A 57,671-nucleotide genomic window follows, 5' to 3' on the forward strand; every position below is an offset into this window, starting at 1 on the left:
ATGGTGCTTCGTCTCGGAATTGAACCAAGGACACGAGGATTTTCAATCCTCTGCTCTACCGACTGAGCTAACGAAGCATACTGTTCCTTTTGCTTTTTAACTCTGTCTAAATCTAATCAACTGAGCTAACTAAGCAGGAACGAGGCGTATTAAATAGACTTTAGTGTGTATCGTCAACCTATTTTTACAGTTTTATTAACATTTTAGTGTGTTTGCTCGTGCTTTGAACGTTAAGTGCTCTAATTGTGAACACTCAACCTTGTTGGATTAATCTTTAGGTGTAAAGCCTTCGATCTCCACATCTTTTTCTTCAAACAAAAATCCTAGCATTGCTTCTTGGATCAGAGCACGATCTTCCGCTTGCATTAGATTTAATTTTTTCTCATTAATTAGCATAGTTTGCTTATGTTGCCATATAGCCCATGCCTCTTGACTGATATTGTCGTAAATACGTTTGCCAACTTCACCTGGAATTAATTGATACGCTAAACCAGGCGCTTCTTTTTTCAAATAGGTACAGAATACAGTACGAGACATCATTTATTCCTTGTGCGTTATTTTATTAACGGTATTTAATATTTTTTTAGTTGCTGCCGCTAATCCCACTTTTTGTGGATGTTGTAAGTTATACCAAAGTTGGCCAGTTTGTTCCATGACTTGCTGACTTTCTTGCTTACCAAACTCCACTAGTATTGGCGAAATATCAAAGTGATAATGACTAAATGTATGACGGAAAGTCGGTAACTCAGTGGCATTGTATTCGGTAATACCGATATCAGATAAACTGGCTAATGCCGACTCATTATCGGTGAATTCAGGGAAACACCATAATCCACCCCAAATGCCGGTTGGTGGACGTTGTATTAATTGAATACCTTGTTGCTTGTGTTTTAACACCAACATCACAGCCGTTCTTACTGGAATCTTCTTTTTGGCTTTTGGTGTTGGGTAATCAGTCATGCAATTATCTGCTAACGCTAAACAATCGTCAGATACAGGACACTCTTCACATTTAGGTTTGCTGCGTGTGCAAATCATTGCCCCCATATCCATCATGGCTTGGTTGAAAATGTTAGTGTTTTTCTTGGGAGTCACTTTATCTGCTAATGCCCAAAGTTGATTTTCAACTTTCTTTTCACCAGTCCAACCTTCAATTTTTTGATGGCGCGTTAAGACACGCTTTACGTTACCATCAAGAATAGGGAAGTGTTTATTCAAGGTGAGTGATAACACCGCACCTGCAGTCGAACGGCCAATGCCCGGTAGCGCTAATACATCATCAAACTGTTCAGGGAATTCACCATTGAACTGATCTCTGACGATTTGTGCTGCCTTATGTAAGTTACGAGCACGGGCGTAATAACCTAATCCTGTCCAGTGATGTAATACTTCATCAATAGGTGCATTCGCCAAATAGGAAATAGAAGGAAATGAGCGCATAAATTTAGTAAAATAGGGGATTACAGTCGCTACTTGCGTCTGTTGTAACATAACTTCACTGACCCAAGTCTTATATAAACTCTTATCTATTTGCCAAGGTAAGGTTTTACGGCCATGTTGTTGGTGCCAATCATTGATTCTTTGGCTAAAATGCAACTCACTCACTAGAAACTCTTCAATAATAAAAAAGAGCGCTAGTCTAGCAGAGTTGCACAATTAATATAACATTGCATAATGCACGGCTAATTAGACCAAGACCAAAAACTGAAAGGTAAGAAAATGACAGAGCATGACCAGTCTGCGACAGATAATGGAACAGAAGAAAACAACATTGAAAACACGAAAGAAAAGTATATTCGTAAAATTCGTTCTTTTGTTAAACGTGAAGGGCGCATGACTAAACGTCAACAAACTGCTATTGATGATTTATGGCCAACTATGGGTGTAGATTACCAAGAAAAACAGATCGACTTTACAGCGCTATTTGGTAATGCCAACCCTGTTGTTTTAGAAATCGGTTTTGGTATGGGTAAGTCATTGATTGAAATGGCTAAAAATGCACCAGAGAAAAACTTTTTAGGTATTGAAGTGCATGGTCCTGGTGTTGGTGCATGTTTAGCTGATGCCGGTGAAGCAGGCGTGACTAATTTACGCGTAATGAACCATGATGCCGTTGAAGTATTAGAGTTTATGATCCCTGATCAAAGCTTATCTACTTTCCAATTATACTTCCCAGATCCTTGGCATAAAGCGCGTCATCATAAACGTCGTATCGTGCAACCTGCCTTCATTGAAAACATGCGTCCTAAATTAGCGATTGGTGGTGTTATCCACATGGCGACAGATTGGGAAAACTACGCAGAGCACATGTTAGAAGTTTTACAAGCTGCGACAGATTTTAAAAATATCAGTACTGAAGGTGATTATGCTCCACGTCCAGATTGGCGTCCACTGACTAAATTTGAATCTCGTGGTCATCGTTTAGGCCATGGGGTATGGGATTTATTGTTTGAGCGTATTAGCTAAATAACATCTTAGAGTGATTTAAAGCTTAGCGATTAAGTTGACAAAGAAAGCGAGTATTGTTCATTATCAATACTCGCTTTTTTTATTGATATTTTTAGGTGGTTAGACTGTTCATGAATAACAATATTGAAAACCCGTTAATTTGGCCGTTGTTAACCTTAATTGAAGCCGCTGAAGAAAACTGTCAGATTCACCACCTAGCCACAGAGCTGCAAAAAAATGGATTACTGGAAGAACTAGATAAGGACCCCAATAAAGACTTATTTAAAAGAAACTTCTTGTTGATGAATGCCTTATATCAACTACAAACAATGCTATTGCCTTTACAATGGCTACAAGTTGAAGCGATGAACATTCAACTATTTGAGCATCCACCTACGAACATTGAGGTGGCTCTTGAACAGACATCTGCATTACGCAGTTACTATTTAGATTGGCAGTATTTTGAAACAGACTCAGATGAAATAGAAGTGATGCTGACAGGCTTTTGGGATCGTTATCATCAGACCATTAGCCCTGCGATAAATACGATTGATAAAGCGAATGCGTTACATGTCTTCGAGTTAGATACACAAGCCTCACCACAACAGATACGCCAACAATGGCGACGACTAGCACTGAAACTGCACCCAGATAGACCAACAGGGGATAAAGATAAATTCCTGAAAGCTTGCGAAGCGTGGCAAGTGTTAAAAGCATAGCCGACCAGTAATTATTTTATCTTTTGGGAACACATTATAGAGCTGGACATTATAGTTTGAAGGTAATGACTTCATCATTCATTTCAATTTACATATTTTTATAGAAAAATGTATATCCCTTTTTAACTAAAAACTATTCGTAAAATTTTTCTAAATTAAGTTTTTTCAACTGATTGATTTTTATGTGTTATTGCTTATTTGTAATGCATTGTAATGGTTATTTAACGGTTTTTTCTTAAAGGATAAGTGGGTAATTACCAATATATAGCTATAATTAGGTATTTACAGTTTAATAAGTGAGCTTGTTAAACTGTTTTTAGAACCGTAAATGCTTGTTCTTATTAGCAATGCTATTTTGTAAATACAAAGTAAGTTGTGAAATTAATAAATTAACGAGATAACCTGCATTTTACAGGCTAATATTGCCTTTAAACATTACATGGACAGAGCGAACACAACTATGACGTTAACCACTAAAATTTCAGCATTTGTAATGAGTATCACCAGCTTAACCCTAGGCTTATCAACACCATCATTTGCCGCTGATGAATATGAGAGTTATTCATTACGATTTTCCACAGAAGTAGAGGGCACGGTCGATAGTGATACTCTTTCATTAACACCAACCACTTATATTGTTGGTGGCGATGATGCGCAACGAGAGTACCCTTGGATGGTGGCTTTATATAGTTCAGGTAACTTTATTTGTGGCGGCGTACTAATTAGTTCTAATTGGGTTGCAACAGCTGCGCATTGTGTTTACGACACTGATGATAGTGATGGCAATGCCACTGCTTTAGATGCTGCGGATTTTAGCGCAATCATCGGCGGCACAACACATTACTCAACAACCAATGCAGCAGAGGGAAGTGGTGTCTCTGCTTATGAATTTAGTGATGTAATAATTCAACCTAACTACGATGATGATAGTATTGATTATGATATTGCATTATTAAAACTAGACTCTGCTTATTATCAACCTGGTCCGGCATTACCGTTAGCGAGTCAATTTAGTGCTATAGAAGAAGGCGATATATTGACCGTAATAGGTTACGGAAAAATGTCAGGGGATGAGGATGCTACTCCAGAAGAATTTATCCCAACAACACTTCAAGAAGCAGAATTACCGTTTATCCCTACTAATCAATGTCAGTGGGCAAGTTCAATGACTGATAATATGTTTTGTGCAGGTTATACAGCTGATGACGATATAGATATTGATAGCTGCTCTGGAGATAGTGGTGGTCCTGTATTTGCTGACCTTGATGGGCAGTTAACTTTAGTCGGATTAGTTAGTTGGGGAGCTACGTCTTGTTCTGACTCTCCCGCTGTTTACACTAACGTGAGTAATTTACGAACTTGGATTCTAGAGAATATTGACGGTATACAGGTAGTCGAAGAGGGAGTAGCAATCTACGATGCTGATAGTGAGACCTATGCTTCAGGTTTATTGAGTGTTTATCAATATGGTGACGATTTAGAAACTTACTCGGATATTGGTGAATTAACTTTCGATGACGATAGCTACAGCGATACCATTACTCTTAGCGATGCCTGCAGTGATACCTTCTTATATTCTACTGAAGAGTATATTTCAAGTTGTGAAATCGAGTTCGATTTGAATGATGCTATCACTACCGATAGTGTATTTACCGGAGAATTATTAGTTAATGATGATAGTGACGCGGATGTAGCTGATACTGTGGATGAAGTAGCAGATGATTCATCGGACACCACTGAAGATGAAACAGAGACTTCTGATGAGGTGATCGTTACTTCATCGGATACAACAGAAACGACAACAAGTTCAAGCAGCTCTAGTGGTGGTAGCCTTGGTTTTATCGCACTGTCTGTACTTACTTTAATCGCTATTAGACGTCGATATACTGCCTCTTTAGTTAATTAGTTTTAGACTTAGCTAAGAAGCTAATAAAAAAAGCCATCACCTTGTTGATGGCTTTTTTGTCTCAAATTTATCTGTTATTTACTTAACTTTATTTATTGTGAGTTAGTGAATACTTGTAAAAGTGGCAATCAAAACGTCACTTTTTAGTAATCTATTTGTAATACATTATTTATAGCATCCCTGTTATCAATTATGACACAGGGAAAGTTTTACTATGGAAAATGTACAAGCAGTGCTGCCTAACAGAGGCGAATCAGAAAACTCTAATAATTATGTGCAATGGATAACCGTTGCATTTTTAGTCTATTTACTTATTTGTGCCGTTGGCATCATTGGCAGTGGGTTTAAAATGTCAGTGGGTGCCCATGCAAAGGAATTATTTGCTTTTGCGAGTAACCCTTTTGCTGGCTTAGTGGTTGGTATTGTTGCGACCGCTTTAATTCAATCTTCTTCAACGGTGACTTCTATTATAGTGGGCTTAGTAGCAGGTGGTTTACCTGTTGAACTTGCTGTGCCTATGGTGATGGGAGCAAACGTTGGAACCTCTATTACTAATACGATTGTTTCACTTGGTCATGTTCGTGCGAAAGAAGAGTTTAAGCGTGCATTTTCTGCTGCAACAGTTCATGACTTCTTTAATTTATTATCAGTGGTTATTTTCTTGCCACTAGAGATCGCTTTTGGCTTTTTAGAGCAAATGGGCGGCTGGTTAGCAAGCTTGTTTTATGGTGCAGGTGATACCTCAATTAAAGGCTTTAACTTTGTAAAAGCAGCCACTGCTCCAGTTGTTGATTCATTTAAAAGTGTAGGTAGTTCATTAGGTGATCAAGTTGGTGGTGTGTCGTTAATTATTGTCGGAATTTTATTAATTTTTGTGGCAATTACTTTAGTTGGTAAGTTACTTAAAAAGCTAATGGTAGGTAAAGCAAAGGGCATTATGCATACCGCTATTGGACGTGGTCCGATTTCAGGTATTACGTCTGGCACATTGGTTACTATTTTAGTGCAGTCGTCTTCGACAACTACCTCATTAATGATTCCTCTCGCTGGTTCAGGTGCCTTTAAATTAAAAGATATTTATCCATTCACTCTGGGTGCGAACATTGGTACCTGTGTTACCGCGGTATTAGCTGCTACTGCCGTTACTGGTAATGCTCAAGCGGCTTTGCAAATTGCCTTTATTCATTTGGTATATAACATTTTAGGGGTGTTGGTCATTTACGGTATTCCAGCACTACGTAATTTACCAGTTAAAGCCGCTGAAGCATTAGGTCAAACAGCAGCAGAAAACAAGTTTGCAGCTTTGGGTTATATCCTAGGCGTGTTCTTTGTTGTCCCTGCGGTGTGTTTAACAGTGACGAGTATTGTTTAATCTATTTTAGTTATTGGCGATTAAGAAAAAGTATTATTGAGGAAAGTCAGATGAGTAATTTACAAGTGTTAACCACTGAAAGATTAAATAAATTGATTAATGAAACACAAGCAACATTAATTGAATTAAAAGCGGAAGTGGAACGTCGTGAGCTTTTAAAGCAAGAACATGAAATTAATGATTTAGACCATCATATGATGAGTGCAGAATTAAATCTGGCGGGCATTAAAAATTTCATCAGTTATTTATTAGAGCAGTCTAAAAAGAAACCTTAATAGCAATGAGTTGTGTATATTAAAAAGCGAACCATTTGGTTCGCTTTTTACGTTTATTAACCTTTAGTTTATTGTGCTTTTAAATCGATGTTATAAACGGCAAATCCTAAGCTATCTGGTTCACTTCGTTTGGTTAATGTACGCAGTGCATTGTCAGCGATGAAGCGATCCGCTAGCGCACTGTCTTGTGTTTCAAAGCGAATATCTAAGGTTGTATTCGTTTTAATATCAAGAAAGTCCCAGTTATTATCTGCAGATGGATCAACTGCGCCATTGTTGTTGGTTTCTGCGCTAATGTAAGCAGATAGTACATCACGATTAGTATCAGGTTGTTCCATGACGACATACTCAGCACCTGTACCTGCAAATTTACCACCGAATGCTCGGTAGTTATTGGTAGCAATAATAAAGTCTTGTTTCATTAATGCATTGCCCGTTAACGTTTTACCTTGGTCATCTGTATAGGCTAGATCAACGATACGTTGAGCATCAGGGTTAATGACAGAACAATCACCATTAAATTTACTTGGTTGGGTTACATCGACTTTATAGTTGACGCCATCAATCACATCAAAGTTATAAGTACGGTGATCCTGCCAATTAATCAGATATTGTGGCTCAGTTGAAGTGCTATCAATTTGATTAAACTGATTCATACTGCATTCCAACCAATCTTTTAATTGTTCACCTGTTATTTTTAATGCAACTACCGTATTTGGGTAAAGATATAAATCCGCCGCATTTTTGTAGGTCAAATTACCCTTAGGCACTTCCACGAATGCATCAACATCTGATGCCGTGCTATGGCGTCCACCGGCTTTAAAGGGAGCCGCTGCGGACAAAATAGGTAGCCCCTTTAAGGCACTATTATCTGAAGCTGCTACCTGATCTTTCATGTAGCGCAATTGTGCATCAGAGACTATTTGCACTGTTGGGTCATCTTGCACTAAGGTCAAAAAGCTATACATATTACTGTTCGCTTTACCGATAGGTGCATTTACGAAGTCTAAAGTGCCTTTATGGTCTTCAGCAACGGCATCATAAATTCTTTTATCTGCTTCTACTAACGCAACTTTACTACCTTGTTTGTTACGTTTAAATATTTGGCGAGATTCAGATTTAGCATCATTAATAATCCAATGATTATCATGGTAGGTTAAGTCAAAGTCTATTACGCCTAAGTTATCGCCCCATCGGCCTGGCATCACCGCAGGAATACCGTTAATTAAGCCTTTTTCAATATTAACATTAGGGATCTCTGCAAACTGTTGGCTAGGAAAAACTGAATGACTATGACCAAACATAATCGCATCAATTCCTGCGACTGTGGTCAGTGCATAGGTTGCGTTTTCTGCATGAACATCATTTGGGTTTTCACTGGATCCTATGCCTGAGTGGGGTATCGCAATAATAATATCAGCACCTGCTGCTTTCATTTCAGGAATAAATTTTTGTGCTGTTTCTACAATGCCTTTTACTGTGACTTTGCCGTTTAGATTTTGTTTGTCCCATTGCAGAATTTGTGGAGGTACAAAGCCGATATAACCAATATTAATAGTGCGTTTTACACCTTCATTATCAATGATATCGGTTGTTTTAATTAGGTAAGGTGTAAATAGGTTATCGCCTTCTTTTTTATCTTCCCAACAGTCTGACTGGCAATATACATTGGCATTAATGTAAGGGAAGTTCGCACCGTTTATCGCTTTTTCAAGGAAGCGTAAACCATAATTAAATTCATGATTACCTATATTACCGACTTCATAATCTAATAGGTTCATTGCTTTATAGCTAGGGTGGAGAGTGAACTCGCGTCCTTGTTTAAATTCGCTAGCAATATAATCACCCATTGGGCTACCTTGTAGTAAATCACCATTATCGACTAATAAAGTATTCTCAACTTCGTTTCGTGCCATATTAATCAAGCTAGCCGTTCTAGCTAGACCAATGGTGATATCTTGTTTACTTTTATAGTAATCATAATCCATCACATTGGCATGAATGTCTGAGGTTTCAAGAACACGTAATGTTGCTGAATAACTGTCATTGTTGTCATTACAGCCTGTGATAATCAAAGTTGATGAGATAAGCGTTGCGAGGAGCGTTTTTTTCACAGAATATTCCTTTTCAATTTAATGCAGGGGTAAGAAAGCATAAAGTAAATTATTTATCTTACTGTGCTATTAAATGCCCATCAATCTGAAATTGAAAGACATTTTTTCTAGAGGTTAATAAGCAACACACATTGGAGTATTAGCAATCGGGTCGGGAACCACTTTAGCGGCGAGGGAGAAGACATCCTGTAATAATTGCTCTGTAAATACGACTTCTGGTTCGCCTTCCACAACGACTTCGCCTTGCTTCATGACTACTAAGTGATCGCAGTAACGACAGGCTTGGTTAAGGTCGTGTAGTACGACAATCACGGTTTTCCCCTTGGCTTTCATCGCTTGCATTAATTTCATCAACTCAATTTGATGTGATAAATCTAAATAAGTAGTGGGCTCATCTAACATGACCACTTCGGTATCTTGTGCGAGCACCATGGCAATCCAAGCTCGTTGTCTCTGACCGCCTGAAAGTGAGCTAGCTGTCTGCGTTGCAAACTCACTGACTTGGGTTTCGAACATCGCTTGCGCTACGATTTGTTTATCTAGGCTACTTAACTTTCCCCAGTGAGAAATATAAGGAGAGCGGCCATATTCCACTAAGCGCTGTACAGTGAGACCTTCTGGCGTGGTCAGTATTTGTGGTAATAATGACAGTTGTTGTGCTAATTGTTTGTCAGCAAACGTTTGTAAAGGTTGGTTGTTGAGTAACACTTGTCCTGCATTGGCTTTATTAATACGCGCTAATGCTTTTAAAAGCGTAGATTTCCCACAGCCATTGGGACCGATTAAGGCGGTAATTTTTCCCTTGGGCAAGGTTAAATTAAGATCTTTGATAATAGTATTGTCACCATAGGATACTGTGAGATTTTCCGTTGATATCATTACCAAGCCTTATAACGTTGTAATAAAAAAATGAAATAGGGAGCGCCAATTAATGATGTTAATACACCAGCAGGTAGTTCCAATGGTGGCTGTAAACCTCTTGCTAATGTATCTGCAATAATTAACATCAAAGCACCTAATAAAGCAGAGGCAGGGATCAGGTATTTATGATCATGCCCAAACAACATACGCGCAAGATGGGGAGCCAATAATCCAATAAAAGCAATCGTTCCTGCTACTGCAACACTAATGCTGGCTAAGATCACTGCCGTTAATAATGCAATTAATTGTAACCTAGATGGACGAATACCTAAGGACGTTGCACAGTCTTCACCGAGTCCCATTACATCTAATCGCCATGCTAACCAGAAGGCAAAAGGCAGAACAATGGCAAGTGTCGCCCAAATAATAGGTACTTGCGTCCAGTTTCTTCCCCATAAACTACCCGTTAACCAGACCATCGCAGTATTCATCTCAACAGGGTTAACGATAATTAAAAAATCGATGCCACTGGATAAGAAAGTACTAATGGCAATACCGATTAACGCTAGTCTGATCGGTGTTGGCTTAGTTTTATAGGCGATCAATAAAATAATTGCTGCGGCGATTAAGCCACCTGATAAAGCGGTTAATAATAATAGATAAACCGGTGCCGCAGCATAAAAGACCAATAAGGCGGTAGCGGCTAATCCTGCACCTGCACTAATTCCCATTAAATCAGGGGAAGCTAAAGGGTTACGAATAACACCTTGAATCAGAGAACCAGATAAACCTAACCCTGCACCAACACCAATTGCCAATAATAGTCGAGGTAAACGGTATTGATTAACAATGAAATCATATTCGCCACTATGCAGTAGAGTGTCTATGATTTGTTGTCCAGAAAGTGTTGAAGCACCAATAAACAAACTGCCAACACTAATCAGTAATAAAATAAGCAACAGTGAAGTGAGCGTTAAACGACTCATAGGGCTTTATTCCTAATACTGAGAAATACGAAGAAAGGCGCACCAATTAATGCCGTGATCACACCAACTGGTGTTTCAGCGGGAAAGGCAATGCCACGTGATAAAGCATCAGCCCAAACTATTAAACAACTGCCTAATAATGCACTAACAGGTAACAATAAAAGATAGTTATTACACACTAATCGTCTTGCAATATGCGGCACGATTAACCCCACAAAACCAATTGGTCCAACGACAGAAACGCTGGAAGCGGTTAACAAAATAATTGCGATACAAGATAAAAAGCGAGTGAAGGCGATATTAATGCCCAAACTCGTCGCTACCTCATTACCTAGTGCAAGTAGGTTAAGATTTTTAGCGACATAAATAGCAATGGCTAAACCAACTAGACTGCTTGGCCATAACAACTGCCATTGTTGCCAATCCATACTTGCTAAAGAACCGGATAACCAGGTGATCACGCTATACGCTCTATCATCGGCTAAGATGATTGCTGCGCGAGTGATCCCAATTAATAAAGCATTAATCGCGATCCCGGCCAAAATTAATTTTAATGGGTTACTACGAGCAGAGAAAAAACCGCCTAGAAAAATCACTAACGCACCGCTGATCAAACCGCCAACTGATGCTGATACTAAACTCGATACCTCTCCTAAAACATTAATACCAATACTGGCTAGTGCCATAAAGCAAGCTGCGCCAGAGTTAATGCCTAATATAGAGGGAGAAGCAAGAGGGTTGCGTGTTAAGCCCTGCATCAGCACTCCGGCTACCGCTAAATTGCTACCAATTAATATCGCAACTAATAATCTTGGGATACGCGTGGTTGCTAATATTTGCTGCTCAATACTCTGACTATCGAAATTAAATAAATAAGCTGAGATATGTGACAGGTCAAGCGGGAAGCTAGACCAAGCAATAAGAGAATAAGCAAAGCTAAATAAGAGCAAAGTAAATGCGCAAACAAAGAGCAAAATATATCGAATAGAGAGGGGCATAATATTTTGAAATACCTAAGTGAAGGAAGAAGCTACCTTGTTTATTCGCTTAGGCCTTACAACAAAAGTCATATCACCTGTTAGATGTCGAAGATTCTATTTTAAAGAGTAATAACAATCAATATCAAATAAAAGGATTAACTTAGTCAAAACGACTTTTTGCTCTTGTTAATGATATAGATTATCAATATTATTCGCATATAGATTCAAACACCACTGGAATGAGTGAGTTGAACCAAAAAATTGTATGCAGAAGGCCTTAAACGGATTTTCTATCACCTAAACTACAAAATGAGCAATCGACAATGAAATTTGTTATTAATCCTGTGACGCACAGTCTCGCCCTAATTTTGGGATTAACCTCTTACGTATCCGCTGAAGAAACGACTACAGAACTTGAAACAATGGTCGTTGTTGGTAAACAAAACTCTTATTTAAACCCAGAAGTAAGCACTGCCACTAAGAGTAATGTAGACCCTAAAGATACACCGCTGACGGTCAATGTTATCAACCAACAGTTTTTACAGGATATCCGTGCGGAATCATTGTCTGATGCTTACGGTTATACAACTGGGTTAAGTCAATCAGGTACAAATGCCGATAGTTTTAGCTTACGTGGTATTGATACTGACCTTAATAACATTCAAGTGAATGGTTTACCGGGTTTAGCTTCTCGTTTTGGCTCTCCAACAACGGCTAATGTTGAACGTGTAGAAATTTTAAAAGGCCCTGCTTCTATCATGTACGGGCAAGTGCAACCGGGTGGTTTGATGAACATCATCACTAAAAAACCACAAGAGGAAGCATCATTTAGTTTTGATATTTCAGGTAATAGCTATAGTACTGGCGTCAGTGAATTTGGTGATGACAATAGCTTTACAGGATCGATAGATGCAACAGGCCCGCTAACGGATGATAAAAAATGGTTATATCGTTTTATAGTAAGTGCTGAAGATAATAATTCATATCGTGATGATGTTGATTCTCAAAACTATTACTTTTTCCCAACGCTAACTTACCGCCCTGATACAGAAACAGAAGTGACATTTGGTTTAGAGTTACAAACTGAACAACGTGTTCCAGATGATGGTTTAGTCGTGTTAGATAACGATATCAATCAAATTGCTAAAATAGATACACATTATCAATCTGCTGATGATAATGGTGAAGATAAAGGTTTGGTGGCTTTTGCTACTTTTAATACCATGGTCACTGATGACTTTGATATTACAGTTGATTGGCGAAGTGTGTGGCATGAAGATACTCGTGAATACTACAGAACAACTTCAGTTGATAATACTACTGATACTGTTAGCTTAGTTGACCGTGAGAATGATAATAAACGTCAATATCACTTTATTGATACTAGAACCACTGGCAGTTTGTGGTGGGGTGACGTTGAGCACCAGTTATTAGCTGGCTTAAGTTTTGGCTATGAACAAAAAGATTTTGATCGTTTAACTTATGATGATGCTCGTACTGTAGATTTCTCTAATCCAACAGATTTAACTGGGCATGAAGGCGATTCGAGTGTTAACCATCGTATTACAGACTACATGAACTACGCAGCTTATCTACAAGATACAATTTATTTAAATGAGACTTGGACATTAATGACTGGTATTCGATATGCCCGTCAAGATGCTGATTTTGAAAGAGTAGATAGAGGGACAACTGATTCAAGCTCGAGTGATGCTTTTGTTTCTCAAGCTGGTGTGGTTTATCACTTATCTGAAGCAACTTCATTATATGCTAGTTACGGTGAAAGCTTTAACCCAAATAGTATCGAAGACACTGATGCTAACGGTGACCATTTCGACCCTGAAAAAGGTCGTCAATATGAAGTGGGTACCAAGACTGATCTATTTAATAACAAAGCAAACTTATCTATCGCTTACTTTGATATTAAAAAAACCAATGTGGTTGAGGAGAACCTAACAACCGGTGAAGATGAGTTGTTAGGTGGCGTTAAGAGCACGGGTGTTGAAGTAGAGCTGTTAATGATGCCGATAGAGAACTGGCAGGTGAAACTAGGTTACGCTTACGTTGATGCTAGAGTGTCAGATAACCCTGATGATAATATTGAAGGCAACCGTACTGCTGCGAGTGCTCTGCATGATGCTTATGTGTGGACTAAGTATAACTTCCCGTACAAAATTGCTGACGGTATCGTAGGGACTACATTAGGGGCAAATTACGAGGGTTCTCGTTACACTGATGAAGACTCAACAGACCGCGTTAAACTACCAGGTTATACAACTGTTGATATTGGTCTTCATTATGAAATTGAGCATTACCGCGCATCATTAAATATTGAAAACTTATTTAATGAAATCTATTACTACGGTGGTTCTGGTGATACTAATATTTACGCCGGTGATCCACGTAATATCACCTTCAGCTTATCAGGTAAATTCTAACTGTGTTTAAGTTTGTTTATCAGCGCCTTCTCGGCGCTTTAATACTGCTTTGTACTGCATTGTCAGTACAGGCAAGCATTGAAGTAGAGCATGAGCTGGGTACGCTAACTTTACAACAAGCGCCTAAACGTATCGTGGTATTAGAGTATTCATTTATTGATGCACTTGCTTCAATTGGTATTTCACCTGTTGGTGTTGCAGATGATCTAGACCCACAAAGAATCATTCCTGCTGTACGTGAGTTACTTGATCCATGGACTTCGGTCGGCATGCGTTCTCAGCCTAGCCTAGAGGTGATTGCACGCCTTAAACCTGATTTGATTATTGGTGATATATACCGTCATCGTGTCAGTTATGAAGATCTTTCTCAAATAGCCCCTACCATGTTGCTAAAAAGCCGTGGAGAAAGTTACTTAGATGCACTTGAAGCCGCTAAAGTGATTGGTAAAGCGGTTGGTAAAGAGTCAGAAATGTTAGCGCGTATTAGCCAACATAAACAGTTAATGAATAGTTATCGTGAACGCTTTAAGAGTGACGAAACGATTCAATTTACGACAGTTAATGAACGTGGCATGTGGATGCATGGACCGCTGTCTTTTACTGGTAGCTTGTTTAGTTATCTTGGTTTGAAATCAGCATTACCTGATTTGCAGGATAATCATTTAATACAAGCTAACTTAGAAGTGTTGTTACGTGTTAATCCAGACTGGTTATTCTATGTAAGGAGCAAGCCCGTCACAGTGTTGGAAAGCTGGGAAAATAATCCATTATTTAAATTACTTAAAATAAGTAAAACAGGACAAATGGTGCAGGTGTCTTCAGCACTTTGGTCTCTCAACCGTGGCATGCTAGCCGCAGAAGGCATTGCCAAAGAATTGGATGAAGCCTTAAATAACTAACCGTTTAACTCAACCAAATAAACCAAAAAACTAAACTATTTTGCCGCACAAAATAGTTTAGTTTTATCCTCTTCATGTGAGCGATTTACTTTGTTCATAACTCATCTAACTTAATTAACTTCTTTTATTTATATCGTTTTTCTAGCTTTGATCTAGGTCATTAGAATAGTAAAAAGGTCTGTAATCTTGCAGTAATGTGCTGGTGGTATCAGGTTCACTTTATCTTTAGTACTAATATTATAAAGCGATATCTTGATGAAGGAGGTTACCCATGAGTTACCGTCATATTTTAGTTACTGTAGATTTTGAAGAAGACAACCAATTAGTTATCGATAAAGGCATTAACTTGGCTAAATCACTCGATGCTAAGCTTTCACTGGTTCATGTTAATCAACTGTTGGGAGAGTATGGTTTTACAGGTTTAATGGATTTAAGCCTCGTAGGATTAGCCGCCTACCCAGACTTGGAAGAACTTACCCAACAATTAAAGACACTAGCCTCTGAACTTGATTATGATGTTGCCCACACGTATGTGGTTAATGGCGATATCAGTCATAGCTTAGAAACGCCTGTGAAAGAGGCGGGTATTGATTTAATTATTTGCGGGCACCACCATGATTTTTGGAGCAGGGTTAGTCCAACAGTCGGAGGGCTTGTTAATACGTCTTCTGTGGATTTATTGATTGTGGCACTGATTGATAAATAAAGCGTTTTAAAAGGAATAAAAAAAGGGAACCTTATGCAGATAGGTTCCCTTTTATTGAGCTAATAGTTAAGTATAGTTGATCTTAATATCGGTATTAGCTACCGATTACACCGCCATCATCTTTAGTGATCATCACAATAGTTGAACGTGGTTTGCTGTCACCACCTGCCGGGAAGTGGCCTGTTGGATGCTGAATACCCACAAACATAGTTTTTTGGTCTTCAGAGAAAGTTAAACCAGTCACTTCAGAGCCTATTGGGCCTGTTAAGAAACGACGTACTTCACCAGTTTCAGGGTCACCACATAACATTTGATTGTTACCTTGTCCTGCAAAGTCACCTTTGTTTGAGAAATCACCATCAGTTTGGATCCATAAACGACCTGCTTTATCAAAACCAAGGCCGTCAGGGCTGTTAAACATATTGTCTTTATTAATGTTTGCGCTACCCGCGTATAAATCACCTTGGTGTACTGTAGGGTTACCAGCAATCAGGTATAAATCCCATTTGAATGAAGCACTTGTATGGTCGGCATTAGTTGGCATCCAGCGAACAATTTGACCATAATGGTTTTCAGCACGTGGATTAACACCATCAACATCTTGACCTTCTTTCACACCACGGTTTTTATTGTTAGTCAGTGTACAGAATACGTGTTTTTTGTCCGGGTGAACGGCAACCCATTCAGGGCGGTCCATAGTTGTTGCACCCACTTGTGTAGCTGCTTTACGTGCAAAAATAAGTATTTCAGCTTGGCTATTAAAGCCATTCTCTTTAGTTAAACCATTTTTACCGTAGGTCAACTCTAACCATTCACCTTCACCTTCTAATTTATCTGCATCCATTTTAAACTTAGCGACGTATAAAGTACCTTCTTCAAGCAGTTGACGGTTTGCACTGTTATTGCCTTCTTGGTATTTATTTTTAGAGATAAATTTATATAAGTGCTCGCCACGCTCATCATCACCTAGGTAAATCACAACATGGCCATCATCGTTGACAACAACCGCTGCATTTTCATGTTTAAAACGGCCTAATGCAGTACGTTTCATTGGCGTTGATGTTGGATCTTTAGGATCGATCTCTACAACCCAACCAAAACGATTTGCTTCTTGTGGGTTTACAGCAAGATCAAAACGCTTGTCTGTTGGATGCCATTGGTATTTGTTACCGTCTGTTTTAATACCGTAACGTTTGAAATTATCATCTAATGCAACTTCTTCTTCAGAGCCAAATAAACCGTTGAAGTTTTCTTCACATGTTAGGTAAGTGCCCCATGGCGTTTCACCATTTGCGCAATTATTGATAGTCCCTAATACTTTAGTCCCTGTTGGGTCCGCTTTAGTTTTTAACAAGTCATCGCCAGCAGCTGGACCTGTCATCATCATTTCAGTATTTGCAGTAATGCGGCGGTTCGCTTTACCGTTTTTATCTATTGACCATTTACCGTCTTTGCGAACTATTTCAACGATGGTATTACCATGAGCTGCTTGTGCTTTTTTCACATCATCAGCAGTCATCGCTTTACCTTGATGGTCAAAAAGGAATTGGTAATTAGTATATTCGTTGTTAATCGCCATAATGGCACGGTCTTTTGAAAGTGGGAAAATACTCATCCCATCAGTATTGTCACCAAACTGCATGGCTTGTGTTTTTGCATCTTGTTTACCGTTGGCATTGAATGCTGGCGCATCTGGGAAAATTGGGTCACCCCATGAGATTAAGTTACTTGTGCTGTAACCTTTTGGTACAACAACATTATCGCTCGTTGATGCCGGAATTTGTGTGAAGTTTAAAAGCTTACTGTCCATGCTTGCTGCAATTGCTTTTGCTACTGGGCTAACGGCTAAAAATGCACCTGCCCCGACTGCTGCTGTACCCATTAAAAAACGACGACGTGATAAACGTGCGTCAATCATGCTGCTAAAGTCCGTTTCTTTATCTAATAAATCCGTCATGTTTATTACCTTTTTCATTTATTTAAAGGGGGGGATAAAAATCGAGCTCTAGACTAAAGCAGTAAGATGACAAATTTATTACCATCATTAAAACCAGTGTTTAATTAAAAGTAAGCAAAGATTAAACCTTGTCACGTGCAGGTTCGTATTAGACTTTTTAAAATTTGATGGAAAGAACAATGGCACTGACAGCAAGTGAAGTATCAAGAGTGATTGAAATGGCGTGGGAAGATAGAACGCCTTTTGAAGCAATTGAAGACCAGTTTGGTTTAAGTGAAAAAGCATTAATTAGCTTTATGCGTGGGCAATTAAAGCCAGGTAGCTTCAGGTTATGGCGTGCGAGAGTCAGTGGTAGAAAAACCAAGCATTTAAAACTAAGGTCGCCTGAAGTTATCCGAGCTTACTGCTCTACACAATACAAACAAAGATAAAGCAGTGGTTATCATTTTACCTTCGTATTCATTAATGCATTTTAAATAGTTGTGCTGACTGGCTCTGTAAAAAAGCCTGACCCACTTCAACACCTAATTGATAATCTGCCATTAACGCTTTGTCACTGCTGCCTAAAATACGGCTGGCTAGCTTTGTAGGCGGAGATATCTCAATCACTTGTGCATCTTCAGGTGGTTGCTGGATAAAATTAATGGCTTGGTTATAAGCATTCTCATAGCCAGTAATAATATCTAATACCTTCGGGCATTTATTGGATTTACACACCCAAGACTTTAACTTTCGTGCCCACGGGTAACCTACATTGCGATCCGTTGGCGCGGTGCGTAAAACAATGATTTTCTTCGCGCCGCGGTTATATGCTTCTTGAATCGGAATAGGTAAAGCCACGCCACCATCTACATAGTGATCAGCTCCAATTGCCACGCCTTTTTTATACAAATAAGGTAGCGCACTGGATGCCTTGAGCATGGTTAACCAGTTGTCTGCTGTAGGTTCAAGAAAAGTAGGGCAGAAGCCATTCATATTTGTCGCCGAAAAAAGTAACTGGCGGTTAACTAATTGGTTTTCTGCGCATTGCATATTGAGTTGATATTCAGGCTCGCTAACACGGTCAAAATACCAATCAAGATCCATTGCATTACGTTTAGTAAAAGAACGTTTTATACTAAAAAACTCAGGATCTCTGGAAAGCTGCATAATCGATCGTTTAGCGTAACCTGATTGACGAGTCATATAAGTTGATAGGTTTTGAGCGCCAGCCGAAGTACCAATTAAAATAGAAAAAGGATTAAAGTCCTTCGCTAACCAACTATCTAATACGCCTGCTGTAAAAATACCACGCTGACCACCACCCTCAACAACAAGTGCGGTTTCTTTAACGGGTAGGGTTGCTTCACAGTTAGGTGTATTGGCGAATGATGGTACTGGTATTTGGCTCATTTGATGTCCCTATTAAACTTTTTAGCTAATATACGAGTATTATTTCAATAGGTAAAATCGTTTTAATTTTAATAATTGATAGTTAATTGTTATTTATTGTTTTGCTTATGCATAGTTTGATACCAGTATTGCCTATTAAATGATTTAACTATCTGATTTTATATAATGTTTCGCTTCCATTAACCTGAACTGAGACTAAATAGGGGATCAGCTCACATATGGAAGAGTAAGCTATGGCATAATCAGCAATAATCAATGACTAATATGATGATACTTATTAAGATGAAATAAATCTGATTATCGATACGATAACCATTTATTTTTTACCCAAATTATACAGAAGAAAAAAATGACAGAATCTAAACTTATTCCTTACCGATTACCCTTTGCTATATTTGTTTTCTTTATTACTTATATGCTACTAACCCAAACTTTTTTCGTGCAGATTCCTTTATTAACTAGCGAGTTAATTCATCATCTGTATGACCCATTTGTTGTTGCTAAACAAACGGATATGGTTGCACTTATTTATGGTATTTTTGCTGGAATAATCGGACATTTTTTATTTGGTAAACGATGTGAAATTGAGCCACAAGTGAATAAAAAAGGTTTATTAAAAGGGTTAGGCGTACTGGTCTTAATTATTGCTGCTTACGGTTATAACTTAGTACAGCAGTCCTCGATTGTTTAATACCTCTAGTCTGTTTCCTTAACTGCTTTTTACTATTTGTAATGGGCAGTTAATACTTCTATTTTTCCCCTTCTATTGTGCATATCCTAAGTGATGATCTTAATCACTTGGTTATGATCACACTTTATTATAAAAAATAACTTTTCCCAACAAAATTTAACTTATTGATTATTAATGCTATTTAAACCCTCTTTTTGAATATTCATCACTTTTCTTGTTATTCGATAGCGTTTATTTTCAAAAAATAGTTTGACTATCTATCGGTAGGTATGTGAATATTCGTGTCGTTAACAACGACACAACGTTACCAAGTGGCTATTGATTGAGACTTAAATAACGTTACTTCATCTTTTTAAAACAGGGATTAAATTATGATTGGATACACTACGATTGGTTCAAAAGACTTAGATAAAGCCGTTTCATTTTACGATTCATTACTTGAATTAGTTGGTGGTAAAAGAGTCATGGAAATGGACAGAATTAAATTTTACGGAACAGATGCTGGTGGCGCAATGCTAGCTGTTTGTACTCCTCATGATAACAATCCACAAACTGCTGGTAACGGTCAACAAATTGCTATTCCTGGTGGTTCAATTGAAGGTGCACAAGCGCTTTACAATAAAGCTATTGAACTAGGTGCAACAGACGCCGGTGAACCAGGTCAACGTTTTGACTTCTTCTATGGGTCATACGTTTATGACTTGGATGGCAACAAACTTTGTTTCTTCCACATGACCTAAGTGAATTAGTTCATTTTCAGCAAGAGCAGCTTATATCAATCACACTAATATAATTGGTATCAACAGTGCTCTTGCTTTTTTCTTTTTCTAACAGCAAAACCAATCTATCTAAACTATCTTCTTGTCATAACCCCTTTTAAAAATCCTAGCTCAAACGTGACTTTAAACAACGCATATATTTAAATTTTTAATGTCTTTAATAATGATAACAATAAGTTATATTAAGTGATGTGTTTCTAGGTTATTAGTTTTGGGGAGTTGTAATAGCTGCTTTAAAGGAAGGAATGACCACTTAAACAGTGGCCATTTATAGGATTATGCATTTGTTACGCGTGCTATTTGTTCTTCAACTTGTGTTAAATGTCCGGTCTTAACCCATATCGTTGCCCCTTGTTCACCCGCTTTAACCTGCAAGTTACTGCCTATTGGGGTACGTAACCAACTGTGTTTATTTAGGGTATCTGTAGACTCTTGTGCTGAGCCTTCAAGTACCAATAACTCTGCGCCGCCTTTTGCTTCAAGCGAGTAGGTCGCATTTGCTTGAAAGTGCAATACACTAACTTCTTCAATATCATCTAAATAAAGCGGAGTGACAGCAACTTGGTTATTATCATGAAGTTGTGTTTTACCCATTTTATTCATCTGTAAACGAACATGTGTACGATCATTTGCATCGAACTGCCAAAGTTTTACCAACATAGTGCAACCGCCTTTAGAGCTTGGTTGATGGCGAGACTGTGGTGGGTTTCGTATATATGAACCAGCTGGGAATTGTCCATGCTCATCTTCAAAAATACCTTCTAGCACAATAAACTCTTCCCCACCGGTGTGAATGTGTTCACTGAACTCACTGCCTGGCTCATAACGAACGATGGTAGTTGCTCTTGCTACTTCAGCGCCTACTCTATCGAGAGGCTTACGATAAACGCCCGCCATAGGTGATGCTATCCACTCTTGAAGCTGGCTGTGTACAACAGCGCGTTGACTAAAATCAGCTGCGATTTTCATATTACCTCCAATTTTGATATTATAGTTATCTATCGGTAGGTAGTTATATGGTTTAATTGTTTATAAGTCAACTTTAAAAGGGAACTTGGCGGTTAGCTGCCTTACTCAGAATGCATTATTACTTGTAAATAGTGATGCTCTGCTTGATAATTTATATTCAATGATGGGGAATACAAGAATGAGCAAAAAAGAAGCATTATTAAAAGCTGCAGAAGATAAAGTAAGACTAGGTGGCTATAATAATTTCAGTTTCCGAGAAATCGCTAATGAAGTGGGTATAAAAAGTGCCAGTGTCCACTACCATTTCCCTACCAAAGCGGATTTAGGCGCTGAATTAGCACATCAATATACGAATGCTTTTTTAGGTGCATTAGGCGATGTAGATGAACTTAAAGCTGCGAATAAAGATCCTATTGAAGCTTATACACAACTGTTCAGAAGTGCGTTACTCAACGATGACAAAATGTGTTTATGTGGTTTGTTAGGCGCTCAAAATGAAAGCTTACCTGAAAAGGTTCGTTCAGAAGTAAAACGTTTTTTTGACCTGAACTTAGCGTGGTTACAAAAAGCGCATATTGCTAATGGAGAAAACGAACCATTACATGCAGCTATCCTTACCGTCAGCACATTAGAAGGTGCAATGATGATCAGTAAGGCATTGAATGATCACAGCTATTTTAAACTAGCTACCCAGTAAAAGTATCGTGGGTACACTTAATTCTCTGTCATGTTAAGTGTATCCAGTGTCATATCTTATTAAGTACTCCCTCACTATTTATTGCCTAAACCAAAGCATTCTAATTTCATTATCTCTTATCCAAAAACCTTTGCCGTGAGTTTTAGGCAGAAGGCGATACTCATATCAAACTCACCTTATAGCTAGCACATTTAATTGAATTTTTAATTTATTGATTTTTAATTACTTTTTTAATTTCACACCTTCATTTTTATAGATCGCATTAAAAAATGACTAAATATAGATTGCTATTAGTAACTAATTAATCTTTAATAACTAAAGTTACCTATCGGTAGATAGTTTGGTTTGCATAGCTAACAACGAGAGTGAACAACAGTTGATAGTTATAGTTAAATAGCAGAGGTTGATATGAGTACTAATACAGTTGAAAAAACAACACTTCATTTTATTAAGGCAAGTGCTACAGGTACACCCGTGATCAATTATTCAGGCTTTGATGAGCAGCAGGAATATAGCGCACATTATGGCTTTGAAGAAACGGAAGTCATCAATGCAAGGGCGGTTTCAACAGAAACTGTTTTTAACTTAGACAACGCTGGTTTTCAGCTTACGCATTTTGAACCCAATGAAGTTGATTTTTTAGAAAGTGAAACGGTTAAAGCTGACTATTATCCGCAAGTAGAAGCTTTGATAAAAGTACAGACGGGCGCAGCGCATGTGGTTGCATTTGATCATACCGTACGTCGTGGCATTAAAGCTTCCAACCGTCATCCTGCTTACCATGTGCATAACGATTACACACATCAAACCGGACCGATAAGAGCACAAACCGTATTGGATAAAGCTATTCTAAAACGCTTTGCAGGAAAGCGCATGGTTCAAATAAACCTATGGCGTTCAATTGATGGTGTGATAGAGAAAGATCCCTTAGCATTTTTGGATTTCTCTACGCTAGATAGTAACGATTTAGTGAAGGCTAATATTTCATTTAACGATATGCACTCAACACAAAAGCATCAAGGTGAGATATTCGCACTGAAAAAGAATAAACACCAAAAATGGTATTACTACCCTGAGATGGATGGTAGCGAAGCCGTATTAATTAAAGGCTTTGATAGTGAACCCTCAAGCGCTCGCTTTGCGATGCATACCGCTTTCCCATTAGCTAATCAGGGCGAACACAACAAACCAAGACAAAGCATTGAAACAAGAACCTACGCATTTTTTGATGTTTAAGGGTGATTGATAAAGCTCAATGGTGGCGGAGTTGTAACCACATTGAGCTTAGATTACTTTTAGCGTTTTGATAGGTGTATTTTAAAGACGCAAAGAGTTCCCCTTATTTTTCTTCGTTAATTAGCTATTTAAAAAAGGGTAATACTATATCGTGTAAAAGGTACTGACCTTGTTCTGTATAGATAATAAGTAAGGTGGCGATATTAAAAAATACAGTAACGCGGTAAGTACTAATAAATTCGCTTTTACTTGTTTTGTGTCGTAATACTTTTTGTGCAATTAGCGCTCCCGGCCACCCACCAATCAAAGAAAGAAAATGCAATGTCGCTACTGAAGTTCTCCAACGGCCTGTTTGTGCTGAATACTTGTCTTGTGCATAAACAAGGATAGTAATTAAGCTGATCAATACGTAGGCGAAACCAATAAAAAATGGAAGTTTACGGCTGAATACAGCAAGTACTAACCCAATACAAAAAAGTACGGTAAATATAGAACTCAATATATAGCTTTTAGGTTTACTGTTCTTAGGTTTACTATTTTTAGGGGAATGACGTTCATGGCTTTTAGTCTTTTCTTTATTATTATCTCGTGCAAATCTAATATTCGTCGCTTTATATCGATTACCACTTTCATGTACTAATTCGTAGATAATAAGTTCACCATTAACTGGCCTACGTGATCTTGAATTAAAGGCTTTAATATGGACAAAAGCACGAGTACCGCCACCGTTTGGTTCCACAAAACCAAACCCTTTATCGTCATTCCAGTTTATTACTTTACCTTGAAACTTCATGTGTTCCTTAAATTTAATAATTTGCGTTGCTTTAGTTTTTAAATTAATTAGTTAAAGCATGTTTTTAGTTGTGTATATTTAAGTATTTTAACCTCCTCAGAGTGATGAGAAGGTGCCTACTAAAGTAGAGAAAGACTACTTTTGTTTAAATGGATTTGTTATGTGGCTATAGCCACTTTTCAGCTTTCATCAGCCCATTCCAAGCTTTACCAAGTAAAGATGGAAATAATCGAGGGTAAAATAAAGAAGTAAATGCAAATAAACCAAATATTGCCCAAAAACCTATGCTGTCCAGAAATGCATTTTCTGGACCCCAAAAAGTTAAATATTTGTTGGTTGCTAACCAAAGTAATACTGTTGTTGGCAGAGCAAATAACATAGATGCAAATTGTCCAAGCAAAAACTCTATAAGCTTATTCTCTGATTGTTTGATAATAAAAATCCTTAGCTAAAACTGCTACATAACGAGGCTGTATAACTTATCTAGCTTAAGTGAAAATACAGCTAATTATTAAAAATAATTGACTTTGAAAACAATAAGTTAAAAGTTATAATTTTATATTTCTTTGTAATAAACGACTTGTTATGTGTTTATTACGAACGACCAAAGCGTCGAGAGTAACAACGCTTACAAATTTCTTTGTCTTCACCTTTTATTTTGCAATGAAATGTTTTTTGACGATGGGGTGAAAGGTCTGAATTACAGTCATTACAATGCTTGTCATTTGGCATAACAATCAACAAATAGATACCTAATGGCAAAGCAATAATTGCCAGAATAATTATTAGCACATCATTCGAATTCAAAAATCTCCTCCTTGAAACACATAACGCCTTGCTAAGCGCGCGAAAAATTGTTGGCTAAAATAAGCGAGGAACGAGCAAAAGCCAACTGTTTTTTGTCCGTTTGAGCAACTTGTTAGCTAACCTTTGACTGCATCATTGACAGCCTCTTTACACAAGCCAATTAAAACGGCTTTTAGAACATCGAAAGGTAAACCACTTAATTTGGATGAGACAGCATCTTTAGCTTTGTTCCAAATACCATCGTTTTTAATTGAATCTGTAAAGTCATGACCTGCCCAAGTTAAACCAAAAGGAATAATTTTAACTATCCTTTCTGGAGTTGATGTTGAACAAATAGTTTCTCCACGAATTAAACCAGCCTCATATAAAAGATGATAATGCTCAAGAAATGTTATTTGATCATAACCATCAAATGGAGCTTCAATTATTGGGTGATCATCTTCTTTTGATTCAATATATAGAAGAATCTTTCTGACTAAATCCATATCACGTTGCACCGAACTCTCCTTGGTTAGCTAACGGCTCATTAAACCGATAAATTCCACATTTACGGTGGAAATACGAAATATATTTATTTGTTAAAAATTCATTAATAATACGCTAGAAAAACCTTAAAACAATCATTTAAAGGTTTTTGTCAAAATTTTATGATGTGGAAAGGTGGCGTTATTCCGTATTAACAACGGAAAGGCGGAATAGTCTTTGTTTACTTAAACGTGCCTGATTTTAATCACGGAAAGTATGAAAGAGAAAGTAGAGTCGCCGAGAGGGCGAAACAGTAAGTAAATAATAACCAAACTGCTTAAATGAGCGCAGACGAACCAATACTCATTATGCCTACAACTCTCCACCGTTGAGCTTTCCAAAGCAATCAATGCATTTTAGTAAAGCCAAACAGGGAGGGATTAGTTAAAGCTAGTGCGTTCATGTAAGTCCAAAATGGTATGTTTAAAACGATAATTTTAAAGGAATATTGCTTTAGCGAGCTTATACAAATTAGAATTTTCAACGCGGCTACATTAACTTCCCCGTTATATTTTTCTGAATCAATGATTGCCTTTAGCAAGGTTAGGCAGGGATGCCGTTGCTAGCGAACTTCGCGGCATGGACGCCGCGTATGAGCGGTGCGTTAAGAAGGTAGTCATTTATTCAGATTAAAAAATATTCGGTGTGGCCTTTTCTTTGGTTACTTTCTTTTGGCCACGCAAAAGAAAGTAACACGCCGACAGGGCGGAAGACCAAGTTACAATTATTCACTAAGCAACAGTGAGCGCAGACGAATCCACTATATAAGCCTCATCGATAAATCTAGAAAAAGCATAATTGTTGCGACAAAAAAGGCCATCTATATTTCTATAGACAGCCCATAAAGCGGTGACTTATTTTAGTGTTAGAGTTTTTGGCTCCCCGACACTACAGCTTATCTATGTCTGAACTAAGCTACTTGCTCTGCTTTAATATAATTTACCAAATCATCAATACTGACCACTGGCATATCATGTTGCTGTGCGAATTTAACGACTTCTGGTAAACGTGCCATTGAGCCATCTTCATTGCTTAATTCACAAATAACACCTGCGGGTGCAAACCCTGCTAATGTGGCTAAATCAACTGCTGCTTCGGTATGTCCTCTTCGCACTAATACACCACCTTCAACGGCTTGTAGAGGAAATACGTGGCCTGGGCGAGAGAGGTCATCGGCTGTTGCGTTTGGTGCAACGGCGGTTTTAATGGTGGTGACGCGATCTGCTGCAGAAACACCTGTGGTTACACCATGTTTTGCTTCAATACTCACGGTATAAGCAGTGGTATTTTGACTGGTGTTGTTGCTGACCATTTGTGGAAGTTGTAGCTTTTGCGTGGTTTTGGTTGGCAAACATAAACACACTATGCCACTGCCTTCACGGATCATCATCGCCATTTGTGGCGTTGTTAATGTTTCAGCAGCAAAAATAAAGTCACCTTCATTTTCTCTGTCTTCATCATCAACGACCAATACACCTGAACCGTTTTTGATTGATTGAATGGCATTTGATACACGCGTGTGTGCATCACCGAATAAACTTAATAGAGACTGACTCATGGTATTTTCCTTTGAATAGTTACCAGAATCAGGGCATGAGAGTAACATCACCCAATTATTAGGCGATGCTAAATAGCACTACGTATGTAGTGCTTTGTGTTCTCTTTCATCCGGACTATCACCGTCGGCTCTGGAATTAAACCAGATCTGCTGACCTTTATTGCTAGTATTACTAGGTTACATAATCAATAAAGCGCTCGCGGGCTCACCTAATAAGTTTACCGCCGGTGGGGAGTTTCACCCCGCCCTGAGAATTGCTAAATTAAAATTAGCTCACGGATTCTAACCTTTAGGTATTTAGGAAGATAGTTGAATTTGCTTGGATTACGTTAAATGTGTTTGGGCTTTTGCGAGCTTGCTGTTTGATCGGGGCTTAAATAGTGATTTGCAAGGTGGATAAAGTATTAAATTGCTGGCTGTTAGCTATGCTGAGAGTGAGTGTGAAAACTAAAGCCTGATTAATAAGCCTTTATCATCAGGCTTATTAATCAGTTGTTGCTATTAGCTAGCGCTGTTCATTTGTTCAATGAATTTGTTTGAATCAGCGATAGATTGGTTCATATCATTAACGAGTTGTTGAATGTCTCGCTTAAGATTGGTGAATTCACCTTTTATCTCTGACATCGCTTGCGCATTTAAATTATGTTTTAAGTACAGGACGTTGTCGTTTAGAGAAGATAATACTGGTTGCATTTTACTTTCTGAGTTGCGCATTGAGCGCAGCATAGTATTAAATTGACGTTCTGTATTAGTTAGTTTTTGGCTACTTTGGCGTTTTAAAGAGGCGCTCTTGTATTGTTTAAGTTCTTCGCTCCACTCTGCAAACAGTGCATTGGCGACATCTTCTACTTTGTCTATGTTTTCTGAAACTTCATTAGCTGCATCTAAACTGGATTGGTAATCGTCGTTTAATGCGTTGTAGGTGTTTTGCAAGTCGCCGCCTTTGAAGTCAATTAAGGCTGTTACGCGATCAAGTGCAGATTGAAACTCTTCTTGTGACTCTTCTTGCGATTCTTTTGTTTCCTCTACTCGGTCAATAAGAATGTCACGTTTGTGAATGCCCACTTTTTCCATTGTAGAGTAATAAACGGACTCACAGCCTGATAATAGAAAGGTGAGTGCGAGTAATGAAGTATATAAACGCGTCTGTTTTTTCATGTTACTTCCTGTATGTATGCATAGGTGGTGTATTGCGATGCCAATAGACATTCGGATAAGTACCAGTTAATGGTATGAATGATAAGCTCTCACATTATAAACGGCAAGTTAAGCTGTGTAGCGGCTAATAAAGGTTGTGCGATCTGATGGTTCAGCTCCGAAGGTAAGGGCATATTGAGATGCTCAAGTGTACCTATTTAATAAATCAGGACTATGTCTGAGTTTATATTGGGTTGGGTTAACCCCGAAAAACTTTTTAAAGCTACGGCTAAAGTGACTTGTACTTAAGTAACCTGTGGCGAAGCAAACTTGCGTTACTGAGCTGTTTTTCCTTAGCATTTCTGCTGCTTTTTTGAGGCGTAGTTGGAATAGGAAGTCTTGAGGCGTGCATCCGATAGTACGTTTAAACTCAGAAAAAAACTTAGTGCGACTCATGCATGATAGCTTGATCAAAGCTTCAATATTGATCGTTTCTCCTAAGTGTTTATATAAGTAGGCAACCACGGAATTAATGCCATTGTGCTCTGGGTCGTTGAGGCTGTGACAAATGATAAAGTCGCGAGTTTGTTCTCTCAATAATCGCGTAATGAGCTCACTCACCGCGAGATCAACCATAAAACTCCTATCTGGATGGTTCTCTGAAAAGATATTGATCATGCGATTTAATAAGGTTTGAGTCTCCGTATTATGATGCGTGTGCATTAGTTTATTGTCGTATTGCCACTCCTGTTGATAGGTTGATAATGGCGCATTAGCGTTTAGTTTATCGCAAACTTTTTTTACTTTGTTATGGCTAATTTCAATGGCAATACAGGTGGTGGGGGTGGTTAGGCTAGCCATTGGGAAATCAATTTGAATAGGGCGATTAGGTGCCATGATGAATGATTCATGTGGAAAAAACTCTGTTTCAAAGCGTCTATGTAGGCTGTGCATTATTTTTTTGCCTGAAAGCATGCCGCAAAACATGAGTTGATCAGAGGCGAGCTTAACGTTGCTAGCAGGTTCAAATGTGTCATATATGCTCAATTCAGCATCTTCTCCGGCAAAAGATGTTTTGTTCTCTACCAAAACTTGAGGGTTGTTTCTTTGATCTTGAACATGTTGGCTTATCATTTTTGTCACACTCCCTGCCATTTGAAACTGACAGTCAATATTTTTGAATTAACAGTCATGCATATAAAAAATCTACGGATAGGATGAATATCACACAGAGGCATACAAATAACTGAGAGGTGTTTATGATTTATCCAAATCCAGGTTCTGCAGAGTCACAAATTACGTTTAAATCTCATTATGATAATTACATTGATGGGCAATGGGTCGCACCGGCTAATGGGCAATATTTTACTAATAAAACGCCAGTAACTGGTGAAGATGTTTGTGAAGTTGCTCGTTCAGATCAGCAAGATATTGACCTTGCTTTAGATGCTGCGCATAAGGCTAAACAAGCTTGGGCGAGCACTTCTGTCACTGAGCGTTCTAATATTCTACTTAAAATTGCAGACAGAATTGAAGCTAATTCAGAGTTACTTGCGTTAGTTGAAACGTGGGATAACGGTAAATGTATTCGAGAGACGATGGGAGCTGATGTTCCCTTAGCTGTTGATCATTTTAGATATTTTGCTGGTTGTATCAGAGCGCAAGAAGGTTCGTTAGGTGAGATTGATCAGCATACCGTGGCTTATCACTTTCATGAGCCCTTGGGTGTGGTTGGACAAATTATTCCTTGGAACTTTCCGCTATTGATGGCTGCTTGGAAAATACCCCCTGCATTGGCTACTGGTAATTGTATTGTGCTTAAACCTGCTGAACAAACGCCATTATCTATTTTGTTTTTGATGGAGATTATTGGTGATTTATTACCAGCTGGCGTGTTGAATATTGTGAATGGTTTTGGTGAAGAAGCAGGGCAAGCCTTAGCGACTTCTAAACGCATTGCTAAGATTGCCTTTACTGGCTCTAGCCCTATTGGTAAACATATTTTGCAATGTGCGGCAGATAATTTGATCCCTTCTACTGTTGAGCTGGGCGGTAAGTCACCTAATATTTTCTTTGCCGATGTGATGAACCATGAAGATGCTTTTATCGATAAATGTTTGGAAGGTGCTGCATTAGCGTTCTTTAATCAAGGGGAAGTATGTACCTGTCCATCTCGTTTGCTGGTGCAAGAGTCAATTGCCGATGAGTTTATCGAGCGTTTGATTGCGCGCACTCAAAAAATTATACAAGGCAATCCATTTGATACTGACAGTCAAATTGGTGCACAAGTTTCTAAAGCGCAATATGACAAGATTTTATCCTATATTGAAATCGGTAAAGATGAGGGCGCAGAAGTGTTAACGGGTGGGGCCATTGAGAAGGTGGATGGGGCACATAATGGTTACTACATTCAACCTACTTTATTAAAAGGCAGTAATCATATGCGTGTTTTCCAAGAAGAAATTTTTGGGCCTGTGATCAGTATTACTACTTTTAAAGATGAAGAAGATGCTTTAAAAATAGCTAATGACAGTGAGTTTGGATTAGGCGCGGGTTTATGGACAAGGGATAGTAATATTGCTTACCGTATGGGGCGCGGTATTCAAGCTGGGCGCGTATGGACAAACTGTTATCATCTCTATCCTGCCCATGCTGCGTTTGGTGGGTATAAACAATCTGGTATTGGACGTGAGAACCATAAAATGATGTTAGAGCACTATCAACAAACGAAGAACATGTTGGTGAGCTACGATATTAATCCGATGGGATTCTTTTAGTTCATTGTGAAAGTGAGTCTGTAAAACAATAAAGCCGCTTATGATAAGCGGCTTTATAACAAATAAACCTTGTAAGGAGTGAGTTATAGCTCGATCACTACATCTTCACCGTCGATATTCAGTGTTAATGTTGTATCTGTTAGGTTGTACGAAACTTCTGTTTTAGGACCGTTCAATTTACTTGGTACTAATAGCGTTAGAATGTTGTGCTCTTTCTTCGCTTTAAACTTCGCTTCAACATGACGATGAATTTCAAGATCTTTGTATTCGCTTGGGTCAACTTCACCAAAGCCTTCTACATTTTCAATTGAAAGTAGATCATCTTTGCTGTCATTGATAAATGAAACGTCTAGTTGTGCGTTTTCACCAATGATTTTGAAAGTGTCTGTCGCTGTTTCAGTACTAAATGTTGTATGCAGTAGCCAAGTCAGATCTTGCTCTGATTTAAGTGTTGCTAGGTCACGCATTACAAATACTTTACCTTTAGCAAACCAGATTTTACGCTTGTAAGATTCAAGATCTGGGTTGTGGAATTGGTAAGACGTTGATGCATCACCTTCAACAAATAACAGGTCTGATTCTGTATCGAAGTCGGTAATTTTACCGCCAGCTTCCACACAGTAGCGATCTTGATGTTCGCCTTCAAAGTTAGTCGTTGTATTTTCAGCGTACTGACCTTTACCACCAAATAACGGTAAGTTTTTAGAGAAAGTACGACGACGCCATTTGATGTGCATATCTACACCGAAACCACCGTAGTAACCTGTGATAGCTGCTAAGGTATCGCCAAATGCATGAAGAGTATAGGCGTTTTGGTCACCGTGTGAGTGACTGATAGAACCGAATGGGCTACATTTGTAAACCATGTGAATATGCTCATCACGGTTTGTCATGTTGCTATGGAAACCAGCCCAACCTGTGATTGGGAAGACTTTAAGCTGTGGTTCATCTGAAGGTTTAACTTCAGGCATATCGTTCCATAGGTAATCAAAGCGTAAGTCATCGTAACCAAAATCCCACCAACCGAAGTTGTAGAATTTAGTATGTGCTTCCGTGTCACGTGCTTTCAGTTGGTTGTAGTACCAAATGTATTCAGGTTTGTTGTTAACACCTGCAAAATGTTTGATGTTGTAAGCTAATTTCAAACCTGGGAAATCACCAATACTTGATTGATCACAGAAACTTGCACGTTTGGAGTGAACAGGCATACAGTACATGATGAAGTCACCTGTATTTTTGTAGAACTCTTTATTAAACATGTTGATAGAGGTGTAGCTTTTCAGAAGGTCAAAAGATTCACCTAGGAAGGCCATTTGCGTGTTCCAGTAATCTGGACCTTCAGCCCAAGCTCCATCTTCTCCGCCCCATGGTGGGTAATGTACAGCATAGTATTCAATACCGTATTCAATGTATTCACGTGCTTTAGGGTATTCATTGTATAGTGCGATACAGGTTGGGATCACCGCAGATGAAATTGAACGAACACCATGGCTATTAAGTGGGTTAGCCAGTAGATCTACTGTTACTTGTAGATGATGCATGATCTCTTCTAAGCGAATGATAAGTGCTTGTTTTACTGTTTCACGTTCTGCATCAGAGAAGTATGCATGTAGCCAATCATAACCCCAAGCCATTGCTGCAATCACACGAAACGCGGCTTCATCATTATAACCACGTGAGGTTACACCTTCTGGATCGTAAGCAGCTAATTGTAATGTCCATGCTTTTGCTTTGGCGATGATTGCTTCATCTTCTAGTACGATACCAGCGATTGATAGGTTACGAGTTGCGTTGAAAGCTTCTTGACAGCTAACGTACATTTGACGCCAGTAAGGACGCCACAATGAAGCTTTACCAACGGTTTCTTCAGGGTAAGCTTTTGGTTCTTCATAAGGTGCTACGTCTAAAAATTTATTTGTTGAGTTATTCATGAAAGCATCAAACTTGCAGTAGCCTGCATTATCTTTCAGGTTAGCTCTAAAAGCAGGTAGATCTTTACTTTGAACCAATAGACGAGGGTGCTCTACACTCAAATTATCCAAAAAAGACAGATCAATATCAGCTTTTTGAACTTGAACTGGCATCACATCAAGAAGATTACCAGCAGATTTGTCGTTTTCTAATTTAATCGCCTTGATCGCATCAAAAGATTTGTTAGACATTTAAACCTCTACTTATGAAATTAATAAATTTATACCAGCCCAGCAATGGTAAGTTACTCAACTGCAAGGAATGTTAATGAAATATCAGGTTATTAAGCTATTCAAGGGAAGTACCTTAAACAAAAATCGACATTAATTGTGTCGATTTGATGCCGTTATTAAACCTTTAATAATGATCAATTTATATCATTTGTATTACTTAATTACAATAAACTGGCGGGCGTACTATTCCAATACGAGCACTAGGTCACAGGATCAAACTTGGTTATTTGAAAATATGATTGAGGCTTAATAGGGGAGGATAAATAGGTTAGGTATTTAGATATAAAAAAACGAACAAAAATGTTCGTTTTTAATAATGTCTAAGTCAATTCACATTGTGTTGATCAGTTTACTGCAGCTTGTCTAGCTTGCCTTCAATTTCTTGAATCTTATTATCAACCACTGACTGTAGGTGTTTTAAGTCTGATAGTACTTGTTGTTTTAGTTCTTTTTCACTACTGACTTGAACACTTAAGCTATCCAGTTCTTTAATAATTTTGTGCAGTGTTGGGTTAATCTCTGATAACTCTGTAGTGCCTTGTATATGTTGTACGTGTTGACCGCCACTCACCGTTTTGATTTGACGTTGAAATTTATATTTACTGCTACGTCCAATTAACATACCACCCGTCTTTCGGAAATATACTTTTAAAATATCCTTATCGCCTTCTTTACGCAGTGAATAGCGTTTGATATTTTCTGGGTTACGGATCCCGATGTCTCTAAGGTTTGGATACATTACTTCTCCTTAAGTATATTGTCGATTGTCTATAGTTTGAACTATCACGAAAAAAGATCAATTAATTTTATGGTTAATTTGGTGTTTTTTTAGGCTGAATTTTCAATAAAAAGAAGGTTTTGGAGAGTTTATAAAAGAGAGGGGGAGTAACAGACCTTAGCACATTCATCCATTTTGATGTTGTAAGGTCTGTTGGGTGTTTATTTTACTTTTTAGGTTCCCAAACACCTGGCTCTATTTTTTTGTCTAGCTCAGGTAGTTTAGTACGATCAAAAGTAGGCACTTTACCGGCACTCAGTTGCTGGTTGTAATCTTTTGCTAACTTAATGACTTCGTTTGAAAGTAATAGTATCGCTACAAGGTTAACAATCGCCATTAGTCCCATAGAAACATCAGCTAAAGACCAGATGACATTGTTACTTTGTGTTGCACCGAAGAGAATCATTGCTAACACTGCAATACGCAAGACGATTAAACCACGTGTATTTTTATGTTGTAAAAATACTAGGTTAGTTTCTGCATAAGAGTAATTTGCAATAATGGAAGTGAATGCAAAAAATAACAGAGCAATAGCAACAAAAGAACCACCCCAGTTACCTACTTGGAAGTCTAAAGCGCGTTGTGTGATTTCTACACCACCCATGCCTGAGAATGAATCTAGGCCACCCGATAAAAGGATGATTGAGGCAGTTGCAGTACAAATAATGATGGTATCAATGAAAACACCTAGCATTTGCACATAACCTTGTGATGCTGGGTGTGGCGGATAAGGAGAGGCTGTCGCTGCTGCATTAGCTGCACTACCCATACCTGCTTCATTAGAGAATAGACCACGTTGTACGCCCGTCATGATCATTGCACCAAATGCACCGCCTGCTGCTTCTTGCCAACCAAAAGCAGAATCAAAGATCAGACCAATAATTCCTGGTAACTCAGTGACATTAATTACCACAACAAAGGCTGCGATCAATAGGTAGATAAGTGCCATTGCTGGTACTATTCTTTCAGCTACTTTGGCAATGCCTCGAATACCAGTGAAAATAACGGCACCTGATACTAGGGCTAGTATGATACCCACGGTCATTTTGTCGATATTAAATGATTCGTTTAGTGCGGCAGTAATTGAGTTCGCTTGAACTGCATTAAACACTAAACCAAAAGCGATGATTAGAAAAATTGCAAATAAGCTACCCATCCAGCGAGCGTTCAGACCACGCTCCATATAATAAGCTGGACCACCACGGAAATTACCTTCTTCATCGTGCACTTTATAAGCCTGCGCAAGTGTACTCTCTGCAAAGCTGGTTGCCATTCCTAATATCGCAATTAACCACATCCAGAAGATAGCGCCAGGGCCACCCACTGTGATTGCAATAGCAACACCTGCTAAGTTACCTGTACCTACTCGTGCTGCTAAACTGGTGGAAAGAGCTTGAAAAGAAGAGATGCCTTCTTTATCTGATTGACGACTGCCTTTCATGACAGTAAAAGTATGGAAGAAATGACGGAATTGAATGAAGCCTAAACGTATTGTGAAATAAACGCCCGTACCTATCAGTAAATAAACGAGGATTTGCCCCCATAATAGACCATTCAAAGCATTAAGTACTGTTAACATAAAGATACCTTTTAGTAGATTGCGCGGGTCCCTTTAAAATCATTTAAAACGCAATTTGATTATGAACAAGGCCGCGATACTAGCAAATCTTGATCATGATTGCTTAGGTTTATAAAACTGCTTCAAATTCATACAAACACAGGCTATTGTCTATCCTTTGTATGGTGTTTTTATGTTCAATTACCTATTTCAATAACATGCTTGTTGTCGTTTTGGAGTTATTTAGGAATTGATGTCATTGTTTCTCTTTATTAAAATTTTATTCTTGAAATTGTGAATGACCATTTAATAAATTTATTTAATTTTGCTATATAATACTATCCTTAAGGATTAGTTTTGCTCTTGATGAGCTATTTTATACATGCATTTTTCAAGGATAATATGCCTCGCTTAAAACATAAATTGAATTTACGAGTTGTTATCATGACGATTACCCTCACTATCATGACTGGTGTTGTGGGGATGTCTGCTATTGCTTCATTAAATGAACTTAAAGATGATTACCAACGTGTTAAAGATGAACACTTCGATAGTTTATTGGAAATTACTCAACTCAAAATTCAAACCAATAAGATACTTGCTGCAACCAGTAATATGTTTCTTGCGGAGAATGAAAAGGATCTTGAATGGGGTGATGCATATGTTGCCGATAAAGCTAACTGGATAGTAAAAATATCAGAAAAGTATTCTAATAACCTTTACTCTTATCAGGAGCTATTATCCCTAACCACTACTCTATCAGATCAGAGTGATGTTATTTCCGCCGCTATGATGAAAAAAATAGCATTATCTGAGCAAGTGTTATCGGATTATAAGAGTATTGAGCAATACCGAAGAGATACACTAAAACAAGGCAAAACTAAAATTGCACTGGCCATTGATGATGTACTGCTATTATTTAATCCATTGCTTAAGGCTTATTCTGAAACAGAACCATCTGCTATTGAAGCCATAATATCACCATTAAAATCAGTCATGTCGACGCAAGACTACGAAGGTTTATCTACTTTATTAGTAGGCCCGTCATCGATCTCTGTGGATTACCAAGCGTATTCTGCACAACTCGCAGTACTGGAAACATTAAAAGAAAAGCATAAAGAACTAACTCAGTCGATCATTACCGTGATGGGAGATAGTGTTTTATCTGCGCAAAAAGCATTTTTAACGAATCTAACTAAAGTAGAAGAGAAAATTTCGGTAAGGGAATCTTTTCTCTACCTTCTATTATTAACCTGTGTTGTGGTTGCTATCATTTTAATCGTATTCCAAACCAACCTTTTACGTAGAATTGGTTTAATTCGACAGGTTATTGATGCCGGTGACAGTAAAGCCCAATATCGTATTGCTGTTAAAGGTGATGATGATATTAGTGAAATAGCTAAGGTGATAAAAGGCTATATACAAACAATTTTAGATAAAGATAATATTATTTCGGATAATAATAAAAAACTACAACACTTAGTGACTCATGATGATTTAACTAATATTTATAATCGTCGCTATTTTGAAATTCACATGGCGCAAGAACATATACGCTACCTACGTTATAAAGAGCCTTATTGCCTAGCGATGTTAAATATAGACTCATTCAAAGGTATTAATGAGAGATTTGGGCATAATCTTGGCGATAAGGTGATACTTGATTTTACGCTGCGAATTGATAACCAGATGCGTCAAACAGATGTATTTGCCCGATTAAGTGGTGAAGATTTCATTCTGTTAATGCCAAGAACGGATCAAAGCAATGCTCTTATCTTAATGGAACGTATTAGAAGTGAGATTAACGCGATGCCAACGGTTGTGAATGACAGAAAAATTGATTTCACAGTGAGTATTGGATTAATGCAAGTACAAGAAGTGGAAGAGATTGAAGATGCTTCTCAACAGATGCAGTTTGTTAAACAAGCTTTAGAAGAAGCAAAAATGACTGGCCGCAATAAAGTGTGTCGTTATCGTAGTGACGTTATCTCTTAATAAGTGATGACTGCAGTAATAGTTTACTGCAGTCATCAGTCTCTTTGAAATCTGGTTTATTTAGATTTCAGTTTCTCTTTAAACGCGTTTAAAGTTTTAAATAACAATTCAATCTTCACCACTAGTGCAGGTAATTGCACTTTATATTGCTCGTCATCTTCTACTTCCATCGCTTGTAAATCTGCTGCTAGCTCTTCTACATAAGGTAAGAAGGTATTCGCATGCTGTTTAAATGGTGTGTCTTCTGTAAAAATATGTGCAAAAGTTGCATTTTTTTGTTTGCGCAATTCAGTTAACGCTTGGTCTGCATCCACAGCTCTGTGGTAAATAATCTTAATGTTTTCTTGAAGCTGTGCTTGCACGCTTTCTTTGCTCATTATTTTCTCCTGTGCAATTCAATTATTAAAATAATGGTTATTATAACGAATGTATTAGCGTTTTACTTTGTTCACCTGCGATTTCTCTGCTTAATCTAGGCACTAAGTAACCAGGTAGTTCGGCTTGCATCTGTTTATGCAGCTGTTGTGCTTTTTGTTCATTTAAATCGAAGTGTGCAGCTCCTTGTACTTTATCTAATAAGAATAGGTAATAAGGTAATATATTCACTGAGAATAAAGCTTCACTAAGCGCAACTAAGGTTGTGACATCATCGTTAACGTCTTTAAGTAATACACTTTGGTTAAGCAGTTGAATGCCTGCCTGATGACAGCGTTGCATCGCCTCTGCAAAAGGTTTATCAATTTCCTGTGCGTGATTGATATGCAACACCATGACTATTTTCAGGCGGCTCTGTTGTAATCGCGTAGTGAGTGTATCGGTAATACGTGAAGGGATCACAACTGGTAAACGTGTATGAATGCGTAAACGTGTTAATTGCGGCAATGCTTCTAGCTGATCAAGTAACTCTGCAAGTTGTTTGTCTTTGGTCATTAATGGATCACCGCCACTTAAAATAACTTCATTAACCTGTGGGTGTGCTTGGATATAGCTGACGATATTAGTGAGCTGTGATTTATTGACACTGTTATCTGCATAGGGAAAGTGGCGTCTAAAACAGTAACGACAATTCACTGCACAACCGCTTTTTAAAATAATTAACACTCGGCTTTTATATTTGTGCAGTAATCCTTTGTGCTGGTTGTTTTGTTCAACTAAAGGGTCTGTGCTATAACCAGATATGTGTAATTCTTCATCATGAATAGGCAATACTTGCTTTAATAAAGGATCGTTAATATCGCCTTTTTTCATCTTATTGACGAAAGGCATAGGTACCAACATCGGGAATTGTTTCTTAGCAAGCTCACTTATTCGTGTCGTTTCTTGCTCAATTTCTAATATTTGTAACAGTTGTTGTGGATTTTTGACCGCATTAGCGAGTTCCTTTTGCCATGTTGGCAAGTCAGCGGTATTATTCACGTCAATTATTTTAAGCATTTTTTATCAGTTCAGTTATAGAGGTTGTAATGGCGACATATAGTACCAGTGATTTTAAAGGCGGGCTAAAATTCATGCTCGATAATGAACCATGTGTGATCATGGAAAATGAATATGTTAAACCGGGTAAAGGTCAGGCATTTAGTCGTGTTAAATACCGTAAGCTTATCTCAGGTAAAGTGGTTGATAAAACATTTAAATCAAATGAAACAGTAGAATCTGCTGATGTAATGGATTTTGATTTAGCTTACTTGTACAACGATGGTGAGTTTTTCCACTTTATGGATAACAATACTTTCGAACAAATCGCTGCTGATGCAAACGCAGTCGGTGATATGGACAAGTGGTTAGTAGAACAAAACATTTGTACTATCACTACTTGGAATGATGCACCTATCGCGGTTATGCCACCTAACTTTGTTGAGTTAGAGGTGACTGAAACAGACCCTGGTCTAAAAGGCGACACTGCAGGTACTGGTGGTAAACCAGCAACCTTATCAACAGGTGCTGTTGTACGTGTTCCATTATTCATCCAAATTGGTGAAATCATTAAAGTTGATACGCGTACTGGTGAATATGTAGGTCGTGTTAAAAAATAAAGCTTAATCCATGATTGAGTTTAATAAAACCAGCCAAGCGCTGGTTTTTTTGTATCCGCTTTCTGCTTTTAATGATTTCCGAAAAACGATGCCCATTATATTAAATAAGTATTGTAAATTTTACGTAGGCAAAATAGAGCAGTTAATTAGTATGATTGGTATTAAAGCTTAGGTAAAATAGCGCTTCTTAAAGGAGATATAATGAACTGGTTACCCAATGCTTCACTAGCTCAGCTTACTGCACGAGCTAAGATGTTAAACACGATTAGAGATTTTTTTAGTCGCTTACAAGTGTTAGAAGTAGAAACGCCTTCACTTAGCCAAGCGGCTGTCACTGATGTTCACTTACACTGTTTTAAAACACAATTTGTAGGGCGTAATATTAGCGATAAACCACTGGTGGATGGGGCTGTTCCTTTATATTTACAAACCTCTCCCGAATTTCATATGAAAAGGCTGTTAGCGGCTGGTAGCGGATCTATTTATCAAGTCTCCAAAGTGTACCGTAACGAAGAGTCTGGACGCTACCATAACCCTGAGTTCTCTTTATTAGAGTGGTATCGTGTTGGTTTTAACCATCATCAATTAATGGATGAAATGACGCAGTTATTAATGGCTATTTTGCACTGTGCAGAACCGACGCGATGTACTTATCAAGAGGCTTTTTTAACACATTTACAAGTAGACCCTTTAAGTGCTTCCAATGAGCAACTTAAATCGGCTGGCGCGCACCTTGAATTAGGTGATGTTTTAGACAATGAAGATGATAAAGATACCATTTTACAGTTACTTTTTTGTATCGCTATCGAACCTAAGATTGGCCAAGTATCCCCTTGTTTTGTTTATGACTTCCCAGCTTCTCAAGCGGCCTTAGCACGGATCAATACTCAGGATTCGCGCGTGGCAGATCGTTTTGAGGTTTACTATAAAAGTATTGAGCTAGCGAATGGGTTTTATGAGTTGAACAGTAGTGCTGAGCAATTGAAGCGTTTTGAAGCGGATAATAAATTAAGAGCCAAGATGGGATTAGATGAAATGCCGATCGATAAAAAGTTTGTGGATTGCTTAGATCATTTACCCGATTGTGCTGGCGTTGCCTTAGGTTTAGATAGATTATTAATGTTGGCGACTGAACAAGATCATATTAATGATGTCTTAAGCTTTAGTATCGATAATTCGTAACCAGTTACATCAATCATATTCATTAACGGATCTATTTTACTTGTTAAAATAACTTATTTTTCGTTGTAATCTTCGTAAAGAAAGTAACCCTTTACTTCAAATTACGCCTTAAACTAAGCCATTTTTTCTAGGTGAAACTAGTTCTCTTACTTAATATAATTGGTTTTAATTTCAAAGGAAGATAGATGGCTAAGTTATGGTTAACAGATAAGGGATACCCTATTTGGGGCTACCTATTACGTATTGTTTATTGGTTATTTGCTATCTACATTTCCAGTGAGTTTTTACAAGCTTATCAAGTATATAGTTGGTTTAAGGTTGGATTAATCGGACTGAGTATTGTATTTGTGATAGGTTACTTATTGTTTACGCGTTTTATTGACCGCTTTATCACAAAGCCAGCAATAGACTGATGTTAAAGTCGTTATATCAATTACGCTAATTAACTGATCTATTTTACTTGTTAAAATAACTTATTCTTCGTTGTAATTTTCGTAAATAGAACAACTATTAAAGAATTAACATCTTTCCGTTAATTCTCCGGCAGACTGTTAACCAAGTTAATCGTCGAAAGGATTAAATTACGCCTTGAACTGAGTCATTTTTCCTGCGCAAAATTTAGATCACTTATTTAATGTAATTGGTATTATCTAATTTTCGATGAAAAGTGAGGTGTATATGCCAATTAAAAAAGTGCAGAGTGAATTTGAAAAATTGACCGATATTTTAGCTAACGGTGTAATTGCAGATGAATGTACAGCAGGCGAATTAAAAACAGTCCATGACCAGTTACAACAAGCGATCCTTTCTCGCGACCCAGCGAAATTAATCCAAGATAAAAAAATAACAGAGCAGTTAGTTGAATTTGAAGAAACAAATCCAATAGCAGGCAAGTTTGTGAAAGACTTAATTAATGCGTTATCAGGTATGGGGATTTAAAACTAACCTATATCGCTCTTTGATAAATTTTGGATATAAAAAAACCGACGCTAGGTCGGTTTTTTAATATTCTAAATAAAAGACTTATTCTTTAGTAAGAATTAAAGTGCTTTAATTTTAGCAGAAAGACGGCTTTTCTTACGAGCAGCCATGTTTTTGCTGATCAGACCTTTAGTTGCGTAAGCATCTAAAACTGATTGTAATTTAATGAACTCAGCCGCAGCTAGTTCTTTGTTTGCAGCTTCGATTGCAACAACAACTTTCTTGATGAAAGTACGCATCATTGTACGACGGCTTGCATTATGTTTACGGCTTTTTTCAGATAATAAAGCACGTTTTTTAGCAGACTTGATATTAGCCAAGACCTTAACTCCTAAATTCTGTATAACAAGGGATAATCAAAGGTCGTGGAATATGCCTTGTAACACGTATATTGTCAAATGGTTTTTTATTAACCAATAAAATAACTGGTAAGAAACCAGGTGGATGGTTAAACTGCGCGCATTTTATACTCAACCCATTACAGATGCAAATCCAGTGTCGATTGTTTCGTTGATATATCCATTGTTATTGCTATTAAATTTAATGAAAACGTGTATTTTGTGGTTGCGAATATTATCTTTCAGTTTTCTAAGTCTTATGATGGCTTAGTTTTTAGGACATTCAGTGTGAGTAAAAAGTTAATAAAATCAGGCATGATTGTAAGTTCTATGACCTTAGTGTCTCGTGTTTTAGGGTTAGTACGCGATATTGTTATTGCTAATTTAATGGGCGCTGGCGCCGCTGCAGATTTATTTTTCTTTGCTAATAAAATTCCTAACTTTTTACGTCGTTTATTTGCAGAAGGTGCTTTTGCACAAGCTTTTGTTCCTGTATTAACCGAATATGAGAAAACTCAGTCGCGGGACAAAGTAAAAGAGCTCATTTCGGCAGTATCCGGTACTTTAGGGACGATCATCACCATTATCACTATTCTAGGGGTACTGGGTTCCTCTGTGATCACTGCGTTATTTGGTTTTGGTTGGTTCTTAGAGTGGTGGCATGGTGGCGTTGAGGCGTATAAGTTTGAATTAGCCTCAGATATGCTTAAAATTACTTTTCCTTATTTGTGGTTTATTACTTTTACGGCGCTATCCGGTGCTATTTTAAATACCTTAGGAAAATTTGCTGTTGCAGCATTTACACCGGTTTTTTTAAATATCGCGATCATCGGATCTGCTATCTATATTTCACCACAGTTATCGGAACCAGAAATTGGTTTAGCAGTAGGTGTTTTTATTGGTGGTCTAGTGCAGTTTCTATTCCAAATTCCTTTTCTTAAAAAAGAGGGGCTGTTAGTTAAACCTAGTTGGCAATGGCACCATCCTGGCGTGGTAAAAATTCGCACTTTGATGATTCCTGCTTTATTTGGTGTGTCGGTGAGCCAAATTAATCTGCTATTGGATACCTTAATCGCTAGCTTCTTACAAACCGGCTCAATCAGTTGGTTATATTATTCAGATCGTTTACTAGAGTTTCCATTAGGGCTATTTGGTATTGCTATCGCTACCGTTATTTTGCCTAGTTTATCGTCATCTCATGTCAATAAGTCCCCTGAAGCGTTTGCTAAAACCCTTGATTGGGGAATACGCAGTGTTTGCTTTTTAGGTGTTCCTGCTATGTTGGGCTTGATGATCTTGGCTGAGCCAATGTTACGCGTTTTGTTTATGCGCGGTGAATTTGATATTCAAGATGTGAGTATGTCTGCGATGAGTTTGTTCGCTTATGCCACTGGTTTATTAAGCTTCATGTTGGTAAAAGTGTTAGCGCCGGGTTATTACTCTCGCCAAGATACTAGAACTCCAGTTAAGTTTGGGGTTATTGCTATGGTAAGCAATATGTTATTGAATGTTATTTTTGCTATCCCATTTGGTTATGTTGGTTTGGCGATTGCTACTTCGTTATCCGCAACATTGAATGCGGGCTTATTATGGTTTGGTTTGTATAAAAGTGGCGTATACCAACGTCAACCACAGAGTATTAGTGTGTTAATTCGCATTGTTTGTTCGGGGGCTGTGATGGTGGCTGCTTTGTTATATGTAACACCTGCACTAAGCCTGTGGGTAGAGTTAAGTTTATTTGATGCGGTTCTACAGTTGGTGGGATTAATTATTGGTGGTGCTTTAGTCTATTTAATCAGCAATGTTATTTTAGGTTTACGTTTATACCATTTTAAAGCCAGTTAACTGATTTAATGGTAAATCGTTAAAATGAAAGCTGAATACTTTGTTGCCTTAATATATAATCGGCTCTTTTATATTTTCAACGCTTAGTTTTGCAATCAATTAAGACATTATTTATGGAATTAATACGCGGTATTCATAATTTAAAGCATCAACCTAAAGGTTGTGTGTTAAGCATTGGTAACTTTGATGGTATTCATCTTGGGCACCGTGCTGTTTTATCGCGTTTGCTAAAAGAAGCTGAGCGTTTGCAAGTCCCGTCTACGGTGATGACTTTTGAGCCCCAACCTGCTGAACTATTTGCAGGAAAAAATGCACCTGGTCGTTTGAGTCGTTTACGCGATAAGTTTGTTCAACTTGAAAAATTAAATTTAGATCGTCTACTGTGCGTGTCCTTTACTCATCAATTTGCTAATCTAAGCGCCGATCAATTTATTGAAGAACTATTGATTAAAAAGCTGAATGTAAAATTTTTGGTAATAGGCGATGATTTCCATTTTGGTTATCAACGTTTAGGGGATTTTGCGTTGCTTAAAGAAGCGGGCAAAAAATATGGTTTTGAAGTGGTGGATACTAAAAGTCTATCGCAAGATACCTGCCGCGTAAGCAGTACACGCATCCGTAGTGCATTAGCCAAAGGTGAGTTGCAACAAGCGGAGCAAATGCTGGGTAGAAAATACAGCATTTCAGGGCGTGTTGGCCATGGTAAAAAACTAGGCCGAACTATTGGCGTTCCTACGGCTAATTTGTTTTTAAAACGTCGAGTATCACCTGTTTCAGGTGTCTTTGTTGTGTCAATTTTAGGCATAGACAATAAGGTTTACTCTGGCGTGGCAAACATTGGTTGTCGTCCAACTGTTAATGGTGAAAGGCAACAGTTAGAAGTGCATATATTTGATTTTGAAGGTGACTTATATGGTCGCCAATTAGAAGTGTTACTTGAGAATAAATTGCGTGATGAAACTCGTTTTGAGTCATTCGCAGACTTAAAAATACAAATTGATAAAGATATTCAGCAAGCTAGAGAATGGCATCTGCTTAATTAATAGATCGTTAGATGGAATAAAAACCGATGAGTGATTACAAAAGTACATTAAATTTACCAAAAACAGGCTTCCCGATGCGCGCTAACTTAGCTAATCGCGAGCCAAATATGCTTAAGAATTGGTATAAAGAAGACCTTTACGGCAAGATTCGTACGGCTAAAAAAGGTAAGAAAACATTCATTCTGCATGATGGTCCTCCTTATGCAAACGGTGACATTCATATTGGTCACTCGGTTAATAAAATCTTAAAAGATATTATTATTAAGTCTAAAACATTATCTGATTTTGATGCGCCATACGTACCAGGTTGGGATTGTCATGGTCTACCAATTGAATTAAAAGTAGAGCAGAAGCACGGTAAACCAGGTAAAAAGTTAACACCTGCTGAATTCCGCGTTAAGTGTCGTGAATATGCTGCTCGTCAAGTTGATGGCCAACGTAAAGACTTTAAACGTCTAGGTGTGCTAGGTGAGTGGGATAAGCCTTACTTAACCATGAACTTCGAAACGGAAGCAAACATCGTACGTGCATTAGCAAATATCATTAAAAATAAACATCTGCACAAAGGTTCAAAACCTGTGCATTGGTGTACTGACTGTGGTTCTGCACTAGCGGAAGCGGAAGTTGAGTATGAAGATAAAGTATCAGCAGCTATCGATGTTGCATTTAATGCAGTTGATATCGATGCTGTATTAGCTTGTTTTGATAAACAAGGTGATGACTTAGGACACGGTACTATCTCGCCAGTTATCTGGACAACAACACCTTGGACATTACCTGCAAACCGTGCAATCGCGTTAGCAGCGAAAGTTGAATATTCATTAGTACAAGCAGGCCAACGTCGCTTAATCTTAGCAACTGACCTAGTGGCTGACTGTATGGCTCGTTACGGTATCGAAGAGTTTACAGTGCTAGCGATTACAACCGGTGCCGCGCTTGAAAAGCAATTATTCCAACATCCATTCTTAGACTTACAAGTGCCTGCTATTGTGGCTGATCATGTCACTATCGATGCGGGTACTGGTTGTGTACATACCGCACCTGGTCACGGTCAAGACGATTACTCTGCTGGTTTAAAATATGATTTAGAAGTTGCTAACCCAGTTAATGATAACGGTGTGTTCCGTGAAGATACTGAGTTCTTTGCTGGCTTACATGTCTTTAAAGCAAATGATGCGGTTTTAGCAGTATTAACAGAGCGCGATGCACTAATTCATCACGTAAACATTAAGCATAGTTACCCACATTGTTGGAGACACAAAACGCCTATTATCTTCCGTGCAACGCCACAATGGTTCATCTCAATGAATCAAGAAGGTTTGCGTGACAGTGCGTTAAAAGAGATTAAAGAAGTTAAATGGATCCCAAGTTGGGGTCAAAGCCGTATTGAGAAAATGATCGAAGGTCGTCCTGATTGGTGTGTTTCGCGTCAACGTACTTGGGGTGTGCCAATCACTTTATTTGTTAATAAAGAGACGGATGAGTTGCATGAAAACTCTGTTGAAATGATGGAACTGATTGCACAAAAAATCGAGAAAGAAGGCATTCAAGCATGGTTTGATTTAGAACCAGAATCTTTATTAGGTTTTGAAGCTGAAAAGTTCCGTAAAGTAACAGATACCCTAGATGTTTGGTTTGACTCTGGTACAACACACGCCGCAGTGGTTGGTGTTCGTGATGAGTTTACCAAAGAAGATGGTACACAAGCGCAAGCTGATATGTACTTAGAGGGTTCTGACCAACACCGTGGTTGGTTCCAATCTTCATTATTAACTAGTACTGCGATTAATGGTGTTGCGCCTTATAAAGAGGTGTTAACCCATGGCTTTGTGGTTGATGGCGACGGCAAAAAAATGTCTAAGTCATTAGGTAATGTGATGTCACCACAAACGGTGATGAATGACCTAGGTGCAGATATCTTGCGTTTATGGGTTGCTTCAACAGATTATACAGGTGAAATTACTGTTTCTGATGAAATCTTAAACCGTAGTGCCGATAGTTACCGTCGTATTCGTAATACGTCTCGCTTTTTATTAGCGAACTTAAACGGTTTTGACCCAAAAACTGACTTAGTGCCTGCCGCTGAAATGGTGGCATTAGACCGTTGGATCGTTGCTAAAACACTAACGATGCAACACGAAGTAATTGAAGCTTACGAAAGCTACAATATGCATGTGGTTTATCAAAAACTAATGCACTTCTGTTCAATTGATTTAGGCAGCTTTTACTTAGATATTATTAAAGATCGTCAATACACAGCGAAAACTGGCAGTAATGCTCATTTAAGTTGTCAAACGGCGCTTTACCATATTGTTGAGTCTTTAGTACGTCTAATGGCACCAATTCTAAGCTTTACAGCAGATGAAATTTGGGGACGTTTACCAGGTGAACGTAATCAATTTGTGTTCACTGAAACATGGTACGACGGCTTATTTGGTTTATCTGATAATGAAGTATTAGATAACGATAAGTGGTCTCAACTTATTTCAGTTCGTGCAGAAGTAAACAAGGTATTAGAGCTGGCTCGTAAAGAAGCGGTTATTGGCGGCGGATTAGAAGCTGAAGTGACACTGTATGCTTCTGATGAAATCAATGCGTTATTATCTACATTAGATGATGAATTACGTTTTGTATTAATTACTTCACAAGCTGTAGTGAAACCTTTAGCAGATGCTCCTGCAGATGCTGTTGCTACAGAAGTGGCAGGCTTATCTGTTACAGTACAAAAAAGTGCTGCTGCGAAGTGTGATCGTTGTTGGCATCACCGCGAAGATGTTGGTCAAAGTGAAGAGCATCCTGAACTATGTGGTCGTTGTATCACAAATGTTGATGGTGAAGGTGAGTCTCGTCAATTCGCTTAAACTTCGTTAAGCTGTAAATTAATCTGATAGCAAGCGCCTTAGTTATGAAAATGATTTAAGGCGTTTTTTTTAGGAAATACTATGACAAACAATGTTTCAGGTTCAGCTGTTAAATCTTCAACAGGTTTAGCATTTCTATGGTTATCTTTGGTTGTGTTAATCATTGACCAACTTACTAAGTATTTAACAATCGAGATGTTAGATCTTTATGAATCTTACGAAGTACTGCCTTTTTTTAATTTTACTTATGCGCGTAACTATGGCGCTGCCTTTAGCTTTTTAGGTGATGCTGGTGGTTGGCAAAAATATCTATTTACGGGGATTGCCTTTGCAGTTTCTGGATATTTGATATATTTATTGAAAACGACTAAAGCGAATTATCGCTGGATGAATAGCGCTTATGCCTTAGTCTTATCTGGTGCTATTGGTAATGTAATTGACCGTTTAATCTTTGGTTATGTAGTTGATTTCCTAGATTTTGATTTAGGCTTTTATCGTTGGCCTGTATTTAATGTTGCTGATATTGCTATCTTTATCGGTGCCGCAATGATTATTATCGACTCTCTGTTTTGGGCTGAGAAACGTGAAAAAGCAAAGGAAGAAGCAAAGAATGACAAATGAAAAAAAAGTAATTGCTGCAGATAGCGAGGTGTTGATGCACTTTTCTATTAAATTAAGTGATGGTTCAGCAGTAGATAGCACTAAAGTGGATAATAAACCTGCTAAGTTTGTCATGGGTGATGGTAGCCTTACTGAGGGATTTGAAGCTTGTTTACTAGGGTTAACTGAAGGTAGCTCAGAAAGTTTTACTTTGGCTCCTGAGTCGGCATTTGGTTTACCAAATCCAGATAATTTCCATTATATTGAATTAGGCAAGTTCTCAGCAGATGTTCCTGCTGAAATAGGTACTATTATTAGCTTCACTCAACCCGATGGAACTGAATTACCGGGTATTATCCGTGAAGTTGTAGCCGATAGTGTTACAGTTGATTTTAACCATCCGTTAGCAGGTCAAACCGTTACCTTTGACGTAGATGTATTAGAAGTTTTATAAAGCAAATATAAGCTAGGTTGTTACACTTTTATCAACCTCATTTGCCCATTATTTTATATTGAGATTGTTATGAAAATTATTTTAGCTAATCCACGTGGTTTTTGTGCCGGTGTGCATCGTGCTATCAATATCGTTGATCGCGCCCTAGAGATTTTCCCTGCACCGGTTTATGTTCGCCATGAAGTGGTACACAATCAATATGTAGTAGATGATTTAAAGTCTCGTGGTGCTGTATTTGTTGAAGAGCTTGATGAAGTACCAGATGATAATATCGTTATTTTTAGTGCGCATGGTGTGGCACAAAGTGTACGTGAAGAAGCAAAACGCCGTGAATTAAAAGTGTTCGATGCCACTTGTCCTCTGGTGACTAAAGTACATATGGAAGTAACACGTGCAAGTCGTCGTAACCAAGAGTGTATTTTGATCGGGCATCAAGGTCATCCTGAAGTGATTGGCACAATGGGACAATATAATAGCGAAGAGGGCGGCATTTACTTAGTTGAATCTACGGAAGATGTGGATAAATTAACGGTAAAAAATCCGGAAAGCTTATGTTATAGCTCGCAAACAACCTTATCTGTTGATGATACGGCACATGTGATTGATGCTTTAAGAATGAAGTTTCCACAGATTGAAGGACCGCGTAAAAATGACATTTGTTATGCAACACAAAATCGTCAAGATGCGGTGAAAGATTTAGCAGATAAAGCGGAATTAGTGTTAGTTGTCGGTTCTCCTAATTCGTCAAACTCAAATCGTTTACGTGAAAAGGCATATAGCGTAGGTGCAAATGCTTATTTGATAGACAATGAATCAGATATTCAGGAAGAGTGGTTTGAAGGAGTTAACTCTGTTGGTGTGACAGCCGGTGCTTCTGCGCCTGATGTGTTAGTTCAAGCTGTGATTAAAAGGTTGCAAAAACTAGGCGGTGATATCGCTATCGAAAACCCAGGTGTAGAAGAAAATATAATTTTTGAAGTCCCTGCGGAATTGCGTATTAAGCAGGTTGATTAGCCAGCCTTCCAGATTATCTCTTAAGAGGTGTATTGAATTTTTAATACACCTTATATACTTCTCAACTTTAATAAGAAAAATTACCTCTTTATTACCTTCTAAATTTGAATTTGCTCTCATTATCATTATTACTATTCTTTTAGAGTAAAAACTATATTCTTTTTATATAAAATTCATTGTATAAAGAGTAATCTAAGAAAGCATCTTCAAAGAACATATAATTATAACAAAGGATGTTATGAACCTGTTTATTAATTCAAAAGAGCATCAACAAGGATTTACGTTAATCGAGATGCTTATTACTATTGCTGTTGCAGCGATTCTTCTCAGTATTGTGGTTCCCTCTTTCAATAGCATTATTGAGTCGAGCAAAGAGCGCACGACTCGAGACTCTTTAGTAAGTGCAATTTATTCAGCTAAGCAACAAGCCCAAAGTGAACGAGTCAATGTTTATCTATGCAGTAGTAATGACGGTGAAAGTTGTGCAGATACAACGGATTGGGGAAGTGATTGGTTAATTTATCAAGACGATGATAGCAGTGGCGATTTGGATGAAGATGATACAATTATTGCCAATATTAGCTCTAAAACCGATGCAATAACTAGCGAGATCAAAGAAGTTAAGTTTACTCCTACAGGGCATTCTCTAGCCAATACATTCAAAATTTGTAGTAATACTGACAATGCGGTGGTGTATAAAATGGTATTAAGTAGGATGGGGCGCATTACATATGAAGAAGCATCAGGAGACTGCTAGGGATGAAAGCTCAAAAAGGATTTACATTAATTGAGGTGTTAATTGCATTAATTATTGTTGCAATAGGCGTGTTAGGACATGCCAAAATGCAAGCTAAGTCAATGAATGTTGCTCAACAAGGTTTTTTTGCTCAAACTGCTAATACTGCTTTATTAGATTTAGCACAACGAATGCGTGCTAACTCAGATCTTGCTGGTAGTTTTGTTTTTAGTAATTTAAGTGATGGTGCTGATATTGTGGCGACCAAGGATTGCTCTGAAAGTAGTTGTGATGAAGATGAATTTGCTACTGAAGAGCTTGCTGAGTGGTTTGATCATTTACAAAATAATTTACCATCACCACGTTTTTCTGTCGAAGTAGATTCTTCTGATGCAAATCTCTATAACCTGATGTTAATTTGGGATGCAGCTAAAACCGGTGTTGGCAGTGGTGTTTGTGATACAACAGCATTAAATTCATACCAATGTGGGAGCATGTCAGTATGGGTTCAATGAGAAAATCGAATGCTGGTTTTAGTTTAATTGAGTTAATGATTGCCTTATTGGTGTCGCTATTCATCCTCGCTGGTTTATTTTATTCAGTGATGGGCGATATGCGCTCTTATGAATCAGCAAGAAGCACTCAAGGGCTAGTGACTAAAAGTCGTATGGCTATTCAGACAATAAGGCTGTACATACAACAAGCTGGCTTTAGAGACTCAGCAGCATTAAAGAATGAGACAACATTTAGCTCTGGTACATCTAATGCTGGAGAAACTTGGGAGTATGGGCAAGTTATTCAGGGGATGACTAGTTCGAGTGAAATAGATGATGAAAAAGCTGATTCTGATATTTTAGTGGTACGTTTTTTAGGGGCAGCAGAAGCTGGAATTGTTTCTTGTGTTGGTGATGATTTAGATGAATCAACCAACAATGAAGTGCTTTTATATGTCAATACAAGTAATCAGTTAATGTGCCAAGATAATAATGATGACCCTGTTTTATTAGATGAAAATGTCGAGTTCATGGAGTTGTTGTATGGCACTGAGGACGATTATCGCTATTTTACTGCTTCAGAAGTTTCGGATTGGACCGATATTAATAGAGTGAAGGTGGGATTATTGATCTCTGAAGACGTATCTGCACATGGATTAACAAATGCTAATGCTTACACGATTTTCAATCAAACTATTAGCGCTGCAAACGACACCAACTATAGAAGCGTTGTGATGGAAACTGTGATTATAGGTAATCAAGGAGGGTAATAAGGTGCAAAAAACATATAAAAAGCAGTGCGGTACTGCGTTAATTACCTCGCTATTGATGGTCGTAGTAATCGCGATTTTGGGGATCGCAGTGAGTCAACAGGTTATCTCTTTACGAAAAACAACCACGGCTAATTATGATCAAACTTTAAGTTTAAACTCAGCGGAGTCAACTTTATCTGCAGCCTATAGTGTCATGTCAGAGAACTTTCTTGATCCACCAACATTACAAGCATTAGCTGTTGATATTAACACTGGTACTAATTGGTGGAAAAATTCCAATAACTGGAGTGGTGCAACTGCTATTAGCAGTTTAATCTCTGCTGGTTCTGAAACGCCTTCATATTTAATTGAAGATGATGGTACGGGAGGTCTTGCCGTAGGTACTGGTAATTTGACCAAACGTTTTTATCGTGTGACAGTTAAAGCACAGGGGAAGGGGAATTCAGTTGCTTATTTACAAAGCTACTACATCACCTTAGAGTAGAAAAAACATGCGAAAATTGAATAAAAATAAAACAAAAGGTTTTACGCTAATTGAATTACTTATTGCTGTCGCTATTGTTGGCATTTTAGCCTCTATCGCCTATCCTAGTTATAAAGGCGTATTAGAAAAGACTCGAAGACAAGAAGCAATACGTACATTATTAGAAGCATCACAATTAATGGAAAGTTATTACTCCATGAACCTAGATTACAGTGGTGCAATTTCCAGTGATGATGAGGTTACAGACTTTATTGTTAGTGATGACTTCAGTGAATATTATGAATTAACGGGTGCTGCGACAGCATCAACATTTACTTTATCCGCAGCACCTTTATCAACAGGTGCACAAAGTGAAGATGAGTGTGGAACATTAACGATAACACATACTGGTAGCACAGGGGCTGATGCATCAGATTGTTGGTAATGAATAGGGATATTATTGTGGGAAAAAAATTACTAAGGACAGTGTCATTAACAACAGGTTGCTTACTGTCAATAACTGTCAATGCGGCAGATCTTGACCTTGCCACTAAACCGCTTTATACAGGAACTTCAGAAGCACCCATGATGATGCTTACTATGGGGCGAGACCATACCTTATTTTATGAGGCTTATAATGATGCGTCTGACCTTGATGGTGATGGAGAGCTTGATACTACCTTTAAGCCAGATTATACCTATGAAGGTTATTTTGATTCTACGGCTTGTTATAAATACAGAAGCGGAAAATCCAGATTCCAACCTAAAACAATTGAATCCACTTGTTCAAACAGTAATCGTTGGAGTGGTAACTTTCTTAATTATTTAACTATGACGCGTATGGATGTGTTACGTAAAGTACTTTACGGCGGAACGCGTAGTACGGATGACGAAGATACAACTGTTTTAGAACGTGTATTTATTCCTCAAGATGCACATAGTTGGGCAAAATCTTATACATCAGTAGCAGTGGATGGTTATGATATATCAGATTATACACCTTATTCTATTCCCAACTCAGGTAAGCAGCATTTCTTCGGTACAGTGACTTACACTGGTTTAGGCGAAGACCCTATCTTACGTGTACGTGAAAATGTTAGCTATTCTAGCGATGACTGGGGAGTCTGGAGTTGGGCATCAACTGAGCGACCTGTTCTTAATGCAAGTGGCGATGATTATGTTGTTAGAGTAGAAGCATGTGTTGATGGTTTTACAGAGGGCACTAATTGTGATTTGTATCCGAGCGGGTATTATAAACCAACTGGGCTATTACACGATTACGGAGAAAGTGACCAAATGCTATTTGGTTTACTAACTGGTAGTTATAATAAGAACCTTTCTGGTGGTGTATTGCGTCAAGCAATTAGTGAATTTTCTGCAGAAGTAGATGATGAAACTGGGCAATACACTTCTACTGAAGATGGTATTGTGGCAACCATTGATAAATTAAGAGTACATGGTTTTAAATATAGTAATAAAACTTATGCTACAAATTGTGGATGGGTCGTTGATGGTGCTATTTCAGACGGACAGTGTGCTTCGTGGGGAAACCCTGCTGGTGAAATGCTTTACGAAGCGATGCGTTACTTCTCAGGTGCGGAATCTGCAAGCCCAAGCTATTCGACATCAGGTGGTTATGATGAAGAAGTTGGTTTAACCAGTCCTGATTGGGATGACCCTTATGATGGCCGTGGTACGTGTGCAAATCCAAATGTGTTATTGATTAGTGACATTAATCCATCCTATGACTCTGACCAGCTTCCTGGTGCATACAGTCAATTTACGAGTTCAAGTAATAATGATGAAACATACGATGGCACTACATTACCAGGTTTCAGTGTTACTTCATTATTGTCTACAATTTCAAATTCAGAAGGAAAAACGTCTGGGCAATTTTTCATTGGGCAATCAGGCTCAGACAACGATGGGGCACCTACTGCAAAAGACATTTCTGGTTTAGGCTCTGTTCGTGGTCTTGCTCCGGCAGAACCAACTAAAAAAGGTAGTTATAGTTCTGCAGCTGTCGCTTATTATGGCCATAATAATGATATTCATCTAACTAAAGACGAAGATCAAAAAGTAACCACTATGGTTGTTGCATTAGCTTCTACTTTACCTGAGATTGAAGTGGATGTTGATGGTGAGATTATTAAAATAGTGCCTTTCGCAAAATCGGTCGGTTGGGGGAATAACATATCTGATGATGAGGGCGATTTTCAACCAACGAATACTATTGTTGACTGGTATATTGAATCGATAACCGATACAACCGGCGTGTTCCGTATCAACTATGAAGATGTTGAACAAGGGGCCGATCATGATATGGATATGATTGTAAAATATTCATATGAAGTGTTAGATGGACTTTGTAAAGAGTACAGCGGTAATCAATGTGTAGAAACAGGTAAAGGTGTACAAATATCCTTAGACTCAACTTATGCCGCTGGTGGTGTTGATCAACATGCTGGTTATATTATTTCTGGTACCACTAATGATGGTATGTACTTAGAAGTTAAAGATGTAAGTGGTGCAGATATTGAATATTATCTAGATACGCCTGATAGTACAGTATTTGAGAGTCGTAAAGAGAGCGGAAGTGAGACTGAATTAGGTTTACAAGCGACTCGTAACTTCTTCCCTAGTGATGATCATGCTGCTGAATTCTTACCTTCACCACTTTGGTATGCTGCAAAATGGGGCGGCTTTAATGACGCAGATGGCGATGGAACCCCTAACCTTGATAGTGAATGGGATACAAGTGGTGCAGATGATGGTGGTGCTGATGGTGATCCGGATAACTACTTCCCTGTAACTAATGCTGGTGAGTTAAAAGATCAATTAGCCGCTGCATTTGATTTAGCTTATGACGGAGTATTGACGGGATCATCGGTTACTTTCTCTTCTAATTTATTAACTAGTGGCTCATTGGCTTACCAATCATCTTTTGAAGAAGAAACATGGAATGGTGATGTTAATGCTTATAAAGTGAATTCTGTTGGAGACTATACAAGTAGTGCAACTTGGAGTGCAGCAACGCAATTGGATGCAATGTCTCCTGATGACCGTCTAATTTATACACGCAGTAATGAAGCGTTATATTTAGGTGGCCAAGGTAATGTATTTGAGTTTAGTACCGATGCGATCAGCGAATCAGTATTAAATAATTTACTGACAAGTATCATATCGGCAGATCTTAGTTCATTAACCAGCGTCTTTACCGATAGCCAATTACTTAGCCTATTGGGTGATACAACAGGCTCGACTACAGAGAAACTCGCTTACCTAACCAATGTCGTTAATTATATTCGCGGTGAGCGAGATAACGAAGTGACAACTACGTTAGATGGCTTTAGAGAGCGCAGCAGCATTATGGGGGATGTTATTAATTCTAGCCCTTATTATGTTTCAACTTCGAAAGGTCATACTGTTGGGACAGAGGTTGTTGCCTTTGCAGCCAATGACGGCATGGTACATATTGTTGATGCTGATGATGGAGAGGAGTTAGTCGCTTATATTCCAAGTGGTGTGTATGACGCTCTTGGTAATATTGTTGATTCTGCTTACATTCATGAATATTCAGTAGACGGTGGCATTAATGCCTACTCTGATGATAATGATATGATTGATATTGATATCGATGGTGTATCAACATCCGTTGCAAGAACTACCTTAGTAGGTCGTTTAGGGCTTGGTTATAAAGGACTTTACGCAATTGATGTTTCTGACATCGGTACCCCTTCAACGGATATGATGAAGTGGGAAATTACCACTGATACTGATGGTTTTGAAGGGTTGGGACTAAGTATTTCTGAGCCAACTATTGTTGAATTAGCAAATGGTACTGCAAGTGTTGTTTTTGCCAATGGTTATAACTCTTCAGATGATGATGGCGCCATTTATATTGCAGATTTGTCTGATGGTAGTTTAATTAAAAAATTAACTGTTGGCGCTCAAACTGACCCAACGGGCGAAGGTAGACCAAATGCACTAGCACAGCCCTTATTGGTTGATAATGACAGTGATGGTATTGCTGATTATATTTATTCAGGTGACTTATTCGGTAATATGTGGGTATTTGATATTTCAAGTTCAGATACATCCGACTGGGGAATTAAGAAAACTAACGGCGCTCCTTTATTCACTGCTGTCAGTCCAACATTAGATGGTGTTGAATATATGTCTCAGCCTATTACTAGTCGTCCATCTGTTGTTCGTCATCCTGATGGTGAAGGTGTATTAGTTGCCTTTGGTACAGGGAAATATGTTGAATCAGACGATACGTCCACTGATGATCAGGCTACACAAAGTTTTTATGTGGTCGAGGATAAACTAGGTAGTACCGTGGTCACTGCATCACGTTCAGCTTCTGGCTTTAGCAATTTACAGAAACAATCAATTACTAAAGAAAGTAGTACTAACCGTCTGTTGTCTAGCAATTCATTAGATTGGGATAATATTAGTGGTTTCTATATTGATTTAGTGAATACTGAGGATGGTAATACTAATAACTATGGTGAACGCCAAGTGGTTGCTAGTACTATCTTAGGTACCAAGGTCAGTTTTGTAACGCTAATACCAGGGACTGACCCTTGTGTTGCGGGTGGTAGTGGTTGGTATATGGAATTAAATCTTTATACCGGACAAACATGGGATACAGGGACTGAAGTTGAAGATGATCCATCTACAACAGTAGATGAATCTGAAGAGATTCCTGAAGATAGTTCAAATACTTATATTGATGGTGTAGCAACAGGTTTAACTTCAGTTGCTTCAGTGACAACTTCAACTGAAACCATCACTAATGAAGATGGAACTACTGAGGAGATAACAGTGTTTGAAAGTGCAGAGGGGTTAACATGTATTACCTTAAGTACTAACGAACAAACTTGTTTTGATGATGATTTAAATATTACTGGACCAATAAGCTGGCGCCAGCTGTATTAAATCATGGTTTTCTTAGCGAACCATTAAAAAGGGGGGGCAAATTGAAAAATTTGTCCCCCCTTTTTTAATCATTATTATTTTGGATAAATAAGTAGTTTTCAAGATTATCAAGTAACTATTATGTTCTAATAATATGGCTTATATTATTATTAATGCCTGAAAAGGCTCCCCAAAAACAGCTTGTATAATTCATTTCAAAATAGATCACATTTTCTACGTATTTAACCCTCACTCTTAGAAAGTTTGTTTTTTATTGAATTATGAATAGTGTAGTATGCTTGTTAATTTCCCTTAGATATTGCATTTAAAATGACAAACTATCCTGAGTGATAGTGTTGAAATTAACCTTAAGA

Annotated in this window: 53 protein-coding genes, 1 tRNA gene and 1 riboswitch; of the genes, 31 read left to right on the forward strand and 23 right to left on the reverse strand. The window is 38.1% G+C overall.

All coding sequences use genetic code 11. The features are described 5' to 3' along the window. Nucleotide 1: 1 nt before the first annotated feature. From OW492_RS04870 to mutY, 3 genes are all read right to left on the reverse strand, one after another. Nucleotides 2-77 (reverse strand) — tRNA-Phe (locus OW492_RS04870). 190 nt (nt 78-267) lie between these two features. Then, nucleotides 268-537 carry an oxidative damage protection protein gene (locus OW492_RS04875; protein WP_113820556.1) on the reverse strand — a complete coding sequence of 90 codons (270 nt, stop codon included), beginning with the start codon at nt 535-537 and terminating at the stop codon, nt 268-270. A gap of 3 nt (nt 538-540) precedes the next feature. Continuing rightward, nucleotides 541-1,605, reverse strand: coding sequence for an A/G-specific adenine glycosylase (mutY, locus tag OW492_RS04880; RefSeq protein WP_290038818.1), 1,065 nt, complete (start codon nt 1,603-1,605; stop codon nt 541-543). A 114-nt stretch (nt 1,606-1,719) separates the two neighbouring features. Here mutY and trmB point away from each other — a divergent pair, with 114 nt between their 5' ends. The 5 genes from trmB (at nt 1,720) to OW492_RS04905 (ending at nt 6,720) form a co-directional block, all read left to right on the forward strand. Further along, nucleotides 1,720-2,466, forward strand: coding sequence for a tRNA (guanosine(46)-N7)-methyltransferase TrmB (trmB, locus tag OW492_RS04885; protein WP_290038819.1), 747 nt, complete (start codon nt 1,720-1,722; stop codon nt 2,464-2,466). A gap of 113 nt (nt 2,467-2,579) precedes the next feature. After that, nucleotides 2,580-3,167, forward strand: coding sequence for a DNA-J related domain-containing protein (locus tag OW492_RS04890; protein ID WP_290038820.1), 588 nt, complete (start codon nt 2,580-2,582; stop codon nt 3,165-3,167). A 460-nt stretch (nt 3,168-3,627) separates the two neighbouring features. Beyond that, entirely contained in the window at nt 3,628-5,073 is a 1,446-nt protein-coding gene (locus OW492_RS04895) for a serine protease (RefSeq protein ID WP_290038821.1), read from the forward strand. Between the two features lie 214 nt (nt 5,074-5,287). Continuing rightward, on the forward strand, nt 5,288-6,445 hold the full coding sequence (locus tag OW492_RS04900; RefSeq protein ID WP_290038822.1) for a Na/Pi symporter: 1,158 nt from the start codon (nt 5,288-5,290) through the stop codon (nt 6,443-6,445). Nucleotides 6,446-6,495: 50 nt separating this feature from the next. Continuing rightward, complete coding sequence (locus tag OW492_RS04905; RefSeq protein WP_290038823.1) at nt 6,496-6,720, forward strand: hypothetical protein; 225 nt, start codon at nt 6,496-6,498, stop codon at nt 6,718-6,720. A gap of 68 nt (nt 6,721-6,788) precedes the next feature. On the opposite strand, the gene OW492_RS04910 is transcribed toward OW492_RS04905, so the two are convergent. From OW492_RS04910 to OW492_RS04925, 4 genes are all read right to left on the reverse strand, one after another. Beyond that, a complete protein-coding gene (locus tag OW492_RS04910; protein ID WP_290038824.1) occupies nt 6,789-8,834 on the reverse strand; it encodes a bifunctional 2',3'-cyclic-nucleotide 2'-phosphodiesterase/3'-nucleotidase in 2,046 nt (681 codons plus the stop codon). A gap of 114 nt (nt 8,835-8,948) precedes the next feature. After that, a complete protein-coding gene (gene fecE / locus OW492_RS04915) occupies nt 8,949-9,713 on the reverse strand; it encodes a Fe(3+) dicitrate ABC transporter ATP-binding protein FecE (RefSeq protein WP_290038825.1) in 765 nt (254 codons plus the stop codon). Then, entirely contained in the window at nt 9,713-10,681 is a 969-nt protein-coding gene (locus tag OW492_RS04920) for an iron chelate uptake ABC transporter family permease subunit (RefSeq protein ID WP_290038826.1), read from the reverse strand. Before OW492_RS04920 ends, fecE begins: the two co-directional genes overlap by 1 nt. Continuing rightward, complete coding sequence (locus OW492_RS04925; protein ID WP_290038827.1) at nt 10,678-11,679, reverse strand: iron chelate uptake ABC transporter family permease subunit; 1,002 nt, start codon at nt 11,677-11,679, stop codon at nt 10,678-10,680. The genes OW492_RS04920 and OW492_RS04925 overlap by 4 nt, the downstream gene beginning before the upstream one ends. A 305-nt stretch (nt 11,680-11,984) precedes the next feature. On the opposite strand from OW492_RS04925, the gene OW492_RS04930 reads away from it, so the two are divergent. The 3 genes from OW492_RS04930 (at nt 11,985) to OW492_RS04940 (ending at nt 15,704) form a co-directional block, all read left to right on the forward strand. Then, entirely contained in the window at nt 11,985-14,099 is a 2,115-nt protein-coding gene (locus OW492_RS04930) for a TonB-dependent receptor (protein WP_290038828.1), read from the forward strand. Nucleotides 14,100-14,101: 2 nt separating this feature from the next. Next, entirely contained in the window at nt 14,102-14,998 is an 897-nt protein-coding gene (locus tag OW492_RS04935) for a Fe(3+) dicitrate ABC transporter substrate-binding protein (RefSeq protein WP_290038829.1), read from the forward strand. A gap of 271 nt (nt 14,999-15,269) precedes the next feature. Next, a complete protein-coding gene (locus tag OW492_RS04940; RefSeq protein ID WP_290038830.1) occupies nt 15,270-15,704 on the forward strand; it encodes a universal stress protein in 435 nt (144 codons plus the stop codon). A gap of 94 nt (nt 15,705-15,798) precedes the next feature. On the opposite strand, the gene OW492_RS04945 is transcribed toward OW492_RS04940, so the two are convergent. After that, on the reverse strand, nt 15,799-17,661 hold the full coding sequence (locus tag OW492_RS04945) for a PhoX family phosphatase (protein ID WP_290038831.1): 1,863 nt from the start codon (nt 17,659-17,661) through the stop codon (nt 15,799-15,801). Nucleotides 17,662-17,840: 179 nt separating this feature from the next. Here OW492_RS04945 and OW492_RS04950 point away from each other — a divergent pair, with 179 nt between their 5' ends. Then, nucleotides 17,841-18,092 carry a TIGR03643 family protein gene (locus OW492_RS04950; RefSeq protein WP_290038832.1) on the forward strand — a complete coding sequence of 84 codons (252 nt, stop codon included), beginning with the start codon at nt 17,841-17,843 and terminating at the stop codon, nt 18,090-18,092. A gap of 31 nt (nt 18,093-18,123) precedes the next feature. Here OW492_RS04950 and OW492_RS04955 read toward each other — a convergent pair whose 3' ends face one another. After that, a complete protein-coding gene (locus tag OW492_RS04955; protein ID WP_290038833.1) occupies nt 18,124-19,053 on the reverse strand; it encodes a patatin family protein in 930 nt (309 codons plus the stop codon). A gap of 349 nt (nt 19,054-19,402) precedes the next feature. Here OW492_RS04955 and OW492_RS04960 point away from each other — a divergent pair, with 349 nt between their 5' ends. Further along, nucleotides 19,403-19,744 (forward strand): hypothetical protein, encoded by a 342-nt coding sequence (locus OW492_RS04960; RefSeq protein ID WP_290038834.1) that lies wholly within the window; start codon nt 19,403-19,405, stop codon nt 19,742-19,744. A gap of 371 nt (nt 19,745-20,115) precedes the next feature. Next, entirely contained in the window at nt 20,116-20,484 is a 369-nt protein-coding gene (locus tag OW492_RS04965) for a VOC family protein (RefSeq protein WP_290038835.1), read from the forward strand. A 315-nt stretch (nt 20,485-20,799) separates the two neighbouring features. Here the strand turns inward: OW492_RS04965 and OW492_RS04970 are convergent, their stop codons facing one another. Then, nucleotides 20,800-21,492 (reverse strand): cupin domain-containing protein, encoded by a 693-nt coding sequence (locus tag OW492_RS04970; protein WP_290038836.1) that lies wholly within the window; start codon nt 21,490-21,492, stop codon nt 20,800-20,802. Between the two features lie 178 nt (nt 21,493-21,670). On the opposite strand from OW492_RS04970, the gene OW492_RS04975 reads away from it, so the two are divergent. After that, entirely contained in the window at nt 21,671-22,189 is a 519-nt protein-coding gene (locus OW492_RS04975; protein WP_290038837.1) for a TetR/AcrR family transcriptional regulator, read from the forward strand. A gap of 408 nt (nt 22,190-22,597) precedes the next feature. Next, nucleotides 22,598-23,425 (forward strand): CmcJ/NvfI family oxidoreductase, encoded by an 828-nt coding sequence (locus tag OW492_RS04980; RefSeq protein ID WP_290038838.1) that lies wholly within the window; start codon nt 22,598-22,600, stop codon nt 23,423-23,425. A gap of 124 nt (nt 23,426-23,549) precedes the next feature. Here the strand turns inward: OW492_RS04980 and OW492_RS04985 are convergent, their stop codons facing one another. From OW492_RS04985 to OW492_RS05015, 7 genes are all read right to left on the reverse strand, one after another. Then, the gene (locus OW492_RS04985) at nt 23,550-24,218 is read right to left on the reverse strand and encodes a cold shock and DUF1294 domain-containing protein (RefSeq protein WP_290038839.1); all 669 of its coding nucleotides are present in this window, start codon (nt 24,216-24,218) and stop codon (nt 23,550-23,552) included. A 166-nt stretch (nt 24,219-24,384) separates the two neighbouring features. Further along, complete coding sequence (locus tag OW492_RS04990; RefSeq protein WP_290038840.1) at nt 24,385-24,618, reverse strand: hypothetical protein; 234 nt, start codon at nt 24,616-24,618, stop codon at nt 24,385-24,387. 194 nt (nt 24,619-24,812) lie between these two features. Beyond that, a complete protein-coding gene (locus OW492_RS04995; protein WP_290038841.1) occupies nt 24,813-25,025 on the reverse strand; it encodes a hypothetical protein in 213 nt (70 codons plus the stop codon). A gap of 116 nt (nt 25,026-25,141) precedes the next feature. After that, on the reverse strand, nt 25,142-25,522 hold the full coding sequence (locus tag OW492_RS05000) for a DUF2513 domain-containing protein (protein WP_290038842.1): 381 nt from the start codon (nt 25,520-25,522) through the stop codon (nt 25,142-25,144). A 938-nt stretch (nt 25,523-26,460) separates the two neighbouring features. Continuing rightward, nucleotides 26,461-27,108, reverse strand: coding sequence for a 3,4-dihydroxy-2-butanone-4-phosphate synthase (ribB, locus tag OW492_RS05005; protein WP_290038843.1), 648 nt, complete (start codon nt 27,106-27,108; stop codon nt 26,461-26,463). A gap of 94 nt (nt 27,109-27,202) precedes the next feature. After that, nucleotides 27,203-27,367: riboswitch (FMN riboswitch) on the reverse strand. 242 nt (nt 27,368-27,609) lie between these two features. Then, the gene (locus OW492_RS05010; RefSeq protein ID WP_290038844.1) at nt 27,610-28,266 is read right to left on the reverse strand and encodes a DUF2959 domain-containing protein; all 657 of its coding nucleotides are present in this window, start codon (nt 28,264-28,266) and stop codon (nt 27,610-27,612) included. 183 nt (nt 28,267-28,449) lie between these two features. Next, nucleotides 28,450-29,379, reverse strand: coding sequence for a helix-turn-helix domain-containing protein (locus tag OW492_RS05015; RefSeq protein WP_290038845.1), 930 nt, complete (start codon nt 29,377-29,379; stop codon nt 28,450-28,452). Nucleotides 29,380-29,504: 125 nt separating this feature from the next. Between OW492_RS05015 and OW492_RS05020 the strand changes: the two genes are divergently transcribed. Beyond that, complete coding sequence (locus OW492_RS05020; RefSeq protein WP_290038846.1) at nt 29,505-31,022, forward strand: aldehyde dehydrogenase family protein; 1,518 nt, start codon at nt 29,505-29,507, stop codon at nt 31,020-31,022. 83 nt (nt 31,023-31,105) lie between these two features. Here the strand turns inward: OW492_RS05020 and OW492_RS05025 are convergent, their stop codons facing one another. The 3 genes from OW492_RS05025 to OW492_RS05035 all read right to left on the reverse strand — a co-directional run bounded on the left by OW492_RS05025 (nt 31,106) and on the right by OW492_RS05035 (nt 35,583). Next, on the reverse strand, nt 31,106-33,184 hold the full coding sequence (locus OW492_RS05025; protein WP_290038847.1) for a DUF4962 domain-containing protein: 2,079 nt from the start codon (nt 33,182-33,184) through the stop codon (nt 31,106-31,108). A gap of 391 nt (nt 33,185-33,575) precedes the next feature. Beyond that, entirely contained in the window at nt 33,576-33,965 is a 390-nt protein-coding gene (locus tag OW492_RS05030) for a DUF3461 family protein (protein WP_290038848.1), read from the reverse strand. 205 nt (nt 33,966-34,170) lie between these two features. Then, entirely contained in the window at nt 34,171-35,583 is a 1,413-nt protein-coding gene (locus OW492_RS05035; protein ID WP_290038849.1) for an alanine/glycine:cation symporter family protein, read from the reverse strand. 381 nt (nt 35,584-35,964) lie between these two features. Between OW492_RS05035 and OW492_RS05040 the strand changes: the two genes are divergently transcribed. Continuing rightward, on the forward strand, nt 35,965-37,557 hold the full coding sequence (locus tag OW492_RS05040; protein WP_290038850.1) for a GGDEF domain-containing protein: 1,593 nt from the start codon (nt 35,965-35,967) through the stop codon (nt 37,555-37,557). A 56-nt stretch (nt 37,558-37,613) separates the two neighbouring features. Here OW492_RS05040 and OW492_RS05045 read toward each other — a convergent pair whose 3' ends face one another. Both OW492_RS05045 and epmB read right to left on the reverse strand, forming a co-directional pair. Beyond that, entirely contained in the window at nt 37,614-37,934 is a 321-nt protein-coding gene (locus tag OW492_RS05045; protein ID WP_290038851.1) for a hypothetical protein, read from the reverse strand. Between the two features lie 40 nt (nt 37,935-37,974). Beyond that, nucleotides 37,975-38,991 (reverse strand): EF-P beta-lysylation protein EpmB, encoded by a 1,017-nt coding sequence (gene epmB, locus OW492_RS05050; RefSeq protein ID WP_290038852.1) that lies wholly within the window; start codon nt 38,989-38,991, stop codon nt 37,975-37,977. Between the two features lie 29 nt (nt 38,992-39,020). On the opposite strand from epmB, the gene efp reads away from it, so the two are divergent. The 4 genes from efp to OW492_RS05070 all read left to right on the forward strand — a co-directional run bounded on the left by efp (nt 39,021) and on the right by OW492_RS05070 (nt 41,711). Continuing rightward, a complete protein-coding gene (gene efp / locus OW492_RS05055) occupies nt 39,021-39,590 on the forward strand; it encodes an elongation factor P (RefSeq protein ID WP_113818581.1) in 570 nt (189 codons plus the stop codon). 201 nt (nt 39,591-39,791) lie between these two features. Further along, the gene (epmA, locus tag OW492_RS05060; RefSeq protein ID WP_290038853.1) at nt 39,792-40,772 is read left to right on the forward strand and encodes an elongation factor P--(R)-beta-lysine ligase; all 981 of its coding nucleotides are present in this window, start codon (nt 39,792-39,794) and stop codon (nt 40,770-40,772) included. 185 nt (nt 40,773-40,957) lie between these two features. Further along, on the forward strand, nt 40,958-41,185 hold the full coding sequence (locus OW492_RS05065; protein WP_290038854.1) for a hypothetical protein: 228 nt from the start codon (nt 40,958-40,960) through the stop codon (nt 41,183-41,185). A 265-nt stretch (nt 41,186-41,450) separates the two neighbouring features. After that, a complete protein-coding gene (locus OW492_RS05070; protein ID WP_290038855.1) occupies nt 41,451-41,711 on the forward strand; it encodes a DUF4404 family protein in 261 nt (86 codons plus the stop codon). Between the two features lie 101 nt (nt 41,712-41,812). On the opposite strand, the gene rpsT is transcribed toward OW492_RS05070, so the two are convergent. After that, the gene (gene rpsT, locus OW492_RS05075) at nt 41,813-42,073 is read right to left on the reverse strand and encodes a 30S ribosomal protein S20 (protein ID WP_113818573.1); all 261 of its coding nucleotides are present in this window, start codon (nt 42,071-42,073) and stop codon (nt 41,813-41,815) included. Nucleotides 42,074-42,379: 306 nt separating this feature from the next. Here rpsT and murJ point away from each other — a divergent pair, with 306 nt between their 5' ends. The 12 genes from murJ (at nt 42,380) to OW492_RS05135 (ending at nt 57,318) form a co-directional block, all read left to right on the forward strand. Then, on the forward strand, nt 42,380-43,936 hold the full coding sequence (gene murJ, locus OW492_RS05080; RefSeq protein ID WP_290038856.1) for a murein biosynthesis integral membrane protein MurJ: 1,557 nt from the start codon (nt 42,380-42,382) through the stop codon (nt 43,934-43,936). 113 nt (nt 43,937-44,049) lie between these two features. Further along, nucleotides 44,050-44,979, forward strand: coding sequence for a bifunctional riboflavin kinase/FAD synthetase (ribF, locus tag OW492_RS05085; protein ID WP_290038857.1), 930 nt, complete (start codon nt 44,050-44,052; stop codon nt 44,977-44,979). 26 nt (nt 44,980-45,005) lie between these two features. Further along, entirely contained in the window at nt 45,006-47,840 is a 2,835-nt protein-coding gene (ileS, locus tag OW492_RS05090; RefSeq protein ID WP_290038858.1) for an isoleucine--tRNA ligase, read from the forward strand. Nucleotides 47,841-47,921: 81 nt separating this feature from the next. After that, a complete protein-coding gene (gene lspA / locus OW492_RS05095) occupies nt 47,922-48,461 on the forward strand; it encodes a signal peptidase II (protein WP_290038859.1) in 540 nt (179 codons plus the stop codon). Further along, nucleotides 48,451-48,894 (forward strand): FKBP-type peptidyl-prolyl cis-trans isomerase, encoded by a 444-nt coding sequence (fkpB, locus tag OW492_RS05100; RefSeq protein ID WP_290038860.1) that lies wholly within the window; start codon nt 48,451-48,453, stop codon nt 48,892-48,894. The genes lspA and fkpB overlap by 11 nt, the downstream gene beginning before the upstream one ends. Before the next feature lie 69 nt (nt 48,895-48,963). After that, on the forward strand, nt 48,964-49,908 hold the full coding sequence (gene ispH, locus OW492_RS05105) for a 4-hydroxy-3-methylbut-2-enyl diphosphate reductase (protein WP_290038861.1): 945 nt from the start codon (nt 48,964-48,966) through the stop codon (nt 49,906-49,908). A 238-nt stretch (nt 49,909-50,146) separates the two neighbouring features. Further along, nucleotides 50,147-50,665: a GspH/FimT family pseudopilin gene (locus OW492_RS05110; RefSeq protein ID WP_290038862.1), complete on the forward strand. Its 519-nt coding sequence runs from the start codon at nt 50,147-50,149 to the stop codon at nt 50,663-50,665. A gap of 2 nt (nt 50,666-50,667) precedes the next feature. Then, nucleotides 50,668-51,159: a type IV pilus modification protein PilV gene (gene pilV / locus OW492_RS05115; RefSeq protein WP_290038863.1), complete on the forward strand. Its 492-nt coding sequence runs from the start codon at nt 50,668-50,670 to the stop codon at nt 51,157-51,159. Then, nucleotides 51,147-51,908: a PilW family protein gene (locus tag OW492_RS05120; protein WP_290038864.1), complete on the forward strand. Its 762-nt coding sequence runs from the start codon at nt 51,147-51,149 to the stop codon at nt 51,906-51,908. The genes pilV and OW492_RS05120 overlap by 13 nt, the downstream gene beginning before the upstream one ends. 4 nt (nt 51,909-51,912) lie before the next feature. Beyond that, complete coding sequence (locus OW492_RS05125; protein WP_290038865.1) at nt 51,913-52,395, forward strand: hypothetical protein; 483 nt, start codon at nt 51,913-51,915, stop codon at nt 52,393-52,395. Between the two features lie 7 nt (nt 52,396-52,402). After that, on the forward strand, nt 52,403-52,819 hold the full coding sequence (locus OW492_RS05130) for a type IV pilin protein (protein WP_290038866.1): 417 nt from the start codon (nt 52,403-52,405) through the stop codon (nt 52,817-52,819). Between the two features lie 17 nt (nt 52,820-52,836). Then, nucleotides 52,837-57,318, forward strand: coding sequence for a PilC/PilY family type IV pilus protein (locus tag OW492_RS05135; RefSeq protein ID WP_290038867.1), 4,482 nt, complete (start codon nt 52,837-52,839; stop codon nt 57,316-57,318). The last annotated feature ends 353 nt before the right edge of the window (nt 57,319-57,671 follow it).

This window comes from Psychromonas sp. 14N.309.X.WAT.B.A12, assembly GCF_030397575.1.
In the GTDB taxonomy this organism is placed as follows: Bacteria; Pseudomonadota; Gammaproteobacteria; order Enterobacterales; family Psychromonadaceae; genus Psychromonas.

Bases quoted from the DNA above. Each gene is read 5' to 3' on its own strand.
- OW492_RS05020 (WP_290038846.1), top strand. From the start codon at position 29,505: ATGATTTATCCAAATCCAGGTTCTGCAGAGTCACAAATTACGTTTAAA.
- OW492_RS04940 (WP_290038830.1), top strand. From the start codon at position 15,270: ATGAGTTACCGTCATATTTTAGTTACTGTAGATTTTGAAGAAGACAAC.
- OW492_RS05030 (WP_290038848.1), bottom strand. From the start codon at position 33,965: ATGTATCCAAACCTTAGAGACATCGGGATCCGTAACCCAGAAAATATC.
- fecE (WP_290038825.1), bottom strand. From the start codon at position 9,713: ATGATATCAACGGAAAATCTCACAGTATCCTATGGTGACAATACTATT.
- OW492_RS05040 (WP_290038850.1), top strand. From the start codon at position 35,965: ATGCCTCGCTTAAAACATAAATTGAATTTACGAGTTGTTATCATGACG.
- OW492_RS05025 (WP_290038847.1), bottom strand. From the start codon at position 33,184: ATGTCTAACAAATCTTTTGATGCGATCAAGGCGATTAAATTAGAAAAC.
- fkpB (WP_290038860.1), top strand. From the start codon at position 48,451: ATGACAAATGAAAAAAAAGTAATTGCTGCAGATAGCGAGGTGTTGATG.
- ribB (WP_290038843.1), bottom strand. From the start codon at position 27,108: ATGAGTCAGTCTCTATTAAGTTTATTCGGTGATGCACACACGCGTGTA.
- ispH (WP_290038861.1), top strand. From the start codon at position 48,964: ATGAAAATTATTTTAGCTAATCCACGTGGTTTTTGTGCCGGTGTGCAT.
- OW492_RS04985 (WP_290038839.1), bottom strand. From the start codon at position 24,218: ATGAAGTTTCAAGGTAAAGTAATAAACTGGAATGACGATAAAGGGTTT.
- OW492_RS04875 (WP_113820556.1), bottom strand. From the start codon at position 537: ATGTCTCGTACTGTATTCTGTACCTATTTGAAAAAAGAAGCGCCTGGT.
- OW492_RS04900 (WP_290038822.1), top strand. From the start codon at position 5,288: ATGGAAAATGTACAAGCAGTGCTGCCTAACAGAGGCGAATCAGAAAAC.
- epmA (WP_290038853.1), top strand. From the start codon at position 39,792: ATGAACTGGTTACCCAATGCTTCACTAGCTCAGCTTACTGCACGAGCT.
- OW492_RS04890 (WP_290038820.1), top strand. From the start codon at position 2,580: ATGAATAACAATATTGAAAACCCGTTAATTTGGCCGTTGTTAACCTTA.
- pilV (WP_290038863.1), top strand. From the start codon at position 50,668: ATGAAAGCTCAAAAAGGATTTACATTAATTGAGGTGTTAATTGCATTA.
- ileS (WP_290038858.1), top strand. From the start codon at position 45,006: ATGAGTGATTACAAAAGTACATTAAATTTACCAAAAACAGGCTTCCCG.
- OW492_RS04925 (WP_290038827.1), bottom strand. From the start codon at position 11,679: ATGCCCCTCTCTATTCGATATATTTTGCTCTTTGTTTGCGCATTTACT.
- ribF (WP_290038857.1), top strand. From the start codon at position 44,050: ATGGAATTAATACGCGGTATTCATAATTTAAAGCATCAACCTAAAGGT.
- OW492_RS04965 (WP_290038835.1), top strand. From the start codon at position 20,116: ATGATTGGATACACTACGATTGGTTCAAAAGACTTAGATAAAGCCGTT.
- OW492_RS04930 (WP_290038828.1), top strand. From the start codon at position 11,985: ATGAAATTTGTTATTAATCCTGTGACGCACAGTCTCGCCCTAATTTTG.
- OW492_RS04895 (WP_290038821.1), top strand. From the start codon at position 3,628: ATGACGTTAACCACTAAAATTTCAGCATTTGTAATGAGTATCACCAGC.
- OW492_RS05120 (WP_290038864.1), top strand. From the start codon at position 51,147: ATGGGTTCAATGAGAAAATCGAATGCTGGTTTTAGTTTAATTGAGTTA.
- lspA (WP_290038859.1), top strand. From the start codon at position 47,922: ATGACAAACAATGTTTCAGGTTCAGCTGTTAAATCTTCAACAGGTTTA.
- OW492_RS04975 (WP_290038837.1), top strand. From the start codon at position 21,671: ATGAGCAAAAAAGAAGCATTATTAAAAGCTGCAGAAGATAAAGTAAGA.
- trmB (WP_290038819.1), top strand. From the start codon at position 1,720: ATGACAGAGCATGACCAGTCTGCGACAGATAATGGAACAGAAGAAAAC.
- epmB (WP_290038852.1), bottom strand. From the start codon at position 38,991: ATGCTTAAAATAATTGACGTGAATAATACCGCTGACTTGCCAACATGG.
- OW492_RS04960 (WP_290038834.1), top strand. From the start codon at position 19,403: ATGACAGAATCTAAACTTATTCCTTACCGATTACCCTTTGCTATATTT.
- OW492_RS04970 (WP_290038836.1), bottom strand. From the start codon at position 21,492: ATGAAAATCGCAGCTGATTTTAGTCAACGCGCTGTTGTACACAGCCAG.
- OW492_RS05010 (WP_290038844.1), bottom strand. From the start codon at position 28,266: ATGAAAAAACAGACGCGTTTATATACTTCATTACTCGCACTCACCTTT.
- efp (WP_113818581.1), top strand. From the start codon at position 39,021: ATGGCGACATATAGTACCAGTGATTTTAAAGGCGGGCTAAAATTCATG.
- OW492_RS05065 (WP_290038854.1), top strand. From the start codon at position 40,958: ATGGCTAAGTTATGGTTAACAGATAAGGGATACCCTATTTGGGGCTAC.
- OW492_RS04945 (WP_290038831.1), bottom strand. From the start codon at position 17,661: ATGACGGATTTATTAGATAAAGAAACGGACTTTAGCAGCATGATTGAC.
- OW492_RS05070 (WP_290038855.1), top strand. From the start codon at position 41,451: ATGCCAATTAAAAAAGTGCAGAGTGAATTTGAAAAATTGACCGATATT.
- OW492_RS04950 (WP_290038832.1), top strand. From the start codon at position 17,841: ATGGCACTGACAGCAAGTGAAGTATCAAGAGTGATTGAAATGGCGTGG.
- OW492_RS05110 (WP_290038862.1), top strand. From the start codon at position 50,147: ATGAACCTGTTTATTAATTCAAAAGAGCATCAACAAGGATTTACGTTA.
- OW492_RS05130 (WP_290038866.1), top strand. From the start codon at position 52,403: ATGCGAAAATTGAATAAAAATAAAACAAAAGGTTTTACGCTAATTGAA.
- OW492_RS04920 (WP_290038826.1), bottom strand. From the start codon at position 10,681: ATGAGTCGTTTAACGCTCACTTCACTGTTGCTTATTTTATTACTGATT.
- OW492_RS04905 (WP_290038823.1), top strand. From the start codon at position 6,496: ATGAGTAATTTACAAGTGTTAACCACTGAAAGATTAAATAAATTGATT.
- OW492_RS04955 (WP_290038833.1), bottom strand. From the start codon at position 19,053: ATGAGCCAAATACCAGTACCATCATTCGCCAATACACCTAACTGTGAA.
- OW492_RS05045 (WP_290038851.1), bottom strand. From the start codon at position 37,934: ATGAGCAAAGAAAGCGTGCAAGCACAGCTTCAAGAAAACATTAAGATT.
- OW492_RS04980 (WP_290038838.1), top strand. From the start codon at position 22,598: ATGAGTACTAATACAGTTGAAAAAACAACACTTCATTTTATTAAGGCA.
- OW492_RS05015 (WP_290038845.1), bottom strand. From the start codon at position 29,379: ATGATAAGCCAACATGTTCAAGATCAAAGAAACAACCCTCAAGTTTTG.
- OW492_RS05035 (WP_290038849.1), bottom strand. From the start codon at position 35,583: ATGTTAACAGTACTTAATGCTTTGAATGGTCTATTATGGGGGCAAATC.